At 72.2% G+C, this 56,288-nt stretch carries 57 protein-coding genes (2 of these 57 cut by a window edge); 21 read left to right on the top strand and 36 right to left on the bottom strand.

Features of this window, described 5'->3' with window-relative positions; all coding sequences use genetic code 11:
* Positions 1–382 carry the 3' portion of a GNAT family N-acetyltransferase gene (locus ABEB17_RS01950; RefSeq protein ID WP_345714868.1) on the top strand. Its footprint begins 158 nt before the window's first position, so only the last 382 of its 540 coding nucleotides appear in the window; its start codon lies beyond the left edge, outside the window; its stop codon occupies positions 380–382.
* A 56-nt stretch (positions 383–438) separates the two neighbouring features.
* Complete coding sequence (locus ABEB17_RS01945; RefSeq protein ID WP_345714866.1) at positions 439–1,188, top strand: DUF899 domain-containing protein; 750 nt, start codon at positions 439–441, stop codon at positions 1,186–1,188.
* A gap of 18 nt (positions 1,189–1,206) precedes the next feature.
* On the opposite strand, the gene ABEB17_RS01940 is transcribed toward ABEB17_RS01945, so the two are convergent.
* The gene (locus ABEB17_RS01940) at positions 1,207–1,839 is read right to left on the bottom strand and encodes a TetR/AcrR family transcriptional regulator (RefSeq protein ID WP_345714865.1); all 633 of its coding nucleotides are present in this window, start codon (positions 1,837–1,839) and stop codon (positions 1,207–1,209) included.
* A gap of 68 nt (positions 1,840–1,907) precedes the next feature.
* Between ABEB17_RS01940 and ABEB17_RS01935 the strand changes: the two genes are divergently transcribed.
* Positions 1,908–3,293 (top strand): MFS transporter, encoded by a 1,386-nt coding sequence (locus tag ABEB17_RS01935; RefSeq protein WP_345714864.1) that lies wholly within the window; start codon positions 1,908–1,910, stop codon positions 3,291–3,293.
* Positions 3,294–3,295: 2 nt separating this feature from the next.
* On the opposite strand, the gene ABEB17_RS01930 is transcribed toward ABEB17_RS01935, so the two are convergent.
* Together ABEB17_RS01930 and ABEB17_RS01925 are read right to left on the bottom strand one after the other, a co-directional pair.
* Entirely contained in the window at positions 3,296–5,647 is a 2,352-nt protein-coding gene (locus ABEB17_RS01930) for a sulfatase-like hydrolase/transferase (RefSeq protein WP_345714863.1), read from the bottom strand.
* Positions 5,648–5,703: 56 nt separating this feature from the next.
* Positions 5,704–7,413: a SulP family inorganic anion transporter gene (locus ABEB17_RS01925; RefSeq protein WP_345714862.1), complete on the bottom strand. Its 1,710-nt coding sequence runs from the start codon at positions 7,411–7,413 to the stop codon at positions 5,704–5,706.
* 111 nt (positions 7,414–7,524) lie between these two features.
* Here ABEB17_RS01925 and ABEB17_RS01920 point away from each other — a divergent pair, with 111 nt between their 5' ends.
* Positions 7,525–8,544 (top strand): FUSC family protein, encoded by a 1,020-nt coding sequence (locus ABEB17_RS01920; RefSeq protein WP_345714861.1) that lies wholly within the window; start codon positions 7,525–7,527, stop codon positions 8,542–8,544.
* A gap of 7 nt (positions 8,545–8,551) precedes the next feature.
* Entirely contained in the window at positions 8,552–10,216 is a 1,665-nt protein-coding gene (locus tag ABEB17_RS01915) for a SulP family inorganic anion transporter (protein ID WP_345714860.1), read from the top strand.
* Here the strand turns inward: ABEB17_RS01915 and ABEB17_RS01910 are convergent.
* From ABEB17_RS01910 to ABEB17_RS01890, 5 genes are read right to left on the bottom strand one after another with little or no spacing between them, the layout of a single operon-like run.
* Entirely contained in the window at positions 10,204–10,338 is a 135-nt protein-coding gene (locus ABEB17_RS01910; protein WP_345714859.1) for a hypothetical protein, read from the bottom strand. The genes ABEB17_RS01915 and ABEB17_RS01910 overlap by 13 nt on opposite strands.
* Positions 10,335–11,765, bottom strand: coding sequence for a glycosyltransferase family 2 protein (locus tag ABEB17_RS01905; RefSeq protein ID WP_345714858.1), 1,431 nt, complete (start codon positions 11,763–11,765; stop codon positions 10,335–10,337). The genes ABEB17_RS01910 and ABEB17_RS01905 overlap by 4 nt, the downstream gene beginning before the upstream one ends.
* A gap of 1 nt (position 11,766) precedes the next feature.
* Positions 11,767–12,498: a PHP domain-containing protein gene (locus ABEB17_RS01900; protein WP_345714857.1), complete on the bottom strand. Its 732-nt coding sequence runs from the start codon at positions 12,496–12,498 to the stop codon at positions 11,767–11,769.
* Positions 12,499–12,521: 23 nt separating this feature from the next.
* Positions 12,522–13,514, bottom strand: a complete 993-nt coding sequence (locus tag ABEB17_RS01895; RefSeq protein WP_345714856.1) for an ATP-grasp domain-containing protein — start codon at positions 13,512–13,514, stop codon at positions 12,522–12,524.
* On the bottom strand, positions 13,511–14,149 hold the full coding sequence (locus tag ABEB17_RS01890; RefSeq protein ID WP_345714855.1) for a PIG-L deacetylase family protein: 639 nt from the start codon (positions 14,147–14,149) through the stop codon (positions 13,511–13,513). Before ABEB17_RS01890 ends, ABEB17_RS01895 begins: the two co-directional genes overlap by 4 nt.
* A 78-nt stretch (positions 14,150–14,227) precedes the next feature.
* Here ABEB17_RS01890 and thpR point away from each other — a divergent pair, with 78 nt between their 5' ends.
* The gene (gene thpR / locus ABEB17_RS01885) at positions 14,228–14,794 is read left to right on the top strand and encodes an RNA 2',3'-cyclic phosphodiesterase (protein WP_345714854.1); all 567 of its coding nucleotides are present in this window, start codon (positions 14,228–14,230) and stop codon (positions 14,792–14,794) included.
* 121 nt (positions 14,795–14,915) lie between these two features.
* Here the strand turns inward: thpR and ABEB17_RS01880 are convergent, their stop codons facing one another.
* From ABEB17_RS01880 to ABEB17_RS01865, 4 genes are all read right to left on the bottom strand, one after another.
* On the bottom strand, positions 14,916–16,415 hold the full coding sequence (locus tag ABEB17_RS01880; protein ID WP_345714853.1) for a DHA2 family efflux MFS transporter permease subunit: 1,500 nt from the start codon (positions 16,413–16,415) through the stop codon (positions 14,916–14,918).
* A complete protein-coding gene (locus tag ABEB17_RS01875; protein WP_345714852.1) occupies positions 16,394–16,966 on the bottom strand; it encodes a PadR family transcriptional regulator in 573 nt (190 codons plus the stop codon). Before ABEB17_RS01875 ends, ABEB17_RS01880 begins: the two co-directional genes overlap by 22 nt.
* 181 nt (positions 16,967–17,147) lie before the next feature.
* Positions 17,148–18,791, bottom strand: a complete 1,644-nt coding sequence (locus ABEB17_RS01870) for a diguanylate cyclase (protein WP_345714851.1) — start codon at positions 18,789–18,791, stop codon at positions 17,148–17,150.
* A gap of 68 nt (positions 18,792–18,859) precedes the next feature.
* The gene (locus ABEB17_RS01865) at positions 18,860–19,066 is read right to left on the bottom strand and encodes an RNA-binding S4 domain-containing protein (protein ID WP_345714850.1); all 207 of its coding nucleotides are present in this window, start codon (positions 19,064–19,066) and stop codon (positions 18,860–18,862) included.
* A gap of 72 nt (positions 19,067–19,138) precedes the next feature.
* Between ABEB17_RS01865 and ABEB17_RS01860 the strand changes: the two genes are divergently transcribed.
* Both ABEB17_RS01860 and ABEB17_RS01855 read left to right on the top strand, forming a co-directional pair.
* Positions 19,139–19,678: an ArsR/SmtB family transcription factor gene (locus ABEB17_RS01860; RefSeq protein WP_345714849.1), complete on the top strand. Its 540-nt coding sequence runs from the start codon at positions 19,139–19,141 to the stop codon at positions 19,676–19,678.
* Entirely contained in the window at positions 19,675–20,922 is a 1,248-nt protein-coding gene (locus ABEB17_RS01855; RefSeq protein ID WP_345714848.1) for an MFS transporter, read from the top strand. The genes ABEB17_RS01860 and ABEB17_RS01855 overlap by 4 nt, the downstream gene beginning before the upstream one ends.
* On the opposite strand, the gene hisN is transcribed toward ABEB17_RS01855, so the two are convergent.
* Complete coding sequence (gene hisN / locus ABEB17_RS01850; RefSeq protein WP_345714847.1) at positions 20,889–21,698, bottom strand: histidinol-phosphatase; 810 nt, start codon at positions 21,696–21,698, stop codon at positions 20,889–20,891. The genes ABEB17_RS01855 and hisN overlap by 34 nt on opposite strands.
* Positions 21,699–21,751: 53 nt before the next feature.
* Between hisN and ABEB17_RS01845 the strand changes: the two genes are divergently transcribed.
* Both ABEB17_RS01845 and ABEB17_RS01840 read left to right on the top strand, forming a co-directional pair.
* Positions 21,752–22,087 (top strand): DUF2087 domain-containing protein, encoded by a 336-nt coding sequence (locus ABEB17_RS01845; RefSeq protein ID WP_345714846.1) that lies wholly within the window; start codon positions 21,752–21,754, stop codon positions 22,085–22,087.
* Positions 22,088–22,171: 84 nt separating this feature from the next.
* Entirely contained in the window at positions 22,172–22,627 is a 456-nt protein-coding gene (locus tag ABEB17_RS01840; RefSeq protein ID WP_345714845.1) for a DUF2231 domain-containing protein, read from the top strand.
* 107 nt (positions 22,628–22,734) lie between these two features.
* On the opposite strand, the gene rsgA is transcribed toward ABEB17_RS01840, so the two are convergent.
* From rsgA to ABEB17_RS01825, 3 genes are all read right to left on the bottom strand, one after another.
* The gene (gene rsgA, locus ABEB17_RS01835; protein WP_345714844.1) at positions 22,735–23,790 is read right to left on the bottom strand and encodes a ribosome small subunit-dependent GTPase A; all 1,056 of its coding nucleotides are present in this window, start codon (positions 23,788–23,790) and stop codon (positions 22,735–22,737) included.
* 7 nt (positions 23,791–23,797) lie between these two features.
* Positions 23,798–25,099, bottom strand: coding sequence for a 3-phosphoshikimate 1-carboxyvinyltransferase (aroA, locus tag ABEB17_RS01830; RefSeq protein WP_345714843.1), 1,302 nt, complete (start codon positions 25,097–25,099; stop codon positions 23,798–23,800).
* 89 nt (positions 25,100–25,188) lie between these two features.
* A complete protein-coding gene (locus tag ABEB17_RS01825) occupies positions 25,189–25,758 on the bottom strand; it encodes a DoxX family protein (RefSeq protein WP_345714842.1) in 570 nt (189 codons plus the stop codon).
* Between the two features lie 94 nt (positions 25,759–25,852).
* Between ABEB17_RS01825 and ABEB17_RS01820 the strand changes: the two genes are divergently transcribed.
* The 4 genes from ABEB17_RS01820 to rsrA all read left to right on the top strand — a co-directional run bounded on the left by ABEB17_RS01820 (position 25,853) and on the right by rsrA (position 28,452).
* Positions 25,853–26,644, top strand: a complete 792-nt coding sequence (locus ABEB17_RS01820; protein ID WP_345714841.1) for an SOS response-associated peptidase — start codon at positions 25,853–25,855, stop codon at positions 26,642–26,644.
* Entirely contained in the window at positions 26,644–27,294 is a 651-nt protein-coding gene (locus tag ABEB17_RS01815) for an alpha/beta hydrolase family protein (protein WP_345714839.1), read from the top strand. The genes ABEB17_RS01820 and ABEB17_RS01815 overlap by 1 nt, the downstream gene beginning before the upstream one ends.
* Positions 27,295–27,400: 106 nt before the next feature.
* Entirely contained in the window at positions 27,401–28,189 is a 789-nt protein-coding gene (locus ABEB17_RS01810; RefSeq protein WP_378227089.1) for a sigma-70 family RNA polymerase sigma factor, read from the top strand.
* Positions 28,186–28,452 (top strand): mycothiol system anti-sigma-R factor, encoded by a 267-nt coding sequence (gene rsrA, locus ABEB17_RS01805; RefSeq protein WP_345714837.1) that lies wholly within the window; start codon positions 28,186–28,188, stop codon positions 28,450–28,452. Before ABEB17_RS01810 ends, rsrA begins: the two co-directional genes overlap by 4 nt.
* Positions 28,453–28,529: 77 nt before the next feature.
* Here rsrA and ABEB17_RS20005 read toward each other — a convergent pair whose 3' ends face one another.
* Both ABEB17_RS20005 and ABEB17_RS01795 read right to left on the bottom strand, forming a co-directional pair.
* Positions 28,530–28,604, bottom strand: coding sequence for a 50S ribosomal protein bL37 (locus tag ABEB17_RS20005; RefSeq protein ID WP_378227090.1), 75 nt, complete (start codon positions 28,602–28,604; stop codon positions 28,530–28,532).
* A gap of 79 nt (positions 28,605–28,683) precedes the next feature.
* A complete protein-coding gene (locus ABEB17_RS01795; RefSeq protein ID WP_345714835.1) occupies positions 28,684–29,337 on the bottom strand; it encodes a hypothetical protein in 654 nt (217 codons plus the stop codon).
* Between the two features lie 486 nt (positions 29,338–29,823).
* On the opposite strand from ABEB17_RS01795, the gene ABEB17_RS01790 reads away from it, so the two are divergent.
* The 5 genes from ABEB17_RS01790 to ABEB17_RS01770 all read left to right on the top strand — a co-directional run bounded on the left by ABEB17_RS01790 (position 29,824) and on the right by ABEB17_RS01770 (position 35,001).
* Positions 29,824–31,260 carry an HD-GYP domain-containing protein gene (locus tag ABEB17_RS01790; protein ID WP_345714834.1) on the top strand — a complete coding sequence of 479 codons (1,437 nt, stop codon included), beginning with the start codon at positions 29,824–29,826 and terminating at the stop codon, positions 31,258–31,260.
* Positions 31,257–32,558 carry an HD-GYP domain-containing protein gene (locus ABEB17_RS01785; protein WP_345714833.1) on the top strand — a complete coding sequence of 434 codons (1,302 nt, stop codon included), beginning with the start codon at positions 31,257–31,259 and terminating at the stop codon, positions 32,556–32,558. The genes ABEB17_RS01790 and ABEB17_RS01785 overlap by 4 nt, the downstream gene beginning before the upstream one ends.
* A gap of 40 nt (positions 32,559–32,598) precedes the next feature.
* Positions 32,599–33,699: a type IV pilus twitching motility protein PilT gene (locus ABEB17_RS01780; protein ID WP_425551678.1), complete on the top strand. Its 1,101-nt coding sequence runs from the start codon at positions 32,599–32,601 to the stop codon at positions 33,697–33,699.
* Between the two features lie 91 nt (positions 33,700–33,790).
* The gene (locus ABEB17_RS01775; protein WP_345714830.1) at positions 33,791–34,156 is read left to right on the top strand and encodes a thioesterase family protein; all 366 of its coding nucleotides are present in this window, start codon (positions 33,791–33,793) and stop codon (positions 34,154–34,156) included.
* On the top strand, positions 34,153–35,001 hold the full coding sequence (locus ABEB17_RS01770; protein ID WP_345714829.1) for a YhjD/YihY/BrkB family envelope integrity protein: 849 nt from the start codon (positions 34,153–34,155) through the stop codon (positions 34,999–35,001). The genes ABEB17_RS01775 and ABEB17_RS01770 overlap by 4 nt, the downstream gene beginning before the upstream one ends.
* Before the next feature lie 87 nt (positions 35,002–35,088).
* On the opposite strand, the gene mctP is transcribed toward ABEB17_RS01770, so the two are convergent.
* The 9 genes from mctP to ABEB17_RS01725 all read right to left on the bottom strand — a co-directional run bounded on the left by mctP (position 35,089) and on the right by ABEB17_RS01725 (position 42,816).
* On the bottom strand, positions 35,089–36,759 hold the full coding sequence (mctP, locus tag ABEB17_RS01765) for a monocarboxylate uptake permease MctP (RefSeq protein ID WP_345714828.1): 1,671 nt from the start codon (positions 36,757–36,759) through the stop codon (positions 35,089–35,091).
* Entirely contained in the window at positions 36,756–37,028 is a 273-nt protein-coding gene (locus ABEB17_RS01760) for a DUF3311 domain-containing protein (RefSeq protein ID WP_345714826.1), read from the bottom strand. Before ABEB17_RS01760 ends, mctP begins: the two co-directional genes overlap by 4 nt.
* A 92-nt stretch (positions 37,029–37,120) precedes the next feature.
* On the bottom strand, positions 37,121–38,590 hold the full coding sequence (locus ABEB17_RS01755; protein ID WP_345714825.1) for a DUF6297 family protein: 1,470 nt from the start codon (positions 38,588–38,590) through the stop codon (positions 37,121–37,123).
* 10 nt (positions 38,591–38,600) lie between these two features.
* Entirely contained in the window at positions 38,601–39,281 is a 681-nt protein-coding gene (locus tag ABEB17_RS01750; protein ID WP_345714823.1) for an ABC transporter ATP-binding protein, read from the bottom strand.
* Positions 39,278–39,682 carry a superoxide dismutase, Ni gene (sodN, locus tag ABEB17_RS01745; RefSeq protein ID WP_345714822.1) on the bottom strand — a complete coding sequence of 135 codons (405 nt, stop codon included), beginning with the start codon at positions 39,680–39,682 and terminating at the stop codon, positions 39,278–39,280. The genes ABEB17_RS01750 and sodN overlap by 4 nt, the downstream gene beginning before the upstream one ends.
* Positions 39,683–39,721: 39 nt before the next feature.
* Positions 39,722–40,039 carry a S26 family signal peptidase gene (locus ABEB17_RS01740; RefSeq protein WP_378227074.1) on the bottom strand — a complete coding sequence of 106 codons (318 nt, stop codon included), beginning with the start codon at positions 40,037–40,039 and terminating at the stop codon, positions 39,722–39,724.
* Positions 40,040–40,073: 34 nt separating this feature from the next.
* On the bottom strand, positions 40,074–40,931 hold the full coding sequence (locus ABEB17_RS01735) for an amino acid ABC transporter ATP-binding protein (protein WP_345714821.1): 858 nt from the start codon (positions 40,929–40,931) through the stop codon (positions 40,074–40,076).
* Positions 40,931–41,908 (bottom strand): amino acid ABC transporter permease, encoded by a 978-nt coding sequence (locus tag ABEB17_RS01730; protein WP_345714820.1) that lies wholly within the window; start codon positions 41,906–41,908, stop codon positions 40,931–40,933. Before ABEB17_RS01730 ends, ABEB17_RS01735 begins: the two co-directional genes overlap by 1 nt.
* Positions 41,905–42,816: an ABC transporter substrate-binding protein gene (locus tag ABEB17_RS01725; protein WP_345714819.1), complete on the bottom strand. Its 912-nt coding sequence runs from the start codon at positions 42,814–42,816 to the stop codon at positions 41,905–41,907. The genes ABEB17_RS01730 and ABEB17_RS01725 overlap by 4 nt, the downstream gene beginning before the upstream one ends.
* Positions 42,817–43,095: 279 nt before the next feature.
* Here ABEB17_RS01725 and ABEB17_RS01720 point away from each other — a divergent pair, with 279 nt between their 5' ends.
* Entirely contained in the window at positions 43,096–44,307 is a 1,212-nt protein-coding gene (locus ABEB17_RS01720) for an NAD(P)-dependent malic enzyme (RefSeq protein ID WP_378227075.1), read from the top strand.
* A 70-nt stretch (positions 44,308–44,377) separates the two neighbouring features.
* On the opposite strand, the gene ABEB17_RS01715 is transcribed toward ABEB17_RS01720, so the two are convergent.
* Positions 44,378–46,099, bottom strand: a complete 1,722-nt coding sequence (locus ABEB17_RS01715; RefSeq protein WP_345714818.1) for a DUF7800 domain-containing protein — start codon at positions 46,097–46,099, stop codon at positions 44,378–44,380.
* 18 nt (positions 46,100–46,117) lie between these two features.
* Between ABEB17_RS01715 and ABEB17_RS01710 the strand changes: the two genes are divergently transcribed.
* Positions 46,118–47,086, top strand: a complete 969-nt coding sequence (locus ABEB17_RS01710; protein ID WP_345714817.1) for a zinc-binding dehydrogenase — start codon at positions 46,118–46,120, stop codon at positions 47,084–47,086.
* 193 nt (positions 47,087–47,279) lie between these two features.
* Here ABEB17_RS01710 and ABEB17_RS01705 read toward each other — a convergent pair whose 3' ends face one another.
* The 8 genes from ABEB17_RS01705 to ABEB17_RS01670 form a co-directional block, all read right to left on the bottom strand.
* A complete protein-coding gene (locus tag ABEB17_RS01705; RefSeq protein WP_345714816.1) occupies positions 47,280–47,897 on the bottom strand; it encodes a PadR family transcriptional regulator in 618 nt (205 codons plus the stop codon).
* Positions 47,894–48,715, bottom strand: a complete 822-nt coding sequence (locus ABEB17_RS01700) for a DUF4097 family beta strand repeat-containing protein (protein ID WP_345714815.1) — start codon at positions 48,713–48,715, stop codon at positions 47,894–47,896. Before ABEB17_RS01700 ends, ABEB17_RS01705 begins: the two co-directional genes overlap by 4 nt.
* Positions 48,716–48,876: 161 nt before the next feature.
* A complete protein-coding gene (locus ABEB17_RS01695) occupies positions 48,877–49,497 on the bottom strand; it encodes a GDSL-type esterase/lipase family protein (RefSeq protein WP_345714814.1) in 621 nt (206 codons plus the stop codon).
* 7 nt (positions 49,498–49,504) lie between these two features.
* Complete coding sequence (locus tag ABEB17_RS01690) at positions 49,505–49,681, bottom strand: DUF6104 family protein (protein ID WP_345714813.1); 177 nt, start codon at positions 49,679–49,681, stop codon at positions 49,505–49,507.
* A gap of 9 nt (positions 49,682–49,690) precedes the next feature.
* Positions 49,691–53,485 carry a multifunctional oxoglutarate decarboxylase/oxoglutarate dehydrogenase thiamine pyrophosphate-binding subunit/dihydrolipoyllysine-residue succinyltransferase subunit gene (locus tag ABEB17_RS01685; protein ID WP_345715769.1) on the bottom strand — a complete coding sequence of 1,265 codons (3,795 nt, stop codon included), beginning with the start codon at positions 53,483–53,485 and terminating at the stop codon, positions 49,691–49,693.
* Positions 53,486–53,667: 182 nt separating this feature from the next.
* Complete coding sequence (locus ABEB17_RS01680; protein ID WP_345714812.1) at positions 53,668–54,450, bottom strand: hypothetical protein; 783 nt, start codon at positions 54,448–54,450, stop codon at positions 53,668–53,670.
* A complete protein-coding gene (locus ABEB17_RS01675; RefSeq protein WP_345714811.1) occupies positions 54,447–55,397 on the bottom strand; it encodes an ABC transporter ATP-binding protein in 951 nt (316 codons plus the stop codon). Before ABEB17_RS01675 ends, ABEB17_RS01680 begins: the two co-directional genes overlap by 4 nt.
* A protein-coding gene (locus ABEB17_RS01670) for an ABC transporter ATP-binding protein (RefSeq protein WP_345714810.1) crosses the window boundary here: on the bottom strand, positions 55,372–56,288 show its final stretch. The gene runs 1,135 nt beyond the window's last position; only the last 917 of its 2,052 coding nucleotides appear in the window; its start codon lies beyond the right edge, outside the window; it ends in the stop codon at positions 55,372–55,374. Before ABEB17_RS01670 ends, ABEB17_RS01675 begins: the two co-directional genes overlap by 26 nt.

The following is a 56,288-nucleotide window of genomic DNA, read 5'->3' as shown; positions in this document are numbered from 1 at the left end:
GGACCGCTGGCAGGCCGTGGGGGAAAGGTTCGCCGCACCGCTCGGGCTGTGGGCGCTGGTGCCGACCGTCGACGGGAACGACCTCGACCACCCGGTCGGCACGGTCCTGCTGCTGCCGCTCGAGGACGCGGACGGCCCGACCACGGAGGTCGAGGTCGGCTGGCACCTCCACCCGGACTTCGAGGGCCGCGGCCTGGTGACCCGGGCCGCCCGCGCGCTGCTCGACGCCGGCCACGCGGCCGGCCTCCGTCGCGTCCTGGCGCTCACCGACCTCGACAACGTGAAGTCGCAGGCCGTCTGCGGCCGGCTCGACATGGTCGACGAGGGCCCGACCGACCGGTGGTTCGGCCTGACGACGCGCCAGTTCGTCTGGCGGCGATGAGTCCGGACGGCGTCCCCGGTCTACCCCCGCGACGACCCTGATCCCAGGAGGCCCGGATGACCCTGCCCGACATCGTCTCGCCCGAGGAGTGGCGCGCGGCCCGCGTCGAGCTGCTCGCTCGGGAGAAGCAGTACCGCCGCGACCTGGACGCGCTGAACGCCGACCGCCGGCGCCTGCCCATGGTCCGGGTCGAGAAGGACTACCGGTTCGCCGGGCCGGGCGGCGAGGTCGGCCTGGCCGACCTGTTCGAGGGACGGCGCCAGCTGATCGTGCAGCACGTCATGTTCGACCCGTCGTGGGACGACGCCTGCCCCAGCTGCAGCGCCGGGATCGACGAGCTGTCCCCGGGGCTGCTCGAGCACGTCAGCTCCCGGGACACCACGTTCGCGCTGGTGTCCCGCGCACCCCTGGCGAAGATCGTGGACTACGCAGCCCGCAAGGGCTGGGACGTGCCCTGGTACTCCTCGTACGGCAGCGACTTCAACTACGACTTCCACGTCACGATGGACGCCGACAAGGCGGTGCCGGAGTACAACTACCGCAGCGACGCCGACTGGCGCGAGCACGGCTGGCCGGACGGCCTGGTCAAGCCGGGGGAGTCCGCCGAGCAGCCCGGCATGAGCTGCTTCCTGCGCGAGGGCGACGAGGTGTTCCACACCTACTCCACGTTCGCCCGCGGGAGCGAGCAGCTCGGTGGCGCCTACGCCTTCTTGGACATGACGGCGCTCGGTCGTCAGGAGGAGTGGGAGGAGCCCAAGGGTCGCGCGGACGCCACCCGGGCGGCGGTGCCCAGCTTCCAGGAGTGAGCTGCGCCCCTAGCCGTCCTAGTCGGTGCGCGGCGGCAGCCCCAGTGCGGCCGGCAGGATGCGGTCCGTCATGGTCGTGATGACGACCTCGGCGTCCGCGTCGGGCAGCTGTGCGGCCAGCCGCACGCTCGACGTCGCGAGCGAGACGCACATGTAGCCGATGACGTCGAGGTGCTCGGCGCGGTCGGCGGGCACGATGTCCCGGACCGCCTCGGCCAGCATCCCGCCGGTCAGCCGGGTGTCCTCCAGGTCCTGCTGCACCAGCGCGGGCACGGAGGCGGCCGCGGCCCAGATGCCGGCGAACGTCGGGTCGTCCCGGAACAGCTGCCAGTAGGCGCGCATGGCCACGGTCATCCCGGCCAGCGCGTCCTGGGTCGACCCGACGTCACCGACCGAGGCCAGCACCATCGCGCGCACCCGCTGGGCCGTGCGTTCCAGCAGGGTGTGGAGGATCGCCTGCTTGTTCGGGAAGTAGCGGTAGATCGACGGGAGGGACACCTTCGCGGCCTTGGCCAGGGCGCTCATGGACGTCGCGTCGATGCCGTCACGCACGATGAGCTCGGCGGCGACGTCCAGGATGTGCTCGACGCGGTCACGGCTGCGCTGCTGACCCGGCTGCCGGCGAAAGGCCGGCAGGTCGTCGTCCGACATCGAGCACTACCCCTAACGTGTGATCCGCTGCACCGACACTCTTCCACGACGAGCCGGACAGGAGGCCGATGGCCGGCGACCAGTCCACCAGCCGGTCGACCACCCCGGTGGCGACGTCCGTGCCGCGCACCCGGCTGGCCGGCTTCGCCGTGGGCAGCGTGGGCACGGCGCTGTTCTCGACGGTGCCCGGGCTGCTCCTCCTGTTCTACCTCACCGACACGCTGGGGGTTCCAGCGGCTGCCGCCGGCGTCGTCGTCGTCCTGCCCAAGGCGTGGGACGTGCTGTTCAACCCGGTGGTCGGCCTGTGGAGCGACCGCGAGGCCGGCCGCACCGGCCACCGGACCCGGCTCCTGCTGGTCGGCACCTGCACCCTGCCGGTGGGGTTCGCGGTGATGTTCGCCAGCCCGGCCGACGGCACGGCCGGGCTGCTCTGGGTGCTCGGCGCGTACCTGCTGGCGGCGACGGCGTTCGCGTTCTTCCAGGTGCCGTACGTGTCGCTGCCCACCGAGATGTCCGCGGACGCCGGGGAGCGCACCCGGGTGATGAGCTGGCGGATCGTCGCGCTGACCCTGGGCATCCTGCTCGGCGGCGGGCTGGCGCCGCTGCTCATCACCGCCGGCGGGGGCGGGCACCCGGGGCACCTGCTGATGGGCGTGGCGATGGGGGCGGTGGCGTTCGTCGCGCTGCTCGTGGCCACCCGGTCCACCCGGTGGGTGCCCTCGCGGGGCGGCCAGCAGCAGCTGGGGCTGCGCGGAACGCTCGCGCAGGCCCGCGGCAACCGCGCCTTCGTGCTGCTGGCGGCCTGCTACGTGCCGCAGGTGCTCGGCATCGCGATGATGCAGGCGGCGGTCGCGTACGTCGCGACGTACCGGCTCGACGACTACGGGCTGACGTCGCTGCTGTTCGTCGCACTGGTCGCGCCGGGGATCGTCGCGGTGCCCCTGTGGGCCAGGCTGGCCGGCCGGATCGGCAAGGTGCGCTGCTACCGGCTCTGCACCGCCGGGCTGGCCGTGGTGTGCCTGGCGCTGCTGCCGGCGGTGCTGTCGGGGGGCGTCGCGCTGGTCCTGGGCCTGGTGCTGCTCATGGGCGTGGCCTTCGGTGGCCAGCAGATGCTCCCGTTCGCGCTGCTGCCGGACACGATCCTGGTCGACGCCGAGCGCACCGGGCAGCAGCAGGCGGGCGTGTTCTCCGGTGCCTTCGCCGCACTGGAGACCGCGGCCTTCGCGGTCGGGCCCGGGGTCTTCGCGCTCGTCCTGGCCTTCACCGGCTTCGCCTCGTCGACGTTCGACGAGCCGGTGCGGCAGGGCGGGGCCGCCCTGAACGGGATCGCGATCGGCTTCTCGCTCGTGCCCGCGCTGCTGGTCGCGGCGACACTGCCGCTGATCGGCCGCTACGCCCGCACCGAGGCCGCGGCGGTGGGGGACAGCGCCGTCGGAGCGAACGGCGCCCGATAGCGCTACTGGTGCAGCATGGCGGCGGCGAGGTGCGCCTCCGGGTCGATGAGGTGGCTGTGGTCGTCGTCGCCGAGGTCGACCTGACCCCAGGCGATCGTGCCGGTGAACGCGCCCTTCGGCGTGGTGTACCCCTCGAACACAGGCATCCCCGAGTCCAGCCCGAGATCCATGCCCTCGTCGAACGAGAAGTACATCGGGTGGGTCTTCTCGACCCGGCCGCCGCCCGCGGGCTCGCCGTCGACGTACAGCGTCACGTCCCCGCCCCGGCCGATCCCGCCGCCGTCGTACGCGAACTCCGCCCGCACCTGGTGGGTGCCGGTGGGCAGCGCCGCGTCGGCGACGACGGTCGTCGCGATCAGCCCGCAGAAGTTGTAGTGGTACGCGAGCCTGCCCTCGGTCGCCACCAGTCCCCACCCGCCGGTGCGCCCACCCTGGACGACGATCGCCCCGTCCACGCCGGACTCCGGGACGTCGATCTCGGCGGTCACCGAGTACGACCGGTTCTTCACGCTCAGCGCGACGTTCTCGTTCAGCCGGGTCATGCCCGGGTACAGCCGCAGGCTGGTCCCCTCGACCAGGGTCGGGCGGCCGGCGATCACCGGGTTCATCCGCTCGGCGCCGCGATCGTCCATCGGCAGCACGTTGTGTCGCACCGCTTCGATCAGCCACAGCTGCTGCAGCTCGGCCAGCTTCTCCGGCATCTCCTTCGACAGGTCGTGCGCCTGGGACCAGTCCTTGGTCGTGTCGTACAGCTCCCAGTTGTCGGCGTCGAACGGGTGCGCGGTGGCCAGCAGGTCGAAGGGGCTGCGGTGCAGGGTGCACGCCGACCAGCCCTGGTGGTAGATCCCGCGGTTGCCCATCATCTCGAAGTACTGCGTGACGTGCCGGTCCTCGGCGTCGGAGTCGTTGAACGAGTAGGCCATCGAGACACCTTGGATCGGGATCTGGGTGACCCCGTTGACGGTGTGCGGTTCGGCGATGTCGGCCAGCTCGAGGATCGTCGGCGCGACGTCGATCACGTGGTGCCACTGGTGGCGGACCTCGCCCTTGGCGGTGATCTTCGCCGGCCAGTGCACGATCGTCCCGTTGCGGGTGCCGCCGTAGTGCGAGGCGACCTGCTTGGTCCACTGGTACGGCGTGCAGAGCGCGTGCGCCCAGCCGAAGGCGTAGTGGTTGTAGGCGTGCGGGCCGCCCAGCTGGTCCAGGTGCTCGTTCCAGAACTCGACGGTCTGCAGGTCCGCACCGCCGTTGGCGGTCGTGGTGATCATGAACGTGCCCTCGGCGCCGCCCTCGGCCGAGGCGCCGTTGTCGCCGATGATGTAGTAGATGAGCGTGTCGTCCAGGATGCCCAGGTCCTCCAGGGCGTCGATGACCCGGCCGGTGTGGTGGTCCGCGTACTCCAGGAACGCGGCGTAGACCTCCATCTGCCGGCTCAGGATCGGCTTCACGTCGTCGTCGACGTCGGCCCAGGCCTTGATGCCCTCCGACCGCTCGGTCAGGTCGCAGTCCGCCGCGATGACGCCGAGCTCCTTCTGCCGGGCGAACGTCTCCTCGCGCAGCTGGTCCCAGCCCTGGTCGAACGTGCCGCGCCAGCGCTCGATCCACTCCTGCGGGACGTGGTGCGGGGTGTGCGTCGCGCCGGGCGCGAAGTAGGTGAAGAACGGCTTGTCCGGGGTCAGGCTCTTCTGCTGCCGGATGTACTCGATCGCCTTGTCCGCCAGGTCGGGCATGAGGTGGTAGCCGTCGACGTCCGGCGCCTCGACGGCGGTCACGCCGTCGACCAGGGCTGGCGTCCACTGGTTCGTCTCGCCGCCGATGAAGCCGTAGAAGCGCTCGAAGCCGGAGAACGCCGGCCAGTGGTCGAACGGGCCGGTCGGGCCGGACTCCCACACCGGCACCTCGTGGCACTTGCCGAACTGGGCGGTGTTGTACCCGTTCTGCCGCAGGATCTCCGGCAGCGGTGTCGTCGAGTTCGGGCGGGTGCTGCGGTAGCCGGGCGACGGCGTCGCCGTCTCGGTGATGTGCCCCATGCCGACCTGGTGGTGGTTGCGGCCCGACAGCAGGGCGGCCCGGGTCGGCGAGCAGATCGCGGTCGTGTGGAACCGGGTGTACCGCAGTCCCTCCCCGGCCAGCCGCTCCGCCGTCGGCATCGTCACCGGCCCGCCGAACGCGCTGGAGGCGCCGAAGCCGACGTCGTCCAGCAGGATCACCAGCACGTTCGGCGCGCCCTGCGGCGGCCGCTTGGCGGTGATCGGCGGGAGCTTGGTGTCCATGTGCTTGGCGTCGTAGGACATCGGCCCGCTGAACGGCTGGTCCGGGAGCGGGAGGCTGGTGCTGCGGTCCTTATGTGCCATCGGTCATGTCCCCTGTTCGGGCCGAGGTCCGGCCCCTCGGTCGTCGGTGAAGCCGGTCATGGTGCAGGTGGCTGGTCGGGGTGCTCGGGTTCGGTCGAAATCGGTGGCTCGAGCGCGGCGATCGCCTCGTCCACGGAGGTGTAGCCGGTCAGTGCGACGTCGTCGGCGCCGGCGGTGCGCAGCACGTCCCGGGTCTGCCCGATGCCGTGCGCGAGCGCGAACCGGATGTCGGTGCGCTCCAGGTCCCGGGCGAGCGTCGCCAGCATCTCCGTCGCCGTCACGTCTATCGCCGGGGTGGTCTCGGCGTCCAGCACCACCAGCCGCACCTGGTCGGTGGCCATCGCGCGGATCCGGCTGCGGATGTGGTCGGCGTTCACGAACAGCAGGGAGGCCTCGACCCGGACCACGACGACCCGCTGGTCGACGGGCAGGTCGGGGTGCCGCTCCACGTCGACCCACGTGTCGGACGCCGACCGGGTCAGCCGCGCCACGTGCGGCTGGGTGCTGCGGTACAGCAGCAGCAGGATCGACACCCCGATGCCGATGAACAGGCCCGGGAGGGTGTCGAAGACCAGGACGCCGAGCATCGCCGCGATGGCGGCGATGAAGTCGACCCGGGTGCCCCAGCCGTAGACGGAGGCCAGGCTGCTCGACCAGACCCCGTACAGCCGGCGCAGCGCGGGGATGTCGACGAGCTCGATGACGGCGGCGATGACGACGGCCGCCAGCGTCGCCTCCGGCAGGTTCTCGAACAACCCGGTCAGGAACAGCAGCGTGATGACCGTCAGGACCGCCACGGTCAGCCCGGACAGCTGCGACCTGGCACCGGCGCCGCCGTTCACCGCGGTCTTGGAGAGGCTGCCGTTGACCACCATGCCCGACGCCAGTCCGGCGCCGAGGTTCGCCGCTCCCAGACCGAGGAGCTCGCGGTTCGCGTCGATGTCGTACCCGTCGCGCACGGCGTACGTCTTGGCCGCCCCCAGTCCCTCGGCGTACCCGATCAGCAGCACCCCGACGGCGCTCGCTGCCAGGTCCAGGTACTCCTTCGCGGATACTCCCGACGGTAGTCCGACCTCGGGCAGACCCGAGGTGATCGGTCCCACGATGGCCAGGCCGTCCGCGTCCAGGTTCCAGATCGCCACCGCGGCGATGGCCGCCAGCACGACGACCAGTGAGCCCGGGACGAGCGGCAGCCAGCGGCGCAGCGCCAGGACGGCGAACAGGCTGAGGCCGCCGACGAGGACCGTGAGCCCGTCGACGTCGCCGAGGTGCCGGACGAGGTCCCACAGCTGCTCGAAGAAGTCGCCCTCACCCTTCGGCACCCCGAGCAGCTTCGGGACCTGCCCGATCAGGATGGTCAGCGCCAGTCCCACGATGAAGCCCTTGAGCACGGGCTCGGAGATGAACGAGGCGAGGAAGCCCAGCCGCAGGACGCCGGCCAGCAGGCCGAGCAAGCCGGTGGTGATCGCCAGCGCCGCCGTGACCACGACGAACTTGTCCGGCGAGTGGATCGTGTAGTCGGCGACGATGCTCGCTGAGAGCGTCGCGGTGGCGGACATCGTCGCCACGACCAGATGTCGCGACGAGCCGATCAGCCCGTAGAGCACGAGGGCAGGCACCGCGGCGTACAGGCCGACTACGGGCGAGACACCCGCGATCGTGGCGTAGGCCAGCGACTCGGGGATGAGCACGGCCCAGACCGTCAACCCGGCCACCACGTCGGCGCGCACGAAGCTGCGCTGGTACGTGGTGCGGGTGGGCAGCATGAGGGCGATTGTGCGCCGGACTCGTCCAACTGGTCTCACCCGAGTCGGGTGACGTGGCCCGTTCGCGGCCGGGGTCATGCTGATCCGGCCGCACGAAGGGAGGGCTGCGTCGTGAGCGACCCGGCGACCGCCGTCCACCCGCCGTCGCCTCCGCCCGCGGTGGTCTGGACGACGCGAAAGGCGCTCCTCGGGGTCGTGCTGGCGCTGCCGGCCGCGGTGGTGTGCGTCGGCGACCCGAGCAAGGGTGCGGCCCTCGCCGTCGGCGTGCTGGCGGCCGCGGTGACCGGCCTCGCCGACACCCGCCGCGCCCGGGTCCGCAACCTCGGGCTCGACCTCACGGTCGGTGTCGCCCTGTTCGTCGGAGCGGTGCTGGCGGCGTTTCCGGTCGCCGCCGTGGTCGTCCTCTTCGCCGTGGCGGTCGGCGCCTCGCTGGTGGTGGCGCGCAGCCCGGCGGGCAATGTCCTGCTCGGCCTCGTCGTGCCGGTGCTGGCGATCGGGCTCAGCTACGAGGACCTCGGCGATGCGGCCTCCTTCGCCGTCCTCATCGGGGTCGGCTCGGTCTACGCGTTCGTCATCTCCCTGCTCTGGCCCGTGCCGGCCGCCGCGGGGGCCGCACCCGTCGCGCCGCCACCCAGGCCGAGCCGCGCGATGATGCTGGACTACGGCGTCCGCCTCGGGCTGGCTGTCGGGATCGCCGCGACGATCGGCTTCGCCCTCGATCTCGAGCACGTCGGCTGGGCGGCCGGCGCATGCGCGCTGGTGATGCGACCCAACCCCACGATGCTGCGGATGCGTGGCGTGGACCGGGTGGTCTCGGTGACCTTGGGTGCGGTGGTCGCCTGCTTCCTCGTGCTGGCCGGTGCGCCGGGGTGGGTCATCGGGCTCGTCGTCCTCGTCGACCTCGCCGCCTCCGCCGGGACGAACGGCAGCCGCTGGTACTTGGCCGGCGGGTTCAACACCCTGCTGGTGTTCCTCATGCTGCTCGTCGGCGACCCGCAGGACGCGAGCCATCGCTTCTGGGAGCGCGTCGGGGAGACCGTGCTGGGGGTGGCGCTGGCGTTCGTGTTCGGCCTGCTGGTGCCGGCTGCACGGGCCCGCCGGCGGGCGGCAGCGGCCGAGGCAGCGCCGTGAGCGCGCCGTGAGTACCGCCAAGCAGCCCTGGGGGAAGCCCTCGCCCAAGGACGTGGTGTCCGGCCTCGTGACCGGCCTGTTCAGCATCCCCGAGGGCATGGCCTATGCCAATATCGGTGGCTTCAACCCGGTGCTGGGCCTCTACTCCGGCATGGTGCCGACGGTCCTCGGGTCGCTGCTGGCTCGCACGGTGCTGATGACCACCACGCTGACCAGCGCGATCGCGCTCTCGTCCCACTCGGTCATCGCCGAGGCCGGGCTGGACCCCTCGAAGCTCGCCACCGTCGAGATGCTCACGCTGATGGTGGGTCTCGCGATGACCGTCTTCGGCCTCCTGCGCATGGGTTCGCTGATGAGCTTCGTGTCCAACGCCGTGATGACCGGCTTCACCACCGGGATCGCGCTGCAGATCATCGCCGGTGTGGTGGGTGACGCCACGGGCTACCACCCCACGGCCAGCAACACCCTGGGCAAGATCGCGCAGTGGCTGTGGCACGTCGGCGACTGGCAGCTGGCTCCCACCCTGGTGGCGCTGGCCACCGTCGCGGTCTGGGCGGTGGCGCACGCGATCCGGCCGCTGCGGTCGCTGGCCACCCTGATCGCGCTCGCGGTGGTCACCGCGGCAGTCGCCCTGCTGGACGTGGACGTCGACCTGGTGCGCGGCATCTCCAGCATCCCGAACTCCCTGCCCACCCCGGTGATGCCGGAGTTCTCCCAGGCACCGGACCTGGCGTTCGGCGCCTGCGCGGTGGCCCTGGTGGCGCTCGCGCAGGCGGCCGGGATCGGATCCGCGGTACCCAACCCGGACGGCACCCGCGGCAGCGTGTCAGGAGACTTCGTCGCCCAGGGCGTGGCGAACCTCGGCGGGGCCTTCTTCCGCGCCCTGCCCACCGGCGGGTCGTTGTCGCGCACCGGTGTCGCGGTCAGCGCGGGCGCCCGGACCCGTTGGGCCGGGGTGTTCGCCGGGCTGTGGCTGGCGCTGGTCGTCGTCCTGTTCGGCAGCGTGGCCGAGCTCATCCCGATGCCGGTGATCGGCGGGCTGGTCATCATCATCGGCATCGACCTGGTGGTCGGCCGCCTGCCGGACATCCGGATGGTGCTGCAGACGTCGTGGTTGGCCGCGCTGGCGATGCTCGTCACGTTCCTGGCCACCACGCAGCTCCCGCTGCAGGACGCGATCATCATCGGCGCCGCTCTGTCGCTGCTGTTGTTCTGCGTGCAGGCGGCCCGGCACGCCCGGCTGCGCGCGCTGGAGCCGACCGGCGACGGGCACTACCGACTGGTACCCGTGCCGCAGCGCCTGGGTGACGGCGACGTGGTGGTCCTCGACTACGTCGGCGTCAGCCTGTTCGCCGAGGTGTCCCGGATGGAGGAGCAGTGGCCTCGGGTGGACGGTGACGGCGTCGTCATCATCCTGAGCCTGCGGATCCTGCCCGACGTGCCGTCGTCCACGTTCCTGAAGTCGATGGCGCGGCGGGCGGACCAGCTGCGGTCGCGCGGTGGTCGGCTGATCCTGTGCGGTGTGGATGACGAGCTGCAGCACTCGCTCGCCGCCACCGGACTGCTCGAGCGGCTCGGGCCGGACAACGTCGTGCCGGCCGGGGACGTCGTCTTCGCCGGCGTCGACGAGGCGCTGCGCCGGGCGCACGCCGGGCCGGGTCAGAGCCCGTAGAGCCACAGTCGCAGGCCGACGACCAGCAGCGTGAGGAACACCCCCACGAGTACCCGGGCGGCGAAGCGGCGCTCGAACCGGTGGTCGGCGGCGGCGAAGGGGTCCGGGGGGAGCTCGCTCATCCCTGCACCATGCCCTTCTTCTCCGTCTTGGCCCAGGTGGTCGGCTGGTGCCGGGCCTGGGCCACGTAGGCATTGACGTTCACCGCGGACAGCAGCGAGCCGTAGCCGCCGACCAGCACGAGCAGCGCGGACAGCCACCGCCAGCGCGGCCGGTCGACCAGACGCGCCAGCCAGACCACCAGCATCGCGAGCGCGGGCCACGCGTAGAACAGCAGCCGGGCCGGCTCGACCTGCTGGGCCAGCCAGGGCGAGAACACCACGGCCAGGATGAACAGGTTGCCGATGCCGGGGAACAGCACGGCCTCGGCGCCGGCCCGCTTTGCGGTGTCGGTGTCGGCGAACGAGGTCACCGCGACGATCAGCGCCACCGACACGAACGACAGCAGCCACAACGACTGGAACGTGCGCCACGCGACGTCCGCGTCGGTCACCAGCAGCGTGACCAGCCCGACCGAGCAGACCAGCGCGATCACCGGCTCGAACAGCAGCGCGAACCAGATGATCCCGAAGATCCAGCCACCGAGCGGTCCGGCGCTGCGCCGCCGGAACCAGTTGTGCCGGTAGCGGCCGGTCACCTGCAGGTTCCCGCGCGCCCAGCGCAGCCGCTGGCGCCACAGCGCGTTCACCCCGGCCGGCTCCTCGGCGAGCACGATGGCGTGCGGGTCGAACACCACCCGGGCCCCGGCGAGCTGGGTCTCCATCGTGGTCACCGTGTCCTCGGCCAGCGTGCTCGTGTCGATCCGCCCCCCGATCCGCTCGAGCGAGGCCCGGTCGTGCAGCTGGGCGCCGCCGGCCAGGCAGGCCATGGCGCCCAGAACGTTCTGCGCGCGCCGGCCGACGGCCTGGGCGGCGGCGTACTCGATGGCGATGAACCGGTTGAGCCAGTTGCCCGGCACGGACCCCTCGCGGATGTACGCCGTCACCGCGCCGACCGAGGGGTCGACGAGGTGCCGGGTCATCCGGCGCAGGGCCGAGGTCTCGAACACCACGTCCGCGTCCATGATCAGCACGGCCTGGGCCCAGTCGTCGCCGAGCACCAGCTCCAGGCCGGCGTTGAGGGTGTGCGCCTTGCCCTGACCGCCCTGCTCGCGGCGCAGGTGGACGACGCGGCCGGGGTGCTCGCGGGCCAGTGCCCCGACCAGCTCTGGCGTGTTGTCGGTGGACGCGTCGTCGATCACGACGACGCGGATGCGCTCGTCCGGGTAGTCCATGTCCAGCAGTCGCCGCACGGCCGGGCCGAGGACGGCGCCCTCGTTCCACGCGGGCACCAGGATCGCGACCCGGGGCAGGTACGCCGCAGTGCGGTCCAGGTGGTCGCGCAACGCGTGCGGGCCGGCCAGCACGTACTGCAGGACGCTCGCCAGCGCCGGGATCGAGCCGAGCGCGATGAGCAGGATGAAGAGGGCGTCCGAGAAGTCCCAGGTCATCTCAGCACCCGGAGCTGTCGGGAGCGGGGGAACCGTTGTGCGGCAGCCGGTCCAGCATCGACCACCGGCCGACCTCGGCCGCCTCGTGCGCATCGGTGGACGCGACCAGGGGTACCCCGGCCGTCGCGAACGCGGCGATGGTCCGGGCGGACGGGCAGGCCCACTTCTGGTTGACCTCGAGCACGGCGTGGGTGCGCGCCGCCACGTGGGCCAGCTCGCCCAGCGCGGCGCCCGGGACGTCCTGCTCGGACAGCCCGACCTTCGGCAGCACCGAGAACAGGTGCGCCAGAACGGGTTGCGCCACCCGACCCATGGCTGCGCACGTCGCATCCAGCAGCGCGGTCACCGCGTCGTCCACGCTCAGCCGGCCGTCCCGCAGCTGCTCGCGGACGTCGTCCGGGTGCGTCGGGTGATCGAGCGGGAACTGGTGGTCCGCCAGGTGCACGGCGTCCAGCGCCTCGGTTCCCGGCGGCAGGTCGAGCGCGCCGGTGGTGTCCAGGATCTTGGTCTCGACCGAGCGCAGGATCCGCAGTCCGGGGTGCTGCGGGCGCGCCTCCTGGACCGCCTGCAGGTAGTCCGGCAGCCACGTCGTGGACGCACGCACGTGCTCCGCCAGGCACACGACGTCCAGCTCGGCGGCCACGGCGGCGGCCAGGACGTCGGCCAGGGGGGAGTGCGCGTCGTCCGAGAACCCGCTCGTGTGCACGTGGAAGTCCTCCCGACCCCGTGTCACGAAACCTGCGGGCAGCAACGGCATCAGCGGGCCTCGGCGGTGCTGACGGGCTCCTCGCCACCGCTGTAGACGGCCTCGAAGTAGCGCTGCATCCGTCGCCCGGGCTGCCAGGTGAGCCGGTCAGGTGCGATCGACGCGTCCGGGTCGAGCATCAGCTCGACGTACCCGCCGACCAGGTCGGCGCCGGCCGCGAGCGAGAGGGACAGCCCACCCGAGAACCGCGGGTTCACCTCGACGGCGACCGGCACGTCGTCCGTGACGAAACCCTGCGCGTTGGCCACGCCGGTCAGCCCGACCGCGTGCAAGGTCGCGGTCACCAGCGCGACCACCGCCGGGTCGTGGAAGGTCTCGCCCTTGGTCGAGATGCCGGCCTTGGTCTCCACCCGCCACCGCGGCACCACGGCCAGCACGCGGCCCGTGCGGTCGGTGAGGCAGTCCGCCGTCCACTCCCGCCCGATGACCTGCTGCTGGACGATCCCGCTGCCGGCCAGCGCCTCGAGGGCTCGCTCGGCGCTCGCCCGGTCGGCCGTGATCGTCACGTCCCGGCTGCCCCGGCCGGTGCGCGGCTTCACCACCCACGGCCCGTCGCCGACCACGACCGTCGAGGTGTGCGGGTGAGCCACCCCGGCCGCTTGCAGGCTGGCGGCGAACTCGCCCTTGTCGGCGCACGCAGTCGTGGTCTGCGGGGACGGGATCCACGAGGCGATCCCGGCGGCCTGCAGGTCAGGCGCCGCAGCGTGCAGCGCCGGGTACTCCTCGACGACGGTGCAGATGAGCGTCGTGGCGCCTGCCTGGGCGCATTCCTGCACGACTGCCTGCGCATACCCCGGGGCGTCGCCGCGCGGGACGATCGCGCCGACGTCGGCCAGCGCCAGGCCGGTCGCCCAGGGGTCCGTGTCCAGTGCCAGCACCCGGTGACCGAGGCGGGTCAGCTCTAGCACCACGTTCACGCCCGCCGGGCCACCCGCTCCGGTGACGGCGACCGTGCTGGCTGTCGTGCTGGCTGCTGTGGTCATATCTCCACCCCGAGCTCTTTCCGGCCGCCTTGGCGCAGCCGCACCCGGGTGATCTCGAACGGCTCGGCGTACCGGCAGCGCGCCAGCCGGCCCCAGTACTCGGCGTTGATGCCCTGCTGGTCGAGGTCCACCATGCTGGACTCGACGACCTGGCTGACGTGGCACGCGAGGGCGGCGACCTTCGTCGACAGGAAGTCCTCGATGTCGATGAACAGGCACGGGTCGAACGCCCGGCTGGACGGCGACTGGTAGTGGATGATGGTCGGGCTCTGCCGCCCGGCCGCGATGGTCGCGGCGGCGGTGGCCCGGTGGTCCTGGTGCGAGTCGTGCTCGCTGTGGGTGTAGATGATCGTCGGGTCGACCTCGCGGATGACCGCCTCGATGTGCTGCACCGTCTCGTACCCGGCGGTGACCCCGCCGTCCGGCAGGCCGCCGATGATCAGCCGGGCCCCGAGCTTGTCGGCGGCGTCCTGCGCCTCCTTGGTCCGTCGGCTGACCTCGCCCGGGCCGGCCTGCCCCGTGGTGAGCACCAGCATGGTGACCTGGGCGCCGGACGCAGCGTGCATGGCGAGCGTCCCGCCGCAGCCCATCTCGATGTCGTCAGGGTGGGCCCCGACTGCGAGGACTCTCGGCATCCCCTGCCTCCGATCTGCTCGGCCGCGGCAAGCCTAGATCAGCGCGCCGCGCCCGGCAGCGTGCGATCCTGGCGGGCGATGAGGATGTTCGTGGCCCTGACGCCGGACGACGAGGCGCTCGACGAGCTGGCCGAGTTCCTGGCACCGCGGCTGGCGGCCGACCCCACGCTGCGGTTCGTGGACCGCGCGCAGTGGCACGTGACGCTGGCGTTCCTGCCGGACGTGCCGGCGCGCTGCCTGGACGACCTGCAGGACAGGCTGGCCCGAGCGGCGTTGCGGCGCAACGACTTCGCGCTCGCGATCGCCGGTGGCGGTGCGTTCCCGGACGTCGCGGCCGCCCGGGTGCTGTACGGCAGCCTGGACGTCCCGGACGGCGAGGAGCTGAGCCGCCTGGCCACCGGGACGCGGGCCGCGGCCAGCCGCGCGGGCGCCGCTCCGGACGGCGGGCGCTTCCGTCCGCACCTGACACTGGCCCGCAGTCGCGTGTCGCAGGACCTGACGCGATGGGTGCGCGTGCTCGAGACGTTCCAGGGCGCGGTGTGGTGGGCCCAGCGCATCGAGCTCGTGGAGTCCCGGCTGGGGGAGGGGCCGGGTGGACGCCCGGTGCACGAGGTGGTCGCGGGGTTCCCGCTCGGCGGGCCCTGAGCCCGCGCCCCTCGTCGCGCCCCGCGTCCGCCACCCAGGCCGGTTTCCGCCACTCAAGCCGGTTCCGGACGTCGGAAACCGGCTTGAGCGGCGGAAACGGGCCTGAGTGGCGGAGGTCGGGTCAGGCCTGCGCCGGCACCGGGTCGGTGGCTGGGGCCGTGGCCCGGACCATGTGCGCCGGCCGCTCGAACATCAGGACGGCGACCAGGCCGATCACGGAGACCGCGGCCGGCAGCAGCAGCGACTGGGCCATCGCGTCGCTGAACCCCTGCAGGGCCACGGTCGGCAGCTTGCCGTCGAACGCGGCGCCGGTGGCCGCCGCGCCGGCGCCGGGCAGCTCGATCGCCAGCCGGGACTGCATGAGCGCGGCGATGGCGGCGCTGCCGAGGACGGCGCCGACCTGCCGGGTGGTGTTGTAGACGCCCGCGCCCGCGCCGGCCTGGTTCATCGGCAGGTTCCGGGTCGCCGTGGTGCCCAGTGGCGCCCACATGAAGCCGTTGGCCACGCCGAGCAGGGCGATGGGCAGCAGCATGTGCCAGATCGGCGCGGTCGGGCTGAGCACCGCCGAGAGCCAGAGCAGCGACACCGGCAGGCAGAACAGCCCGAACCCGGCGATGTACCGCGGGTGCACCCGGTCGGTCAGCTTGCCGACGAACGGGGCCAGCGCGCTGGTGATCACGGCCATCGGCACGAGCAGCAGCGCGGAGCGGGTCGGGCTCAGCCCGCGTGCCACCTGCGCCCACAGCATGAGCGGGAAGGCCATGGCGGTGATGGTGAAGCCGACCGAGCTGATGCCCACGTTGGCCAGCGAGAAGTTGCGGTCCTTGAACAGCGTCAGCGGCAGCAGCGGCTCGTTCTTGTTGCGGCTCTGCCAGAACAGGAACAGGGCGAGCACGAGGATCCCGGCGATGATCAGGCTCCACACCGTGATCGGACCCTTGATGGTGCCCCAGTCGTAGGTCTCGCCCTCCTGGATCCCGAACACCAGCAGGAACATGCCGATCGCGCTGAGCGCCACGCCCAGCAGGTCGAACTGGTGCGAGTGGGTCTCCAGCTTCGGGACCAGTCGCCAGGCCAGCACGAACCCGAGGACGCCGATCGGCACGTTGATGAAGAAGATCCACTCCCAGCCGAGACCGTCGACGAGCACGCCGCCCAGGATCGGGCCGACCAGCGTCGCGACGCCGGCCACCGCGCCCCACAGGCTCATCGCCCGGCCGCGCTGGGTGGCCGGGAAGGTGCGGGTGATGACCGCCATGGTCTGCGGCGTCATCAGTGCGGCACCGAAGCCCTGGAAGACGCGGGCGATGATGAGCTGCTCGATGGTGCCGGTCAGCCCGCACCACAAGGAGGCGAGGGTGAACAGGGCCAGCCCGGCCAGGTAGAGGTTCTTGGGGCCGAGCCGGTCGCCGAGGCGGCCGGTGATCAGCAGCGGCACGGCGTACGCGAGCAGGTAGGCGCTAGTCACCCAGACCACCTGGTTCACGTCTGCGTCGAGGTCACGCAGGATCGCGGGGGTGGCCACCGAGACGATGGTCGAGTCCACCAGGATCATGAAGAACCCCAGGACGAGGGCCCACAGGGCCGGCCACGGGTTCGTTACTTGCTGTCGCTCGGCCATTCCAGCTCCCTGCGTTCCATCCGGTGGGTGAGGTTGAGGATCCAGTCCCGCTCGGCGGTCTTGACCGTCAGCAGGTAGTCGGCGGCGAACCAGTACAGCTCGGGGACGCCGCGGTCGCGGGCCTGCCCGATCAGCTCGCGCGCCTTGGTGATCTCGGCGTCCAGCATCGAGGCGCGCTCGGTCAGCTGGTTGATCACCTGGTCGCTGCTGAGGTTGTGCGACTCGCCGAGCGCGACGGGGAACTGCGGGTACTCGTTGACGGGGGCGTTCAGCATCTCGAGCAGCCGCCAGCGCAGCGCCGCCCGCCCGGTCGAGGTGATCTCGTACGTCGTCCGCTCGGGGCGGTTGCCGGACCGAGCGGTGCCGCACGCCCGGACGTGGCCGAGCCCGGCCATCCGCTCGACCGTGTGGTACAGCGAGCCCGGGCGGATCTTGACCAGCTCGTCCTCGTGCCGCTCGAGCAGCAACTGGTACATCTCGTACGGGTGCATCGGCCGTTCCTGCAGCAGGCCGAGTACGGAGACGGCGAGGGGGTTCAGTGCGTTGGCCACGTATCCCACCGCCCGCTCGTCGTTGCTCCGCCTGGAATGAACCGTGCCGATTATTCCACGCGGAATATTAGGAGCGGGTCGAGGAGATCGTCAAGTCCCCACCGTGCCAGGACCCACCGACAGTGGGATGGACCAGCCGTCCGCGCACCGCTCGTGCCCGCGGTCGGGCACGGTCCAGCGCTCAGGCGCCGCGCAGCCCGTCGTCCGCCCGCGTGGTGGGGACGGTCCCGCCGGCGTGGCTGGCCTTGACCCGGTACATGGCCCGGTCCGCCTCGTCCAGCAGCTCCGCGAGGCCGATGGTCGCGCTCGTGGTGCGGACGCCGACGCTGGCCCGCAGCGTGATCGGACCGGCGGGAGAGGGGACGGACAGGGCGCTGATCGACTCGGCGATCCGGTCCGCCAGCGCCAGTCCGGCGGCCTCGTCGGCGTCCTGGGCCAGCACGACGAACTCGTCGCCACCGAGCCGGACGACGACGTCCTCCGCCCGGGCCGCGCCGCGCAGCGCGGCGGCCACGGCCCGCAGCACCTCGTCGCCCAGGACGTGTCCGTGCAGGTCGTTGATGGCCTTGAAGCCGTCCAGGTCGATCACCAGCAGGCTGTGCCAGGGCCGGTGCCCGACGTCCGGCGCGACCTCGCCGAACCGTTCGGCGGCCGCGCGCAGCGCCTCGGTCAGTGCCCGGCGGTTGCCGATCCCGGTCAGCGGATCCTCCGCTGCCTCGCGCTGGGCGATCTGGGTGTCGCGCCGCAACCGCTCGACGTCCAGCGCCGCCTTTGCGCCCTGCAGGGTGCTCAGGCGCTGCTGCCAGAGCACCCGGGAGAGCAGCCGGCCGTACTCGCGTCCCGCGGCGGCGCCGGGGACGCCGGCCAGTGCCTCGAGCTCGACGAGCAGCCACTGCGCGGAGCCGGCCACCTGCCAGTCCCCGGCGGCGCGGGCGTAGTCCGCGGACGCGCGGGCCGTGGTCAGCGCGTGCTCGTGCTCGCCGACGGACCACAGGGCACGGGCCAGCCGGCCGCCGATCTGCGCGCGGGTGCCCTGGTGGTCGCGGTGGTCCGGGTCGGCGAACGTCTCGCGCATCTGGGGCAACCAGGTCGGGGCGTCCCGCAGCGGTCGTGAGCAGAGCTCCATCGCCAGGGCGCCCGCGAGCAGCGACGGGGCGCCGACGCCACGGGCCGAGGCGACGGCGTCGATGGCGTGCGCGTGGCCGATCGCGCGGTGCCGGTCCACCGTCTCGTCGTCGCCGAAGCCCGGGTCGGAACCGGTCTGGTCGCGCTCCACGACCCGCTCGAGCTCGTCGGCCCAGCGCAGGTGCAGCTCGGCCAGGTTCATCAGGTCGATGGTGCGCGCTGAGGGGAGCGGGATCGGGCTGGCGTCCAAGCGGGCCGCGGCCTCGAAGTGCGGCTGGGCCAGCTCGTACAGCCGGATCTCGAGGTAGCAGTAGCCCAGGCCGGTGTGCGCCCAGCAGCGCAGCCCCGCGTCGTCGCAGGCCGCCAGCTCGACCTCGGACCGGGCGAGGTCGAGCAGGGCCCGCTCCACCTGGCCCTGCCGGATCCAGGCCATCGCGCGCAGCGAGCGGGAGTTCGCGGCCCAGCCGTCGGAGCCGGCGGCGACCGCGAGCTCGATGGACCGGTCGGCGGCGGCGACCATCGCGGTCGGCTGCTGGTCGACGTGCTCGAGGACGGCGACCGTGTACCAGAACGCGGACTGGTCGGAGAGCGAGGCGTCCGCACAGCCGGCGAGCCCGTCGTCCGCGAGGGTGCGCGCCGCCTCGATCTGGCCGTCCTGGGCCAAGGTCATGACGCGCGCGGCGGTCTCGGACAGGGTCACGTTGTCATCATCGGCCGCGCACCCGCCGAGGGTGAGCCGAACGGCCGGACTCGAAGGATTTCGTTCGTTCAGGCGACCCGGACGGCGCGACCCGCGCAGCGGACGACGTCCCCGCGCTCGAGCTGGCGCCCGCGGCGGGACTCGCCCTGGTCGTTCACCGAGACCAGTCCGGCGGAGAGCAGGCCCTTAGCGTCGGCTCCGCTCTCGGCCAGTCCGGCGAGCTTCAGGAACTGCCCCAGCCGGATGCCGCCCTCGTCGACCACCACGTCTTCCATGGCGACGATGATGCCAGGCCAACCCCCAAAGAAGTGTTTGACAGTCGAGCCCATCCTCTGCAGACTGCTCTCATGCCCGAGCACGAGATCCCGCTGCGCGCCTTCGCGCACCCGCTGCGGCTGCAGATCCTGTCGCTGCTGACCGGGGCTCCCATGAGCGCGGCCGAGGTCGCGCGCGAGCTCGGCGGCACCCAGGCGAACGCCAGCTACCACCTGCGCCAGCTGTACGACGCGCGCCTGCTCGACGTGGCCGAGGAGGTCTCGGTCCGCGGTGGGCGGGCCAAGCGCTACCGGCACAACCCCTCGACGGGCAACCGGCTGTCCGGCCCGGAGCCGAGCGACCGGCTGGCGATGGCCGCCGCCCTGAGCGAGGAGCTCCGCCGACGCACCATGCTGCGCGACGCCGGCCGCCCGGCGCCGATGACGGACGCCGAGCTGTGGGTCGACCCCGACCTGTGGCGCGACATCTGCGACCGGGTGACCCTCGCGATGACCGAGCTGCACGACGCGGCGCGCCCCCCGCGGACGCCAGGGACGGTGCGCACCAGCACCACCGTGTCCATGTTCACCATGGTGCCGAGCCCCGACCCGTCGAGCCAGGATCCGGCATGAGCCGCGCCCCAGCCCTGGAGCCGTTGCAGCACAAGAACTTCCGCTGGCTGCTGAGCGGACGGTTCACCGGCTACCTGGGCAACGCGGTCGCCCCGGTGGCGCTCGCGTTCGCCGTCCTCGACCTCACCGGCTCGGTCGCCGACCTCGGCCTGGTGGTCGGCGCCCGATCACTGGCGAACGTCCTGCTGCTGCTGTTCGGCGGTGTCCTCGCCGACCGGTTGCCCCGCGCGCTCGTGCTGCGCGGCTCGTCGTTCGCGGCGGCCGGCACGCAGGCCGTGGTGGCCGCGCTGGTGCTGACCGACACCGCCACCATCCCGCTGCTCATGCTGCTCAGTGTGGTGAACGGCGCAGTGGCCGGCATGTCCTTCCCGGCCGCCGCCGCGCTCACCCCGCAGACCGTGCCCGTCACCCTGCTGCGCCAGGCCAACGCGGTCCTGCGGATCGCCATCAACACCGCGATGATCGGCGGGACGGCGGCGGGCGGCATCCTGGTGGCCGCGGTGGGTCCGGGCTGGGGGATCGCCGCCGACGCGATCACGTTCGCGCTGGCCGCCACCTGCTACTCCCGCATCCGGGTGCCGGACCTCGAGCGGGGGACGGACGCGCCACCCAGCACGCTGTCGCAGCTGCGCGAGGGCTGGAGCGAGTTCGTCAGCCGCACGTGGGTCTGGGTGATCGTCGTCTCCGCCATGCTGATCAACGCCGCGTACACCGGCGGGATCGCGGTGCTCGGCCCCGCGGTCGCCGACGACAGCATCGGACGCCGGTCCTGGGGTATCGCGCTGGCCGCGTCGACCTGCGGCATGCTCGTCGGCGGCCTGGTCGCCCTGCGCTGGCAGCCCCGGCGCGCCTTGCGGTTGGGGGTCCTGCTCAGCCCCGTCACCGCCCTGCCGCTGCTCGCCCTGGGCTACCTGCCGACGCTGCCCGCGCTCGCGCTGGCGCTGTTCCTCACCGGCGTCGCGCTCGAGCAGTTCGGGGTGGCCTGGGACGTCTCGATGCAGCAGAACATCCCGCCGCAGAAGCTGGCCCGGGTGTACTCCTACGACGCCGTCGGCTCGTTCATCGCGATGCCGCTGGGGGAGGTGCTGGTCGGGCCGATCGCGCACGCCGTCGGGGTGTCCGTCACCCTCGCGGGCTGCGCGGGGCTCATCCTCGCCGCCACCGGGTTCGCGCTGTGCAGTCGCAGCGTCCGGACGCTGACCCGGATCGATCAGCCGTCGAGCGAGCCGGTGCCGGTCGGCTGAGCGAGCGCGGCGAGCACCTCGTCGTGCAGCAGCCCGTTGGTGGCGACCGCGTTGCCGCCCCACGGCCCGGGATCGCCGTCCAGCGAGGTGAACCGGCCACCCGCCTCGGTGACGATCGGCACCAGGGCCGCCATGTCGTAGAGCGCGAGCTCGGGCTCGCAGGCGATGTCGACGGCGCCCTCGGCAACCAGCATGTAGGACCAGAAGTCGCCGTACGCGCGGGTCCGCCAGCACCGGTCGCAGAGCGCACCGAACGCCTCCGCGCGTCCAGCGTCCCGCCACCCACCGAGGCTGGAGTACGACAGCGACGCGTCCGCCACCGCGCCCACCGCCGACACGGCGAGCCGGCTCGCCTGCGACAGGCTGCGCCCGCTCCAGGCGCCGGAGCCGACCGCCGCCCACCACCGCCGTTGCAGCGCCGGCGCCGAGACCAGCCCGAGCACCGGCTGGTCGTCGTCCACCAGGGCGATCAGGGTGGCCCACACCGGGACGCCGCGGACGAAGTTCTTGGTGCCGTCGATGGGGTCGATCACCCAGCGCCGCGGACCGTGGCCCGTCGTCTCCATCTCCTCGCCGTGCACCGCGTCGCGCGGACGGGTGCGCTTCAGCTGGCTGCGCACCAGCTCCTCGGCCCGCAGGTCGGCGTCCGAGACCGGTGTCAGGTCGGGCTTGGTCTCCACCCGCAGGTCGGCGGAGCGGAAGCGGTCGAGCGTCAGCGCGTCGACCTGGTCGGCGACGACGTGCGCCAGCCGGAGGTCGTCGTCGTAGGTCGGCACGCTGGCAACCTACCGCCTGGCCGGGCCACGGCGGCTGACGTAGCGTGCTGGACGTGGCGCGCCAGGAACCGGACGACGACGCGCGGCGCGAGGCCGTGCTGCGGGCGTTCGTGCGAGCGGACGGGTCGCTGCGGTCCATCCCGGCGCGGCGGTCCAAGCGGATCGTGCTGCTGGACCAGATCTCCCAGGTGTTCGACGTCGGGGTGCGCTATCCCGAGCGCGACGTCAACGCGCTGCTGCGCGCGTTCCACCCGGACGTCGCCGCGCTGCGCCGCTACCTGGTCGACGAGGAGTTCCTGACCCGCGCGGACAGCATCTACTGGCGCAGCGGCGGCACCGTCGTCCTGCTGGACGAGCTGGGGGACGAGCCACGGGGCGGCGCGGACTGAACCGTCCGCGCGTCCGCGCCGTGTCCAGGGTGGCTGGCGGCATGATCGTCCCCAGTCGGTGCTGCCCCCGACGAGGAGGACGACGTGTTCGACACCTTTCGCGGCCTGCCCGTGCACATCCTGGTCATCCACGCCGTGGTCGTGCTCGTCCCGCTGATGGCGGTGGCGACCGTGCTGGTGGCCTGGATCCCGCGCTGGCGAGCCAAGGCGGCGTGGTGGGTGGTGGTGGGCAACGTCGGCATCGTGGTGCTGGTCAAGGTCGCCCAGCTGAGCGGCAACAAGCTGCTCGAGCGGGTCGGCAGCACCCCGGCCATCGAGCACCACCTCAAGCTCGGTGACCAGATGCTCTGGTTCGCCCTCGGCCTGCTGCTCGCCTCGGTGCTGGTGGCCCTGGCGCGCAACGCCAACGCGCCGGTCCCGACGGTCGTGGCCGTCCTGGCGGTCGTCGGTGCGGTCGCGGCCACGGGGTGGGTGATCCGGACCGGCGAGGCCGGCTCGAACGCGGTCTGGCACGACATCGTCACCAACACGACCCCCTAGCCCCACCTCACCGACGTCGTCACCCCGAATGTCGGCCTATGCGGCCTCAAGGGCGCGAGATGACCCCGGATAGCCCGACATGTGCGCGGGGAGCGCGGATGGTGCCGTCAGTCGAGGTCGTCGTCGGGCCCGGAGCCGGACGTCGTCCCGGTCCGCGCCCGCAGCACCCGCCGCAGCGAGTCCAGGCGGGACCGACCGGCCGGCCCGGCGTGCCCGCCCTCGACCCAGGCGTCCAGCGCGCACTCGGGCTCGTCGTGGGTGCACCCGCGCGGGCAGTCCGCCGTGCCGGGTTCCAGGTCCGGGAACGCGTTGATGATCCGCGCGAGGTCGATGTGCGCCAACCCGAACGAGCGCACCCCGGGGGTGTCGATGACCCAGCCGGCGCGCTCGGGCAGCCGCAGCGCCACCGCGGACGTCGACGTGTGCCGCCCGCGACCGGTGACCTCGTTCACCACGCCGACCGAGCGGAACGCGCCGGGCACCAGCGAGTTGACCAGCGTGGACTTGCCGACCCCCGAGTGCCCGACGAACACGCTGCGCCGCCCGCGCAGCCGGTCCCGCACCTCGTCCAGACCGACGATCGTGCCGTCCGCCTCGACCTGGGTCACGACGTAGGGCACGTCGAGCGGGGCGTAGCTGCCCAGGAACGGCGCCGGGTCCGCGAGGTCCGCCTTGGTGAGCACCAGCAACGGCTGCAGCCCGGCGTCGTAGGCGGCGACCAGGCAGCGGTCGACCATCCGCGGGCGCGGCTCGGGCTCGGCCAGCGCCGTCACCACGGCGAGCTGGTCCGCGTTCGCCACGATGATCCGCTCGTACGGGTCGGTGTCGTCGGCCGTGCGCCGCAGCACCGTGCGCCGCGCCTCGACCCGCACGATCCGGGCCAACGAGTCGGGCTCACCGCTGGTGTCGCCGACCAGCGCGACCTCGTCGCCGATCACGATGCTCTTGCGACCCAGCTCGCGGGCCTTCATCGACAGCACCGCGCGCTCGTCCGCGCCCGACCCGACCAGCAGGGTGTAGCGACCGCGGTCGACGCCGACCACCAGCCCGGACTCGGCGTCCTCGTGGCTGGGCCGGTCCTTCGTCCGCGGACGGGTGCCCTTGCGCGAGGGCCGCACGCGGACGTCGTCCTCGTCGTAGTCGCGGGCGCCGCGCCGGCTCACGTCTGCCTCATCCGAGCAGCTGCGCCCAGCGCTCGGTGAAGTCCGGCAGCGTCTTCGCGGTCGTGTCGACGTCCTCGACGACCACCCCCGGCACGGCCAGCCCCACGACGGCGCCGGCCATCGCCATCCGGTGGTCGTGGTACGTCGCCCAGCGCCCACCGTGCAGCGCGGCCGGTCGGATCCGCAGCCCGTCCTCCGTCTCGGTCACCGCGCCGCCCAGGCCGTTGATCTCGGTCGCCAGCGCGGCCAGCCGGTCGGACTCGTGGCCGCGCAGGTGGGCCACCCCGCGCAGCCAGGACGGGGACTGGGCGAGCGCCGCGAGCGCGGCGACCACGGGCGTCAGCTCGCCGACGTCGTGCAGGTCGACGTCGATGCCCTCGATGGGGCCGTTGCCGACGACGGTCAGGCCGTCGCGGTCCAACGTGACGTCCGCGCCCATCGCGTCCAGGATGTCGCGCAGGCCGTCGCCGGCCTGGGTCGTCGGGTCGGGCCAGCCGGCCACGTGCACCCGCCCGCGGGTGACGAGGGCGGCGGCCAGGAACGGGGCCGCCGTGGACAGGTCGGGCTCGACGTCCAGGTCGAACGCGCTCACCGTGCCGGGCTCGACCCGCCAGGTGTTCGGCTCGCTGTCGTCCACGACGACGCCCCGGTCGCGCAGCACCTCGACGGTCATCGAGATGTGCGGCTGGCTGGGCACCGGCTTGCCGTCGTGGTGGACGACGACGCCGCGCTCGAAGCGGGCCGCGGCCAGCAGCAGGCCGGACACGAACTGGCTGGACGCGGAGGCGTCCAGGGTCACCGAGCCGCCGGGCACCGACCCGGCGCCGCGCACGGTGAAGGGCAGCGCGCCGCGCCCACCGTCGTCCACCTCGACCCCGAGCGCGCGCAGCGCATCCAGCACCGGAGCCATGGGGCGTTCGCGGGCCCGGGGGTCGCCATCGATCGTCACCGGTCCGTCGGCGAGCGCCGCGACCGCAGGCAGGAAGCGCATCACGGTGCCGGCCAGCCCGGCGTCCACCTGGATGCCGCCGCGCAGCGGCCCGGGCGTGATCAGCCAGTCGAGACCGTCCGTCCCGGGCACGTCCTGGACGTCGGCACCGAGCGCGCGCAGGCTGTCGGCCATCAGCTGGGTGTCGCGCGAGCGCAGGGGACGGCGCAGCCGGCTGGGGCCCTCCGCGACGGCGGCGAGCACGAGCAGCCGGTTGGTCAGGGACTTGCTGCCGGGCACCACCACGACGCTGTCCACCGGGGTCGTGGCGGCGGGGGCCGTCCAGTCGCGCACGGGCGTGGTCACGGCGTCGGCGCTCATGCCCGACAGTCTCGCGGGTCGAGCGGACCGCGTCTAACCCGGTCCCGCCGAGGTCGGGCCTGGGTCAGTGCCGGGGTCAGGTGCCGCGGTCAGCTGCCGGGCAGGTCCGGCAGCACATCGGCGACCTGCGCCTTGGCCCGCGCCTTGGCGAGCTTGGCCTCCCGGCGGGCGTCGTGCGCGGCGTGTCGGGCGTCCTTCTTCGCGGCTCCCGCGGCGCGCTTGGCATCCTTGGCGGCCCGCTGCGCGCGCCAGCTCAGGCCGGGCTTGCCCTCGGTGTCCACGATCGCCAGGAGCAGACCGCCGAGCATGCCGAGGTTCTTGAAGAAGTGCAGCCGCTGCTGCCGCTTGGTGGCCGGGTCGTCGGCCTCCCAGAACGGGTGCCCGGCCACGGTCGTCGGCACCAGCGTCGCCGCCAGCACGAGCGCGCTCGTGCGCGGGGCGCGGTTGGTGGCGAACAGGACGCCGGCGCCCATCATGGCCAGCCCGTTCGCCCGGACCAGCATCTCCGGGTCGTTCGGCAGGCCGAGCACCGGCGCGACCTTCTCGAGCACGGGGGCGGCCTTCTTGGCCTTCTCCGCCGGGTGCCGGAAGCTGTCCCAGCCGCCGTCGACGAACGTCAGGGCCAGCAGTGGGCGGGCGATGCGGCGAACGACGGACATGGGGCCTCCCCGGGTCGCGGACGGGTCCCATCCTGCCCAGCCGGGCCGGTCGGCGCGACCCGGGGGTGTCGGCGGGTGGTGGCAGGCTGGCCCCATGTGCGGCAGGTACGCGGCGAGCGCCAACCCGGACGACCTCGTCGAGGAGCTCGAGATCGAGTCCGACGAGACGGGTGGAGCGGTGCTGCCCGACTACAACGTGGCGCCGACGCACCAGGTGCCGGTCGTGCTCGAGCGTCCGCCGCGGTCGGACCGCTCCGCGCCACCGGTGCGCCAGCTGCGGCTGCTGACCTGGGGCCTGGTGCCGTCCTGGGCCAAGGACCCGAAGATCGGCAGCCGGATGATCAACGCGCGGGTCGAGTCGCTGTTCGACAAGCCGGGCTTCAAGCGGGCGGCGGCAGCCCGGCGCTGCCTGGTGCCCGCGGACGGCTGGTACGAGTGGCAGACCAGCCCGACCGCGCTGGACGTGAAGGGCAAACCGCGCAAGCAGCCGTTCTTCACCCACCTCGCCGGCGGTGACCGGCTGGTCTTCGGCGGCCTGTACGAGTTCTGGCGCAACGACGCCGTGCCGGACGACGACCCGGACGCCTGGCTGACCACGTTCACCATCGTCACCGGGCCGGCCGAGCCGGGGCTGGACCGGCTGCACGACCGGATGCCGTTCGTGGTGCCGCGCGAGCGCTGGGACGCCTGGCTCGACCCCGCTCGCACCGATCCGGACGACGTCCGCCCGCTGCTCGACCCGCCGCCACCCGGCCGATTCGAGGCCTACCCGGTGTCTCGCCGGGTCGGTGACGTTCGCAACGAGGGCCCGACGCTGCTCGAGCCGGCGCGGCGCGAGGAGCTCGTGGGCGTCGTCGACCCGATGACCGGGGAGGTGCTGGGCTGATGGCGGCCGCGGCTCGCCCGCCCGCCCCGCAGGTGCGCGACGTCGAGACGCCGGTGGGTCCGGCCCGGGTGCACGTCCGGCGGCCGGTGCGCGCGGTCGGCACCCTCGTGCTCGGCCACGGCGCCGGCGGCGGGTTCGGCGCCAAGGACCTGACCGCGGCCGCCCGGGCCGCCGTGGACGACGGCTGGGCCGTCGCCCTGGTGGAGCAGCCGTGGCTGGTGGCCGGTAAGCGGGTCGCGGCCCCACCGCCGAGGTTGGATGAGGCCTGGCTGCCCGCGGTGCGCGAGCTGCGCTCCGGTCGAGGAGCGCTGCCTGGTCCGCTCGTGGTGGGGGGTCGGAGCGCGGGGGCTCGGGTGGCCTGCCGGACGGCCACCGCGCTGGCGGCGGACGCCGTGCTGGCCCTGGCCTTCCCGCTGCACCCGCCCGGCAAGCCTGAACGCAGCCGGGCGGACGAGCTCGCGCTGGTCGGGGGCCTACCGCTGCTCGTCGTGCAGGGCCGACGGGACCCGTTCGGCGGCCCGCAGGACGTCGAGCCCGTGCTGCCGTCGTCCGGTCGGGTCGTGGCCGTGGCCGGCGACCACGGACTGTCCGGCGACCTGCCGGCGGTCGTGGCCGCCGTCCGTGAGCTGCTCGCGCAGCTGACGGAATGACCATCGCACCGAGCGCGTTCTCACCACCGACGGGCCGACGACCGGCAGGTCGTCACCCACTCGATCGGGAGGATTCGCGTTGCTCACTGCTGCAGCTGACCGCGCGCTGGACGGACCGGCGCTCGGCCGTTGGACTTCCGGGGCGTCGACCCCGGCCGCGGGCCCAGCCTCAACCGCGTCACGCAAGCGGACGACGGTCAGGTCCGAGGTCCAGACGGCGATACCCTGGTCAGCGATGACAGAGACCAGCCAGACCCCGGCCGGGGCCGAGGACGCCGACGACACCACCCGTGCGCCCGAGACCGAGAGCGCCCAGGACCGCACCGAGCGCTTCGAGCGGGACGCGATGCAGTACCTGGACCAGCTCTACTCGGCGGCCCTGCGGATGACCCGCAACCCGGCCGACGCCGAGGACCTCGTGCAGGAGACGTTCGCCAAGGCGTTCGCCGCGTTCCACCAGTACCGCCCGGGCACGAACCTCAAGGCGTGGCTGTACCGGATCCTGACGAACACCTACATCAACACGTACCGCAAGAAGCAGCGTGAGCCCCAGCAGTCCGATGCCGAGAACATCGAGGACTACCAGCTGGCGCGCGCCGAGTCGCACACCTCGCGTGGCCTGCGCTCGGCCGAGGCCGAGGCGTTGGACCACCTGCCGGACAGCGACGTCAAGGACGCGCTGCAGCAGATCCCCGAGGACTTCCGCATGGCGGTGTACTACGCCGACGTGGAGGGCTTTGCCTACAAGGAGATCGCGGAGATCATGGGTACGCCGATCGGCACCGTGATGTCTCGCCTGCACCGTGGGCGGCGACAGCTGCGCGAGCTGCTGACGGACTACGCACGTGAGCGCGGCCTGGTGGCCGCCGGAAGGCCTGGCGGAGGCGAGTCGTGAGCTGCGGGAACCACCACGAGACGGACTGCCGTGAGGTCCTCGACCGCGTCTTCGAGTACCTCGACGACGAGATGGCCGAGCTGGACTGCGCGAAGATCAAGCAGCACCTCGAGGAGTGCGGGCCCTGCCTGCAGGAGTACGACCTCGACCAGGCGCTCAAGGCGCTGATCCGGCGCAGCTGCGCGTGCGAGGCGGCGCCCGACGAGCTGCGCACCCGCGTGCTCACCCGGATCACCCAGGTGCGGATCCAGTACGACGCCTGAACCGGCAGCACGACGCTGACACGAGCGAGGGGCCCGAACCATCAGGTTCGGGCCCCTCGTCACGTCGTGGGCGATGCCTACGCGTTGGGCTTCTTGCCGTGGTTGGCGGAGTTGCCCTTGCGGCTGCGGCGCTTGCGGGCGCGCTTGCTCATCGCTGCTCCTTTCGTCGTGCTCGCGGCGTGCTCGGGTCCATGGTCCCACACCGCGGGACTCGGGTGAGCCGGGCTTCGATCAGCCCGCCAGGTGCCGATTCAGCGCATCGAGCACGGCCCGCACGACCGCGTCGTCCGGGTAGGTGCGCACGAGGGCGCTGCCGGTGAGCAGCTGCTCACCGACCCGGGGGACCTGCAGCGCCACGACGACGACGGCGACGTCGTGCGCACCGGCCCGCAGCAGCTGGGCGGACTCCACCTCGCAGCCGGCGCCGAGCAGCTCACCGACCGCCTGGACGGTCGCCTCGGCGACCATCCGCGAGCGCGCGGCGGTGGTGGGGGCGCCGGTCACCTCGCCGCTGAACTCGTCGTCGCCGATCCGCACCGTCACCGCCGCCGCCGAGCTGCCGGGCTCGGTGCTCACGCTCACCCGCTGCACGACGGGCCGGACCGTCGGCTCCGGCGGTTCGGGAACGAGCTGCAGCGGGGTGGCGGAGGGCGCCTCGCCCACCTGGACGACGCTGACGATCTTCCGGTCGAGGTCGAGGTCGAACGCGGTCATGGCGATGGACTGGACGTCGCGGACCACCTGCTTGGCGGGCTTGCCCTGGTCGGCCAGCACGTGCACCTCGATGGGCGCGCCGTCCGGGGTGGTCACCACGCTGACTGCCTGGATGCCCGGCACCGTGCGCAGGACGTCCTCCAACTCGGGCCGTAGCCGCAACGACGTCATCTCGCTCCCTCGGGGTCGGTCACCACAGAACGTAGTCGGCACCCGGCTGCGCAGCGTGACTCTTGGGTCGAATGTCGCTCAGGGTGAGCCTCTGGTTCACTCGAACGGAGCAACGACGCGTCCACGGACCGCGCGACATGCGGCTCCCGGAGCGGATCGGCGGATAGCATCCGCCGAGCGAGACCAGAACAACTCCAGAGTGCGTGAAGGAGACCGGCGGTGCTTTACCGGACAAACGTCACCCCTGTATGTTTGTCCGGTAGGTCCATTTCCAGAGCGGAGCGGAGTGCGCGCGGGGAATAGCGGCCTCGTGACGACCCGATCAAGGAGTGGTGTCCCGTGAGCAAGATCGTGTCCGCAGTCGAGAAGTTCCTTTCCTCCCAGCCCGGCTGGACCTGGATGAACGGCTGACCGACGAGCTAAACGACTCGTTCGCCCCAGCCGCCGGTCTCCCTCACGCACTCTGGCCCATCACGAGGGAGCCAAGTGGACCGCAGTCAGGCCCGCGTCCGACTGTACGTCGGTGGGTCGGTCCTGCTCGCCTGCGCGTCGCTGGCCGTCAGCTGGCGGGTCTCGCCGCCCGAGCACTGGGCCGATATCGCCGTCCTGGCGCTGTTGTGCCTGGTCAGCAGCGTCACGCGGGTCCGTGGCGTCTACGAGCGGACCGACCTCGGCACCAACTCCATCGTGCTGCTGGCCTCGGTCGTGCTGGTCGGCACCACGGGCGCCATGCTCGTCGGGATCGCGTCCTGGCTGCCGGAGATCCGCCGCGTCTCGCCGGTCCGCTGGGCGATGAACACGGCCCTGTACGTGCTGCTGGCCGGGTCCGCCGGGCTCGCGTTCACGGTGCTCGGCGGCACGACCGATCCCGAGACGTGGCTGGGCGCGACCGGTGACCTGCTCACCCGGCTCGCCCTCCCGCTGGTGCTGGCCGACGTCGTCATGTGCCTGGCGAACGCGGTGCTGGTCGCGGGCATCGTCAGCGTGAACAACCGCGTCCCGTTCCGCGAGGTGCTGACCGGCATGCTCCGCAGCGGCGGCGTCGCGTACGTCGGCTACGGCCTGTTCGGCCTCCTGCTGGTGGTGCTCTGGAAGGCCGCCGGCGTCGGCCCGCTGTCCGCCGTCCTGGTGCTCGCCCCGCTCTTCGTCGCCCGCTGGGCCTTCGCCCAGTACGCCGAGCAGAACGCTGCGCACGAACGCACGGTGGCCGCCCTCGTGCAGGCCGTGGAGGCCAAGGACCACTACACCCGGGGCCACAGCGAGCGGGTGGCTCGCGCGTCCGTGATCATCGCCCGGGCCTCGGGCCTGTCCCAGCAGCGGACGTCGACCCTGCACTTCGCCGGCATGCTGCACGACGTCGGCAAGCTGGGGGTGCCCACCCGGGTGCTGCAGAAGACCGGTGCCCTCACCGACGAGGAGTTCGCCACGATCGCGCGGCACCCGGTGCGCGGTCTCGAGATGGTGCGCGAGATCGAGTTCCTCGGTGAGGCGTTCGAGGGGATCCTGCACCACCACGAGCGGCTTGACGGCCGGGGCTACCCGATGGGTCTGGCCGGTTCGGCGATTCCCGAGTTCGCGCGCATCATCGCCGTCGCGGACGCCTTCGACTCCATGACCTCGACCCGTTCCTACCGGCAGGCTCGCAGCGTCGAGGACGCGGTCGAGGAGCTGCGGCAGTGCACCGGCACACAGTTCGATGCGGTCTTCGTCGCGGCGCTCACCGACGGGCTGCAGCGGACCCAGTGGGTGCCGGCCGACCCGCAGGCCGACGCACCCGACCCCCGGCTGGCCGGGCTCGACGTCCCCGGGGCGTTCGGTCCCGAGCCGCCGGACTCGCGCGACCACGACGACCCGGGCTTCGCCGTCGAGGGTCGGCTCCCGCTGGACCTGGACGGCCAGCCGGCCCAGGGGGAGCGCGGATGACCCTCGGACCCAACGGACCGCGGCTGTCCCTCACCTGGGCCTTCAGCTGCCTGGCCGCCATGGTCGCGGCCGCGGCGGTCGGGGCGTCCGCGGCCGGCCTGACCCAGCGCGGCGCGCACAACGTCGATGTCGTGGTGGTCTTCGCCGCAGCGATCGCGCTGGGGGAGGCGCTGCGGGTGTGGCTGCCGGGCGACCGCGAGGCGGCGCCGATCGGCACCGCCGCGGCCGTGGCGTTCGTGCTGACCACCAACGTCGGTCCCTCGCACGGCGGGTCCGTGGACCCGGCGACCGTGATCGCCGTCGTCGCCCTCGCCACCGTCGTGGGCATCCTGCCGCACCTGCTCGCCGGTCGGCCGCCGGAGCTGGCCGGGCTGGTGCACCGGTTCCTGGCGATCACGCTGCTCACCGTGATCTGGCGGGTCATCCCGTTCACCGAGCACGGCTCGGTCGCCGAGGCCGGTCGCGCCTGGGTCGGCAACCGGTCGTTCCTGGCGGTGCTGATGCTGCTCGCGGTGGCCGTCTCGTTGGCGTTCGACGCGATCCTGGCCGCCACCATGCGCGCCGGCGACGAGAACGCCCGGCTCAAGTCCGTCCTGGTCGACGAGCTGCGGTTCAACTCCGCCCTGGGCAGCGCGATCGGCTGCGGTGGGGTGCTGATCGCCCTCGCCGCCGAGCCGATGGGTCTGCTGGCCGTGCCGGTGTTCCTGGCGCCGCTGCTGCTCACCCAGTTCGCGTTCCGCCGGTACTCCACGATCCAGGAGACCTACAACCAGACCATCCGGTCGCTGTCCCGGGTCACCGAGCTCGGCGGCTACACCGAGACCGGGCACTCGCGACGGGTGGCGTCGCTGGCGCTGGCCATGGGCCGCGACCTCGGCATGGTCGAGCGCTCGCTGCGCGACCTGGAGTACGCCGCGCTGCTGCACGACATCGGGCAGCTGTCGCTCAGCGAGCCCATCCCCGGCGGGGCGACCGTGATGGCCGCCCCGATGGAGCAGCGCCGGATCGCCGACCTGGGGGCCGACGTGGTCCGCCGGACCGGCGTGCTGAACGACGTCGCCGACATGATCGAGCGCCAGTGCGAGCCGTACCGCCGTCACCACCAGACCGATGACCGCGCCGTCCCGCTGGGCAGCCGGATCATCAAGGCCGCGAACGCCTACGACGACCTCGTCGGGGACGGTGGCACGGAGAGCCGGCGACGCGAGGCGCTCGAGCGGATCCACCTCGGACTGGCCTACGAGTACGACCCTCGGGTCGTGTCGGCGCTGACCCGGGTCGTCACCCGCGTGGAGTAGAGGCCCCCAGGTCCTCAAGTCACCCGCCGGTCGGGCCGATCTGACAGTCGTGGACGAGTCTGCCGTGATCTCCGTGTCGCCGTACCTCCGCGCTCTCTCCGAGCTGCGGGGCTCCGACCTGCACATCAAGGTCGGTTCTCCGGCGCGCCTGCGCATCGACGGGCGCCTGCGCAAGCTGCAGGGGCCGGCGCTGACGCCCGAGCAGACCGCGGCCATCGCCGACGAGGTCATGCGCGACGACCTGCGCGAGGTGTTCAAGCGGACCAACGAGGCGGACTTCGCCTACTCGCTGGCCGGGGTCGGCCGCTTCCGGGTCAACGCGTTCAAGTCCCGCGGCTCGATCGGCCTGGTGTTCCGCCGGGTCTCGGTCGGCGCCCTGCCGCTGGACGAGCTCAGCGTGCCCGCGGTGATCGCCCAGCTGTCCCTCGAGCCGCGCGGCCTAGTGCTCGTCACCGGCCCCACGGGTTCGGGCAAGACGACGACGCTGGCCGGCATGGTGGACCACATCAACACCCACCGCGAGTGCCACATCGTGACCATCGAGGACCCGATCGAGGTCCTGCACCGCGACCAGCTCTCGATGATCAACCAGCGCGAGGTCCGGCTGGACACCGAGGACTTCGCCGTCGCCCTGCGCGCCGCGATGCGCCAGGACCCGGACGTCATCCTGGTCGGCGAGATGCGGGACGTCGAGACCGTGAAGGCCGCCCTGTCGGCGTCCGAGACCGGGCACTTCGTCATGTCGACGCTGCACACCACGAACGCGCAGGAGACCATCGCGCGCATCATCGACTTCTTCCCCCCGCACGAGCAGAAGCAGGTCCGGCTCGCGCTGGCCGGCTCGCTGCGCGGCATCATCTGCCAGCGGCTGGTGCCGCGGGCCGACGGCCAGGGCCGCTGCGTCGCGATGGAGATCGCGATCAACACCGGTCGTGTCGCCGACGCCATCGCGGACCCGGAGAAGACCAGCACCCTCACCGAGCTCATCACCGAGGGCGGCTTCTACGGGATGCAGACCTTCGACCAGCACCTGACCACGCTCATCCGCGACGGGGTGGTGACGCTCGAGGACGCCATGAGCGCCGCGAGCAACCCGCACGACCTCACCGTCGAGCTGCGTCGCCTCGGCCTGGTCGCCTGACCCGGTTCGGCCGCCCCCTCCCTCCGCGGTGATCATGCACGTTCGCCCCCGGGGACGAACGTGCCTGCTCCGCGCGGGGTAGCGTCGCGGGGTGAGCGACGCGCACCGGCAGTTCCAGGTCTCGGACGACGACACCGCCCGCGCGCTCGGCTCCGGCACTCTCGACGTGCTGGCCACCCCTCGGCTGCTCGCCTGGTGCGAGGCCGTCACGGGCGACGCCGCCGAGCCGCTGCCTGACGGCTCGACGAGCGTCGGCACCCGGGTCGAGCTGGAGCACCTGGCAGCCAGCCCGGTGGGCGAGTCTGTGCTGGTCCGGGCCGAGCCGACGTACACCGACGGCCGGCTGCGCCGGTTCGCCGTGACCGCGACGGGTCGCGACGGCCGGCTGCTCGCGACCGGGCAGGTCACCCGGGTCGTCGTCGACGTCCGGCGGTTTCTCGACCGCCTACCCGGGTGAGCGCGCCGACGGTGCGGGCAGACCAGCTGCCCCGGCGTGACGTCCTGCGGGCGCTGCCGCGCTCGACCACGGCGGCGCTGCGCGGCCACGACCTGATGCTGTACTCGGCGGGGGTCACGTTCTACGCGGCGATCGCGCTCGTGCCGGGGCTGCTGATTGCCGCCCGGCTGCTCGCTGCGGTGCTCGGCCGCGACGCGCTGTCCAGGTTCGCGGACAGCCTGTCCGACGCCCTGCCGTCGGAGCTGGGGGCGGACCAGGTCGCCGGCCGCGCGCTGCGCCTGGGTGCGGGCATCGGCTGGACCGCGGTGCTGGTCTCGCTGCTGCCCGCGACCGTGTACGGCGAGGGGCTGCGCCGTGCGTACGTCGCGCTGGCCGATGCCCGGGACCGGCTGGTCGGCTGGCGCGGGCGCCTTGCCGTGCTGCCGCTGCTGGTCGCCGCGCCGGTGCTGCTGCTCGCCGTGCTGGCGGTGACCCCGCTGCTCAGTGAGCTGTTCGGCGAGGGGCTGGGCGGGCGGGTGCTGGGCGTCTACCTCGCGCTGAACGTCGACTGGCTCGTCGTGGCGCTGCCGCTGGCCTGGACGTTCCGGGTGGTGGCGCCGGACCGGCTGCCCTGGACGACCTGCGTGGTGGGGGGCCTGTGCGTGGGGGCGTTCGTGTCCGGGTTCCTGCAGGGCTTCGTGCTGTTCCTGTCGCTGCCGCTGGACCTGGGCGCGCCGTTCGGCGGCGAGTCCGCGGTGGGTGGCGCGATCGCCGTCCTGCTGTGGTTGTGGGTGCTGCACCTGGTGGTCCTGGTCGGCTGGGTCGCCACCCGCCAGGCCCACCTGCTGCGCCACCGCACCCCGTAACCCCACCCGTCCCGCCAACCCGCGGTGATCATGCACGTTCGCCCCCGCGACGGGGCGAACGTGCATGATCACCGGGGAGGGTGGGGGTCAGGCCTCGCTGAGCTCCGGCAGGTCGTGCACGCTCGGGTCGCCGGCGTCCGCCTTGTAGTCGGAGGGCTTCGTGGCGTCCTCGCCGGCGGGTGCCTTCACCAGCCGGAAGACGACGGTGAGCACCGCCGCCACCACGACGTTGATCACGAAGGCGGTGAGCGCGATGTAGCCGGTCTGGCCGATCACGTCGATGTTGGCCAGCGACGACCCGAAGTGCTTGTGGGTCGCGGGGTTGATCTGCTGGTACGCCGTGACGGACCCGTAGACCATGGCCACGGCCCAGCCGACCAGCAGCGCCCACCGGTGGAACCAGCGGGTGTAGAGCCCGAACACGATGGCCGGGAACGTCTGCAGGATCCACACGCCGCCGAGCAGCTGGAAGTTCAGCGCCAGCGTCTTGTCCAGGGTGAACACGAACAGCAGCGCGCCGACCTTGACCAGCAGGGACGCGATCTTGGAGACCTTGGCCTCCTGCGCGTGCGTCGCGTCCGGGTTGATGAAGTCCCGGTAGATGTTGCGAGTGAACAGGTTCGCCGCTGCGATCGACATGATCGCCGCCGGCACGAGCGCGCCGATCGCGATGGCCGCGAACGCGATCCCGGCGAACCAGGACGGGAACTCGTCCTCGAACAGCTGCGGGACGACGAGCTGCGGGTTGGGCAGGCCGTCCAGCCCGATCGGCTTGGTGCCCGCCGCGATGGCGATGAAGCCGAGCAGGGCCAGCAGGCCGAGCAGGAACGAGTACGCCGGCAGGATCGAGGCGTTGCGCCGGATCACGTTGCGGTTCTTGGACGACAGCACGGCCGTGATGGAGTGCGGGTACATGAAGAGCGCCATCGCCGAGCCCAGCGCGAGGGTCGCGTAGGGCCAGAACTGCAGCGTGTTCGGGATGAACGCGCCCACCGGCTTCTTGGTCACCGGGTTGACGGTGGCCATCTTCTCCTGGGCCGAGTCGAAGACGTGGCCCCAGCCGCCGACGTGCTGCGGCAGGTAGATGATCGCGACCAGGATGACCAGGTAGATCAGGCCGTCCTTGACGAACGCGATCATCGCCGGCGCGCGCAGCCCGCTGGAGTAGGTGTACGCGGCGAGCACCGCGAAGGCGATCAGCAGCGGCAGGTCGCGGGCCAGCGCGTTCTGCGACCCGCCGATGCCCATGACCTCGAGCACCGCCTGGATGCCCACCAGCTGCAGCGCGATGTACGGCATCGTCGCCAGGATGCCGGTCAGCGCCACGGCCAGCGACAGGCCGCGGGAGCCGTAGCGACCCTTCACGAAGTCGGCCGGCGTCACGTACCCGTGGGTGTGCGAGATCGACCACAGGCGGGACATGAAGACGAAGATGATCGGGTACACGATGATCGTGTAGGGGACGGCGAAGAAGCCCGTCACGGCTCCGGTGGCGAACATCGCCGCGGGCACGGCGACGAACGTGTACGCCGTGTAGAGGTCACCACCGAGCAGGAACCACGTGATGAACGTGCCGAAGCTGCGCCCGCCCAGCCCCCACTCCTGCAGGCTGCCCATGCTGGCGTCCTTGCGCCGCCAGCGTGCGGCCATGAAACCCATCACGGTCACCAGGCAGAACAGCACGATGACGATGGTCAGGGCGACCCAGTTGATGTCGGTGTTGCCCGCCGCGGCCGCCGCCGGCACCGCGGCGCTCACTGGTCGCCCCGCTCACGGCTCTGGAAGGTGTGCACGATCCGGTAGGCGACCGACGTGCAGATCGCCGCCAGGAACACCCAGAGGAACTGGTACCAGTAGAAGAAGGGGAAGCCCCACAGCCGCGGGGTCTCCTTCGCGTAGCTCGCTACCCAGAGCAGCGCTACGACGGGCAGGGCCAGCAGGACGCCGACCACGACGATCAGCCCGACGGGCAGGTTGCGGTGGGCTGGACTGGGTGCGTTCGGCTCGTGCTCTGCCGGTGTGGCCACGGTGCGTGCCTCCGATGAGGGGTCCCCTGCTGCGGGTGGCTCCAGTGGCACCCGCAGGGCGGGACGTTACTCCCAAACCGGCACGAGGCAACTCACGACGGGCGCTTGATCTTTCGGCGCAGCAGCACGGTCACGGCCAGCAGCGGCAGCAGCAACGAGACCATCGGGGTCGCGCCGACCAGAAACGGCAGCGCCGCGACGACCACGACGTCCGGCCCGACCAGGAACGCGGTGAACGCCCCCACCGGCAACGCCCCCATCGGTGAGGTGGCCTGCAGCTCCCACTTGATGTCGGGGCGCCCGGCCGCGGTGCGCAGCACGCCGGCCGCGGCGAGCAGCGTCAGCACCAGGGTCCACCACGAGGGGCGGCCGGTGAGCAGGCAGCCCACCTCGGCGACGACGGCGGCGACCAGGGCCGGCACGACCAGGTGGGCCTGGCGCAGGTCCTGGTCGGCCAGTGGCAGGGAGCGGGCCAGCCCGCGGCTGCGGGTCACCGTGCGCAGGCCCGCGGCGCTGGCGCCCGCGCCGGCCCAGCACACCACGAGCAGGACGACGACACTGCCGAGCCGCCCGTACAGGTCCTCCGCCGCCCACGCCAGGGTGGTGGCGCCGAGCGCAGCCAGTGGCCCGCGCGAGGCCCGTGAGACCCGCCGGACGTCGGCCGCGACCAGCGCGTTGAAGCCACTGCCGCGCAGGGGTTTCGAGCCGACGACGCCGCGCTCGAGCAGCCGTCGCAGCCGGAGCGTCTCGGCGACGAACGACCCGTCGAGCGCGGTGACCGTGGCCCGCAGCCCGGTGGCCAGCCCGGTGCCGGCGACCATGTCGGTGCGCCGCAGCCGGGCCAGCACGCGAGACAGCCGGGTCGCGCAGAGCACCAGCAGCAGGCCGAGGGCCAGCGCGACGAGACCGGCGGTGCGGGCGCTGGGCGTCGCCGGCTGCGCGTCCACCCCGAGCAGCCCGGCGACCAGGACGGGGACGGCCAGCAGCGCCAGCGCGTCGCCGCCCCAGCGCATCCACCGGCCACCGGTGCGCCGTCCTTGCAGGCCGATCGCGAGCAGCCCCAGCAACGCCGCCGCGAAACCGCCGACCACCGCCGAGGCCACCCCCGGCCACGAGAGCAGCAGTCCCACCGCGAGCCCACCGAGGGCGCCGACGAAGGCCGTCCCGGCCAGGGCCGCGCCGGCCGCCGCGCCGAGCAGCCCGGCCCGCGAGACGGGGGAGGCGAGCAGCCAGGTGGCGCGGGCGGGGTCGCAGACCACCGGCCCGACGAGGTTGAGGGCGCGCACGCCGGTGCCCACGAACACCAGGCCGAGCGCGATACCCAGCGCGGGCACGAGCGCGTGCGGCGCCTGACCCGCCCCGCCGTGGTCGACGACGTCCTGCAGGGCGTCGCGGGCCAGCGGGCCCACCATCACCGAGATCAGCACGATGCCGAACGCCGTCACGTAGAGGTCCTGCAGCACCTCGGTGACCGGTCGCGCGGCGACCGACGCCCGGCGGGCCTTGCGCAGCTGCTGGCGGACGGTGCGAGCCGGGACCTCCGGGCTCAGCGCGACGGCCACGACAGGATCCTCAGCCGAGCTCGAGGACGAGGTGCGCGACGTCCTCGACCAGCTGCTCGTCGTGGCTGGCCAGCACGATCGCGGCGCCGTCGTCGGCCAGGCGGCGCAGCCGCTCGCTCAGCCACGTCCGGCCGGCGTCGTCCAGGCGCTGCTCGGGCTCGTCCAGGACGACCAGCCCGGCCGGGCGGACCAGCACGCTGGCCAGCCCGAGGCGGTGCCGCTGCCCGCTGGACAGCGACGTCGGCAGCTGACCGGCCTGCCGGGTCAGGCCGACCTCGTCGAGCACCTGCTGCGCGTGCGGGCGGGCGTCGTCCAGGCCGAACGCCCGGGCCAGCAGCTCGACGTGCTCGAGGACCGACAGGTCGGGGAAGGTCTCGGCGTCGTCCAGCAGCACAGCGACCTCGCGGCGCACCCAGGGGTCCGACTCGTCCAGCGAGCGGCCCTGCCAGGTCACCTCGCCGTCGTCCGGGTCGATCGCGCCGGTCAGGATGCGCAGCAGCGTGGTCTTGCCGGACCCGTTGCCGCCGACCAGGGCGAGCACCTCGCCGGGGTCGACCTGCAGGCTGATGCCGTCGACCACGGCGCGCTCGCCGAACAGCTTGCGCACCTGCGTGGCGACCAGCCCAGGCGTGCCGGAGGCCGGCCCCGACGTCCTGGGGTCGGCCTCCGGCACGTGCGGGACCTTGCTCACGCCGCCTTCTTGGTCTCCCAGAAGATGTCGGCGATCTCGTCGATCTTGGCCAGCAGCTCGTCGGCCTTGCCGGCGTCCGAGCTGCCCTTGGTGCCGGCGGCACCCGCGAGCTTCGTCGCCTCGTTGAACAGCGTGTGCAGCTGCGGGTACTTCTCGAAGTGCGGGGGCTTGAAGTAGTCGGTCCACAGCACCCAGAGGTGGTGCTTGACCAGCTCGGAACGCTGCTCCTTGATGAGCACCGCGCGGGCGATGAACTCCGGGTCGGAGTTGTCCTTCATCTTGCCGATGATGGCCTTGACCGACTCGGCCTCGATCTTGGCCTGGGCGGGGTCGTAGACGCCGCAGGGGAGGTCGCAGTGGGCGCTGACCTCGACGGTGCGGGCGAACAGGCGGGGAAGCATGGATGGTCCCTTCTTTCGCGTCTCGCGTACGACGTCAACCTATACGCGGGGCTGCGGGCTCGCGCGACCAGGTCGGGGCCAGAGCCGGCACCGGACGACGGCCAGCACGTCGTCGTCCGGGATCGCCCCGACGAGCCAGGAGTCCACGCCCTCGGCGGGGTTGTCCCGCTCGACCCACCAGCCGACGCCGTCGCGCCGGGTCGCCCGCTTGACCGACACCGGACGCGGCCCGTCCGGGCCGTCCGGCAGCTGGACGACGACCAGCTGGCCGGGGCGGGGGAGCGACCCCCAGCGCACCAGCAACCGGTCGCCGTCCGACAGCGTCGGGCTCATCGAGCGACCTCGGACGACGGCCATGCCCCATCGCCGGGACGGCGCACGGGCGGCCAGGTCAGACCTCCGGGGCGTCGTCCGTCGCCAGCTCGGCGTCCGCGGGCACCTCGATCGTGGCGCCGTGATGGCCCTCGGCCTCCTCGCGCTGCATCCGCTGCAGGAACGACTTGGTGCGGGCGTGCTGCGGGTTCGAGATGACCTGGCGCGGGTCGCCCTGCTCGACGACGACGCCGCCGTCCATGAAGACCACCCGGTCGGCCACCTCGCGGGCGAAGCTCATCTCGTGCGTGACCACGATCATCGTCATGCCGTCGTTCGCCAGCTCCCGCATCACGTTGAGCACCTCGCCGACGAGCTCGGGGTCCAGCGCGCTGGTCGGCTCGTCGAACAGCATCAGCTTGGGCTGCATGGCCAGCGCTCGCGCGATGGCGACCCGCTGCTGCTGGCCGCCGGACAGCTGCGCCGGATAGGCGTGCGACCGGTCCGACATGCCCACGCGCTCGAGGAGCTCGCCGGCCCGCTTGCGGGCGTCGGACTTGCTCTCGCCCTTGACCTGGACCGGCGCCTCCATCACGTTCTCGGTGGCGGTCATGTGCGGGAACAGGTTGAACCGCTGGAACACCATGCCGATCTCGCGGCGCTGGGCAGCGATCTTCTTGTCGTTCAGGGTGTGCAGCCGACCGCCCTTCTCGGCGTAGCCCATCAGGTCGCCGTCCACCCAGATGCGGCCGCCGTCGATCGTCTCGAGCTGGTTGATGCAGCGCAGGAACGTCGTCTTGCCCGAGCCGGACGGTCCGAGCAGGGTCACGACCTCGCCGGCGGCGACGTCCATGTCGATGCCCTTGAGGACGTCGGTGCCGTGGAAGGCCTTGTGCACGTTGACCGCGTGCACCAGCGGCTGGTCGGTGGTCGTCATCACTTGTTCCCGGTCACGGTGAGGCCGGCGGCGGTCGGCGTGGCGCCGGGGTGCGCATTGGCTTTGGGGGAGCTGCCGAAGCCTCGGCCAAACCGGCGCTCCAGGAAGTACTGGCCGATCATCAGCACGCTGCACATGATCAGGTACCAGAGGGTCGCGGCGATGGCGACCGGGAAGACCTGGAACGTCCGGGAGCCGATCGAGCGCAGCTGGAAGAACAGCTCCGCGTTCAGCGGCAGCGCGATCAGCAGCGAGGTGTCCTTCAGCATCGCGATCGTCTCGTTGCCGGTGGGCGGGACGATCACCCGCATCGCCTGCGGAAGCACGACCCGGCGCATCGCCTTGCCCCGGCTCATGCCGAGCGCCTCGGCCGCCTCGTTCTGCCCCTTGTCGACGCTCATGATCCCCGCTCGGGCGATCTCGGCCATGTAGGCCGCCTCGGACAGCCCCAGCCCGAGGATGCCGCCGATCACCGTCGCGCCGATCACCGTGGTGCCGAAGCCGAAGAACCGCACGCTCTGGTCGATGCCGAGCAGGTTGGTTGCGACCCAGTCGAACGGGATGCCGATCTCGATGCGCGGCAGGAGGATCGCCAGGTTGCCGATGATGAAGAGCAGCACGTACCGCGGGATCGCCCGGAAGAACCAGGTGAAGGTCCACGCGGTGTACGAGAGGATCTTGTTGGGCGACAACCGCATCACGGCCAGGATGACCCCCAGCACGACGCCGAAGATCATCGAGCAGACCGTGACCAGCAGCGTGCCGCGGACCAGGCCGTTGATCACCGGCTGCTGGATCATCGCCTCGAAGACGAAGTGCCACTTGAAGGCGGGGTTCGTCAGCAGGTGGACGAACATCGCCGCCAGGATCGCGATGATGACGATGGCCACGATCCGGCCGGGGTGGCGCACCGGCACCGCGTCGATGGCCCCGGGACGGTCACCCGTCCCGGGGCTCGACGCAGCGTGATCGGTCACGGGTTGACGGCGAAGTCGCTGATCCCGCCGGACTGGACGCCCCACTTGCTCAGCACCTTGTCGTAGGTGCCGTCTGCCTTGAGCGACTTGAGGGCGTCAGCGATCGCCTGGGCGAAGTCCGTCTCGGTCTTGGGCAGGACGTACCCGTACGGAGCCGAGTCGTAGATGTCGCCGACGGTCATCAGCGCACCGTCGGACTTCTGCACCGCGTACGCGCCGACCGGGGAGTCGGCGAGCATCGCGTCAGCCTTTCCGGTCGCCACGGCCGCGGTCGCCTCGTCCTGGCCCTGGTAGGACTGGATGACGATGGCCGGCTTGCCGGCGGACTTGCACGCAGCCTGCTTCTTCGGCAGGTCGTCCTGCTCCTGGGTGGTGCCGGTCTGGACCGCGACCTTCAGGCCGCAGGCGCTGTCCGGCGAGACCTTCTTGGGGTTGCCCTTGGCCGTCGCCCACTGCGTGCCCGCGCTGTAGTAGCTGACCATGTTGGCCTGCTCCTTGCGCTTGTCGTTGATGGTGAACGACGAGACCCCGACGTCGTACTTGCCGGTGTTGGTGCCGGCGATGATCGAGTCGAAGGACGAGGGGACGAACTCGACGTCCACCCCGAACTTCTGGCCGACCGCCTTGAACAGGTCGACGTCGAAGCCCTCGACGGTCTTGCCGTCTGCCGCCAGGAACTCGCTCGGCGCGTAGGAGGCATCCGTGCCCACGACGATCTTCTTGGCGGTCTTGACCTTCTCCGGCAGCTTCGCGACCAGCGCTGAGTCCACGGTCGCCGACGCCACGGTCTGCGAGCTCGAGCTCCCAGAATCCTTGGACAGCGAGTCCGAACCACAGGCGGACAGGGACAGCGCGGCGCCTGCACCGAACAGGACGGCGGCAGCCAGACCACGGGAACGCAACAACACGAGGGCCTCCTCAGGCTCATCTGATGGCCGCATCCTGCCACCGACATCTGTACGGGTGGTACCCCGGAGTCGATCGGGACCTTCTCGTGATCTTCCGTGACGACAGGCGATCTTTGCGTGATGCACGTCTCTGTCCGGTCTCGCCCCTCGTGATCCGGTCGTCACTGTGGCACCATGGGCAGCGCCTTGCGGGAGACCCCCGTGCGAGGACATTCCGGCCATACCCGGTCGTAGAGCGTTCCTCGAGGTCCCCCTTGCGCAGCCCATGTCCTGATTGAGGTGAACGGACCCGTGTCCGCCGAACCGTTGCATCGTCCTGCCCTGCCCGAACCCACCTACGACCCGAGCTCGGCCGTCTTCCAGCACCACCTCGGCGGCAAGCTCGCGGTCACCGCTCGCCGTCCGTTGACCGGTCGCGCCGACCTGTCCCTGGCCTACACCCCGGGCGTGGCCGAGGTGTCGCGGGCCATCGCGGCCGATCCGACGCTCGCCGACGTCTACACCAGCCGCGCGAACACGGTCGCGGTCGTCACCGACGGGACGGCGGTGCTCGGCCTGGGTGACATCGGACCCGCCGCCGCGCTGCCGGTGATGGAGGGCAAGGCCCTGCTCTTCAAGCACTTCGCGGACGTCGACGCCGTGCCGATCTGCCTGGCCACCACGGACGTCGACGAGCTCGTCGAGACCGTGGTGCGGCTCGCCCCGACGTACGGCGGGATCAACCTGGAGGACATCTCGGCCCCGCGCTGCTTCGAGGTCGAGCGCCGGTTGCAGGACCTGCTGGACATCCCGGTCTTCCACGACGACCAGCACGGGACGGCGATCGTGGTGCTCGCCGCGCTGCGCAACGCCGCGCGGGTGGTCGGCAAGCCGCTGGCCGACCTGCGGGTGGTGGTCGGCGGTGCCGGGGCGGCGGGCGTCGCGGTGAGCCGGATCCTCGGCCGCGCCGGGGTGGCGGACGTGGTGGTGTGCGACTCGCGCGGCGTCCTGCACGTGGGACGGCCCGACCTGGCCCCGCACAAGCGCCGGCTCGCACTCGGGACCAACCCGCGCGGCGTCCAGGGCGCGCTCGGCGACGCGCTGCGCGGCGCCGATGCGTACGTCGGGGTCAGCGGTGGCACGGTGCCCGAGGTCGCGCTGGCCGCGATGGCGCCGTCCGCGATCGTCTTCGGCCTGGCCAACCCCGACCCGGAGGTGCACCCGGACGTCGCCCGCCGGTATGCCGCAGTCGTGGCGACGGGTCGCAGCGACTTCCCGAACCAGATCAACAACGTGCTCGCCTTCCCCGGGGTGTTCCGCGGGGCGCTGGACGTGCGGGCCGGCCGGGTCAGCGAGGCGATGAAGCTGGCCGCGGCGTGGGCGATCGCCGACCTCGTCGACTCGCCGACGGCGGTGGAGATCGTGCCGAGCGTGTTCGACGAGCGCGTCGTCCCGGCGGTGTCGGCGGCCGTCTCGGCCACCGCGCGCCGCGAGGGCCTCGCCCGGAGCTAGCCCACCCGCCGACCAGCAGATCGTGGCAACCTCGCATCACCCGCGATGCGAGGTTGCCACGATCCTGGCGTCAGGCCGGGCGGGCCGTCGTCAGCGGCAGGGTCGCCGTGCGGTCCAGCACCTGGCGGCCGGAGACGACGCGCGCGTGCTCGACCTCCACGGCGGCCGACCGCCCGTCCAGCACGACCGTCATGACGCCGTTGTCGAACCACGGCCCGTGGTCGACGTCCCAGGTCATCGCGGGCTCGCGGACCCCGGCCCGCCGGGCCAGCCAGCCGAGCAGCGAGCGAGCCGCGCCGCGGTCCAGCCACGAGTTGGCCGTCCGGATCATCGGCCCGAGCGGGTTGCGGAAGGGCGACATGGTGAGCTGCCGGACGGTGGTGCCAGCGGGGTCGACGCCGGCCACGTCGGCCGTCGCCAGGTAGGAGCAGTGCACGTCGCCGGACAGCCACAGCACGCTGGCCGGCGGCTCGGCGCGCGTGCCGATCTCACGGACCCGGGTCACCATCGCGTCGAAGGAGTTCCGGAACGCGGCCCAGTGCTCCAGGTCGACCTTGAGCCGGACCTGCTCGCCGAGCTTCTCGCCCCAGGCCCCCCATGCCCCCTCGGCGACGGCCTCGCTCCAGCCCTCCAGCGCGTGCACCCCGTGCAGCAGGAGCACCGGCAGCGACGTCCCGATCAGCAGGTGGTCGACGTCCGCGTCGGTGACCTCCTCGAACCACGCCCACTCCTTGTCGTCCACGATGGCTCGGTCGCCCGGGGTCAGCCGGCGCGAGCAGCGGGAGTCGAGCACGACCAGCCGGGTGCGGCCGAGGTCGCGGTGGAAGCTCCAGCGTGCGGTGTCGGGGTTCTCGTCGGCGCGCACCACGAAGTCCGCCAGGAGCCGTTCGCGGGTGGGGCCGTCGGGCGCGCCGCGGAGCGCGTCGTACACCTCGTCCTGCGCCAGCTCGCCGGGGGACAGGTTGCCCAGGTGCTGGTAGACCCAGTACGACGAGAACGCCCCGACCACCCGGTCGTGCCACCAGTCCTTCTGGGTCATCTCCTGCCGCCACGACCACGAGCTGTTCCAGTCGTCGCGCAGGTCGTGGTCGTCCAGGATCATGCACGTCGGGACCGTGGACAGCAGCCAGCGCACCGCCGGGGTGCGCCACGACTCGTGGTACAGCCAGGTGTACTCCTCGAAGTCGACGATCTCCTCGCGGACGTCGCCGCTGTCCGGACCCTCGGCCGTGGCTTCGCGCTGGCCGTGGTCGTGCAGCTCCCGCAGCCGCTTCTTCAGCGCCGGCGACGGGTCGTCGGCGTAGACCTGGTCGCCGACCAGCAGCAGCAGGTCGGGGGCGTGCCGCGAGTCGTCTCCCATCATCCGCTCGGACAGCGCGACCAGGGCGTCGGCGCCCACCGCCTTGAGCGCCTGGCGGTCGAAGGGCGCGGCGCGGCGGCAGGAGCCGAAGGCGATCCGCGCCAGGTGCTCCGCCCCGAGCGTGCGGATGATGCTCGGCGGGTGCGGGGAGCCGGGCTCGGGCCAGGCCAGGTCGCCGTCCAGGCGGACCTCGTACGGCGTGCGGCTGGCGGGCTCGAGGCCCTCGACCACGACGATCGCGAAGTGGTGGCCGTACAGGTCCCAGGTGGTCGTCCGGTGCCCGAGCACCTCGACCTCGCAGGCCCGGTCGGTCTCCACCCAGACGGTGGCGGTGGTCTGGTCGACGTAGCGCAGGACGGGTCCGACGACGATCTCGGCGCGCTGGGCGGCGGTCTCGGCTGGGGTGGTGGCTGGGGTGGCGGCTGGGTTCACGGACGTTAGGGTCGCATCATGTTTGCTGTCTTCGCGTCCGGAAGCTCGAACGACGACCCCCTGACCGGCCTGTCCCTGGGGGAGCGGCCGTCGCCGGAGGTGCCCGACGGTTGGGCGCGGGTGCGCCTGCGGGCGGCGAGCCTGAACCACCACGACCTGTGGAGCCTGCGTGGGGTCGGCCTTCCGGCCGACCGGCTGCCGATGATCCTCGGCTGCGACGGCGCCGGGGTGGACGACGACGGCAACGAGGTCGTGGTGCACGCGGTGATCAGCTCACCGGACTGGAGCGGCGACGAGACCCTCGACCCCAAGCGCTCCCTCCTGTCCGAACGGCACCAGGGCACCTTCGCGGACGAGGTCGTGGTGCCGCGGCGCAACCTGGTGCCCAAGCCGGCCGAGCTCAGCTTCGAGGAGGCCGCCTGCCTGCCCACGGCGTGGTTGACGGCGTACCGGATGCTGTTCACCCGCAGCGACCTGGCGCCCGGCTCGACGGTGCTCGTGCAGGGTGCCGGCGGCGGGGTGGCGACGGCGCTGGTCGCGCTCGGGTCCGCCGCGGGCTACCGGATGTGGGTGACCAGCCGGGAGGAGGCGAAGGGGGCGCGGGCCCTCGAGCTGGGCGCGGACCGGGCCTTCGCGTCGGGTGAGCGGCTGCCCGAGCGGGTGGACGGCGTGATGGAGACCGTCGGCCAGGCGACCTGGTCGCACTCGGTGAAGGCGCTCAAACCCGGTGGCGTGATCGTCACCTGCGGGGCGACCAGCGGCGACGCGCCGCCGGCCGAGCTCACCCGGGTGTTCTTCCTCCAGCTGCGGGTGGTCGGGTCGACCATGGGCACCCGGGACGAGCTTGACCGGCTGATGCGGTTCTGCGCGGTGACCGGGGTGCGCCCGCAGGTCGACCGGGTGCTCCCGCTCGAGCGGGCCCGCGAGGGATTCGAGCGGATGCTCGACGCGGACCTGTTCGGCAAGGTCGTGTTCACCCGACCCTGACGGTGGTCGTCGAGCGCCTCGCCTCGGCCGCACGCGTTGCAGCGCAACCGATCTGCGCCTGGGCGACCAGCCACACCTCAGTCGGCCAGGGTGCGACGCATCGAGCCGCGCGGTTCGGGCCGGTGCCAACGGGCCGCGGCCCGGACCCGCTCGTCCTGCACGTAGGTGACGAGCTCCTTGCTTGCTCCAGCCATCATGGCTGCCTCCCTTGCTTGACGGCGCGCTCCACGACGGCGATGACGTCGTCGCGGGCGCGCTCGATGATGGACGTGATCTCGTTCAACGACTCCTGGTCGATCCACTGCCGACGGGTGGCTGACCGCAGGCCGCGACGCAGCTCCTCGACGGCGTTCTCGACCTGCGGGTGGCGGCCGTACGACGCCTCCCGGGCGGCCTTGTCCGCCGGCTCGTCGCGGGCGTGCCGGCGGGCGGTCCGAGCGGCGTCCATGAGCTCGGCGCGCAGGTCCTTGGCGCCGCCGCGCACCTGGGCGCGGACCTCCTCGGCCAGCTGGCGCACGGTGCGGTCGAGGTCGACCTCGAGGTCCTGGACGTCGTCCGAGCGGTGTGCGAGCTCGGCCCGCCCAGCGTCGGTGATCCGGTACACCGCCTTGCGGCCGTCGTCCTCGCGGACGACCAGGCCCTCCTCCTCCAGCCGCGAGAGCCGCGGGTAGACGGTGCCCGCGCTCGGCGCGTAGAGCCCGTCGAAGCGCTCCTCGAGGTCACGGATGATCTCGTAGCCGTGCTTCGGGCCGTCGGCCAGCGAGATCAGCATGTACAGGCGCAGCTGGCCGTGCGCGAAGACCGGACTCACGAGGCGGCCGTGCGGATCAGGGTCACGTCGCCGCTGACCGACTTGGCGGACACCCGGACCGACTCGTCGCCGTCCCGGATCTCGCCCTGGGGCGGGCCGGGGCGGCCCTTGCCGAGCCGGCGGCCGTCGGCCACGATCTGGCCGGACATGGTCGCGGCGTCCAGCCGGAACCCGGACTCCGGGGGGATCCGGACGACGAGGTCGCCGGAGACGCTCTTCATGTTCACCCGGCTCGGCGTGGAGTGCAGGTCGAGCACGAGCTCGCCGGACACGGTCTTGACGTCGAGCTTGTCGAGCTCGACCGCGTGCACCACGAGCGAGCCGCTGACCGACTCGCCGCTGAGGCTGCCGCGCAGCTCGCGGACGTCGATCCGGCCGGAGACGGTGCGGGCGTTGACCTCGCCCCGGACGTCGGAGACGGCGAGCTCGCCGCTGACCGTGCGGACCGAGGCATCGGCCTGCAGCCCGGCCAGCAGGCCGTCCGCCGACACCGTGGAGATCTTCACCGAGCAGCCGCGGGGGACGGCGATGCTCAGCTCGGCCTCGTCGTCCTTGCGGCCCAGGCTCTTCAGGCCGTCGAGGAGTCCGTCCCACTTGACCTTCGGGTGGGCCACGGACAGCGCGCCGTCCTTCCACTCGATCTCGAGGGGACGTCCCTTGACCCGGGTGACCTCGATGCGAGCGCCCGGCTCGTCGTCGGAGTGGGCGACGACGTCCACCCGCCCGGCGACCAGGCCGACGCGCAGCTCGCGCACCGGCTCGCCCTCGCCGCCGACCTCCAGGACCTTCGCTCCGTCGACCTGCCAGCTCTCCGCCATGTCACGCTCCGTTCGCGATATATCTCGTCTTGGGAACTCAAGATATATCGCGTCTGTCGCAACCCGTCAACCCCGAGTTCGAGCACCATTCGCGCTACCCGTGGCTATGGAGCCTCGAAAACCACGGGTAGCGCGATAGGTGCGAGAAGGGGGCGCGAAGGTCAGGGGAGGGGGTCGAGGCCGAGCCACTGCGGCCAGCCGCAGTGCAGCACCAGCCACGCGAGCAGGCCGTAGCCGGCCTGACCCGGGTGCACGCCGTCGCCGGTGGACAGGTCCGCCGCCCACTGCTCGTGCGAGAGCAGCGGCTCGAAGCAGTCCACGAACGGCACCGACCGGCGCTCGCAGACATCGCGCTCGGCGTCGACGACGGCCCGCAACCGGTCGTTGAACGTGCGGTCGGCCCGCGGTGGCGGCCCGACGACGAAGGGCTGCAGCCCGTCCGCGGCCGCCTCGTCGACGACGTTGGCCAGGTTCAGCCGCGTGCGGGCCAGCGAGATGCCCGCGTCGACGTCTCCCGCGCCGACCGCGACGACGAGCCGGTTGTCCGCGCCGTCCTCGAGCCGCCGTCCCACCTCCGCACGCCAGCGCTCGAGCACGCCGGCCGTGGTGTCACCGCGCACGCCCAGGTTGTGCACGGTCAGGTCGATCTCCTCCGCCGGTGTGCGGGCGGCGACCCGGCCCACCCAGCCGAGGGCCTTGGGGTCCCCGTAGCCGAGGGCCATCGACGACCCCACCACGCAGATCCGGACGTCGCGGCGCGCGCCGCTCGCAACAGCGCTCACGGGCAGCTCACTCGTCCTCGTCGTCCAGGCGGGCCAGCCAGGTGGCCAGCCGCTCCGTCGGTGTCTCGAACTCCGGGTTCAGGTCGACGAACTCGCGCAGCCGCTCGGCCACCCAGGACAAGGAGACGTGCTCGTCCCCGCGTCGCTCCTCGAGCTCCTCGATCCCGCGGTCGGTGAAGTACACGCGCGTCCCTCAGCGGCCCAGGGCCTGCTCGAGCAGCGCGACGAGCTCCTCCTCGTGCCGCTTCGACGACCCGCTCGCCGGCGACGCGGACGCCGGGCGCGAGGCCCGGTGCAGCGCCCGCCCGCCGAGGAACTCCGGCAGGTTCAGCGCGACGTGCGGCCACGGCCCCATGTTCGCCGGCTCCTGCTGCGCCCAGACCAGCTGCGCACCCGGGTACTTGTCGATCTCGGTCAGGATCTCGTCGACGGGCAGCGGCGCGAGCTGCTCGACCCGAATGATCGCGGTGCTGGTGTCCTCGCGCTTGCTGCGCTCGGCCACCAGGTCCCAGTAGATCTTGCCCGCGCACAGCAGCACCCGGTCGACGTTCGCCGCATCGACCGACGCGTCCCCGATCACCGGCAGGAAGTGTCCGGAGGTGAACTCCTCGGGGCTGCTGACCGCGGCCTTCAACCGGAGCATCGACTTCGGGGTGAAGACGATCAGCGGACGACGGGGCCGGGCGTACGCCTGACGGCGCAGCAGGTGGAAGTAGGACGCCGGGGTGCTGGGCATCGCGACGGTCATGTTGTCTTCCGCGCACATCTGGAGGAAGCGCTCGATGCGCGCCGAGGAGTGGTCCGGGCCCTGCCCCTCGTAGCCGTGCGGCAGCAGCAGCACGACGGACGAGTGCTGGCCCCACTTCTGCTCCGAGGAGGAGATGAACTCGTCCATGATCGTCTGCGCGCCGTTGACGAAGTCGCCGAACTGGGCCTCCCACAGCACCAGCGCGTCCGGCCGCTCCACGGAGTAGCCGTACTCGAAGCCCATGGCCGCGAACTCGGACAGCAACGAGTCGTAGACCCAGAACCGGGCCTGGTCGTCGGTCAGGTAGAGCAGCGGCGTCCACTCCTCGGCGGTGACCTTGTCGATCAGCACCGAGTGCCGCTGCACGAAGGTGCCGCGGCGGGAGTCCTGGCCGGCCAGCCGCACCGGCGTCTGCTCCATGAGCAGCGAGCCGAAGGCGAGCAGCTCGCCCATCGCCCAGTCGACGCCACCTTCGCGGGTCATCTGCGTGCGCTTGGCCATCAGCTGCTGCAGCTTGGGGTGCACGCTGAAGCCCTCGGGAGCCGAGCTGAACGCGTCGCCGATGTGGTGCAGCACCTCGGTGCTGATGGCGGACGGGCGCGACACCGAGAACACGTCGTCGTCCACCTGCGCCTGCGGGCGCTCCAGGCCGCCGCGCGAGTCGCCGTCACCGGTCGACCGCGAGGCCTCCCGGGTCTCGGTGAAGACCCGCTCCAGCTGCTGCTGGTAGTCGCGCAGCGCGGCCTCGGCATCCTCGACCGTGATGTCGCCACGGCCGATCAGCGACTCGGTGTAGAGCTTGCGCACGCTGCGCTTGTTCTCGATCAGCCGGTACATCAGCGGCTGGGTCATGGACGGGTCGTCGCCCTCGTTGTGCCCGCGACGGCGGTAGCAGACCATGTCGATGACGACGTCCTTGCCGAACTCCTGGCGGAACTCGAACGCCAGCTCGGCGACCCGCACGCAGGCCTCCGGGTCGTCGCCGTTCACGTGGAAGATCGGCGCCTGGATCATCCGGGCCACGTCGGTCGAGTAGAACGACGAGCGGGACGCGGACGGCGAGGTGGTGAAGCCCACCTGGTTGTTCACGACGATGTGGATCGTGCCGCCGGTGCGGTAGCCGCGCAGCTGCGAGAGGTTCAGCGTCTCGGCCACCACGCCCTGGCCGGCGAAGGCCGCGTCGCCGTGCATCAGCACCGGTAGCACGCTGAACGCCTCGCCGCCGAGGTCGAGCCGGTCCTGCTTGGCCCGGACGATGCCCTCGAGCACCGGGTTGACGGCCTCCAGGTGGCTGGGGTTCGCCGCCAGGTAGACCTTGGTGTTCTCGCCCTCCTCGGAGGTGAACTTGCCCTCGGTGCCCAGGTGGTACTTGACGTCACCCGAGCCCTGCACGCTGCGCGGGTCCTGGGTGCCCTCGAACTCGCGGAAGATCTGCCCGTAGGACTTGCCCGCGATGTTGGCCAGCACGTTCAGCCGGCCGCGGTGCGGCATGCCGATGCAGACCTCGTCCATGCGCTCGTTGGCTGCGCGGGACAGGATGCGGTCCAGCAGCGCGATGACGGACTCGCCGCCCTCGAGGCTGAACCGCTTCTGCCCCACGTACTTGGTCTGCAGGAAGGTCTCGAAGGCCTCGGCGGAGTTCAGTCGGCGCAGGATGCGCAGCTGCTCCTCGGCGGAGGTGCGGTCGTAGGGCCGCTCGACCTTGCTCTGGATCCACGCCCGCTGCTCGGGGTCCTGGATGTGCATGTACTCGATGCCGACGGTGCGGCAGTAGGAGTCGCGCAGCACGCCGAGGATGTGCCGCAGCTTCATGAACGGCTTGCCGCCGAAGCCGCCGGTCGGGAACTCGCGGTCGAGGTCCCACAGACTCAGCCCGTGGGTGATCACGTCGAGGTCGGGGTGGCGGCGCTGGCGGTACTCCAGCGGGTCGGTGTCGGCCATCAGGTGCCCGCGCACCCGGTAGGCGTGGATCAGCTCCTGCACCCGTGCGGTCTTGGTGATGTCGTCGTCATGGCTGGTCGAGATGTCCTGGATCCAGCGGATCGGCTCGTACGGGATGCGCAGGGAGCGGAAGATCTCGTCGTAGAAGCCGTCCTCGCCCAGCAGCAGCTGGTGGATCCGGCGCAGGAAGTCACCGGACTGGGCGCCCTGGATGATCCGGTGGTCGTACGTCGAGGTGAGCGTGACGATCTTGGAGATGGCGCTGCGGTTCAGCGTCTCCTCGCTGGCGCCCTGCCACTCGGCCGGGTACTCCAGCGAGCCGACGCCCACGATGGTGCCCTGCCCGCTCATGAGCCGCGGCACGGAGTGGTTGGTGCCGATGGTCCCCGGGTTGGTCAGGCTGATCGTCGTCCCGGCGAAGTCGTCGGCGGTCAGCTTCTGGGCGCGCGCCCGCCGCACGACGTCCTCGTAGCCGGTCCAGAACTGGGCGAAGTCCATCGACTCCGCGCCCTTGATGCTGGGCACCAGGAGCTGGCGGGTGCCGTCCGGCTTCGCCAGGTCGATCGCGAGGCCGAGGTTGACGGCGTCGGTCGCCACCAGGACGGGCTTGCCGTCCCGCTCCGCGTAGCTGTGGTTCATCTCCGGCATCGCGGCGAGCGCCTTGACCACGGCGAACCCGATGAGGTGGGTGAACGAGACCTTGCCGCCGCGACTGCGCTTGAGGTGGCTGTTGATCACGATGCGGTTGTCGATGAGCAGCTTGGCCGGGATGGCGCGCACGCTGGTCGCCGTCGGCACCTGGAGGCTGGCCTCCATGTTCGTCACGACCCGGGCCGACGCGCCCCGCAGCGGCCGGACGTCGGGGCCGTCGTCCGCCGCAGCGGTGGGCCTGGCGGCGGGGGCCGGCTTGGCCGCGGGGGCCGGCTTGGCGGCGGGCTTGGCGTCTGGCTTGGCGGCGGGCTCCGCCGGGATGGGCTGCTGCACGGATTCCTTCTCCGGTGCGGGGGCGGCGGGGGCGGCAGGTGCCGGGGGAGCAGGCGGAGGCTGGACGGCGGGGGTGGCCGCGGCGGCCGCGGTGGCCGCGGTGGCAGGTGCGATCCCGCCGGGGTCGGTGTCCTCGACGGACGGACGCTGGCCGTTGGTCGCGGGGTCGAGCGGGTTGTAGTCCTCGAAGAACCCCCACCACGCCCGGTCGACGTTGGACCGGTCCTTCAGGTACTGCTGGTAGAGCTCGTCCACCAGCCATTCGTTGGGCCCGAAGGCCGCCATCGGGTCGCTGTTCGCGGACTCCTGCGACACGGCGGTGATCGCCTCTTCCGTTTCCTCGATCGCGTGGTGCACTGCTCCGGTCACCGGCAGGCGACCGACACGGTCCAGGCTAGTGCTTCACGATCGTCGCCGCCGACCGCCTCCACCGATCGATGCCTGAGCGCGTCGTGGCGTCTGGCACGCGGGGCCTCGGGGAGAGCGCCAGGGGCCGCTCAGGTGACGTCGCGGTGGGTCGTCACCAGCCAGCCGGCCACGGCGATCACCACGGCGTAGGCGAGCATCACCAGCCCGCCGGCCCACCAGGACAGGACGTCGGCGCCGGTGGACGCCCCGACCAGCGCGCTGGACGCGCTGCCCAGGGTGTACTGGTCGACCGGCGACGCGTCGAGCTGGCGGATGGCCAGAGCGGCGAGCGGGTCGATCAGCAGCACGTAGCCCACCGCCACCAGGACGGCGGCGACCTGGTTGCGCAGCAGCACGCCGAGGCTGACCCCGACCACGCACCAGAGCACGATGCCGGGCACCCCGAGCAGCAGCGAGCGCAGCACGCCGTCACCGCCGAGGTCGACGTCGATGCCGCGGACGGCGGCGACCACCAGCACGATCGCCAGCGACAGCACCTGGGTCACGACGGCGTAGACCAGGCCGGCCACGGCGCAGGCCAGGCACTTGGCCGTGACCACGTACCCCCGGTGCGGCGAGGCCAGGAAGGTCTGGGTCGCCGTCCGGTGCCGGAAGTCGACCGACCCGACGATCGCGCCGAGGACCAGCGCCATCAGGTAGCCGTACTGGTAGCCCGCGGACAGGGCGGTGCGCAGGCCCTCGGGGGTGTCGAGCGCGGGCAGGACGGGGCCACCGGCGTCGGCGTAGCGCCCCGCGAACGAGGCGGTGAACGCGACCTGGAGGGCGACCAGCGCCACCAGGGCGACCAGCAGCCCCCACCACATCCGGGTGGTGCGCAGCTTGACCAGCTCGGCGGACAGTGCGCGGTTCACCGGCCGACCTCGACTGCTCGCTCGGCGTCGCTGACCATCCGCAGGAACGTGGTCTCGAGGTCCTGGTGGGTGGGCGCGAGCAGGTGCAGGGGCACGTTCGCGGCGTGCAGGATGTCGCCGACCTGGCCCGTCGCGGCGCCGCGGACGACGAGCTCGGGGTCCGGTCCGGCGGCCGCACCCTCCTCGACCCGCCAGCCGGCGGCGGTCAACGCGTCCCGGGCCCGAGCGAGGTCGGGGCTACGCACCGTCACGCCCGGCTCGCCGCTGAGCGACTCGAGGGGTCCGGTGTGCACGAGTCGGCCGCGCGCCAGGATGACGACGTCGTCCACGGTCTGCTGCACCTCGGACAGCACGTGGCTGCTGACCAGCACGGTGCGGCCCTCGGCGGTCAGGTGGCGCAGGTACCCGCGCAGCCAGGCGATGCCCTCGGGGTCGAGCCCGTTGGCGGGTTCGTCGAGCAGCAGGACGTCCGGGTCGCCGAGCATCGCCCCGCCGAGGGTGAGCCGCTGGCGCATGCCCAGCGAGTAGCCACCGACCCGCCGGTCGGCCGCCCCGGTCAGCCCGGCCAGGGTCAGGACCTCGTCGATCCGGCCCTGGTCCAGCCCACCGCTGGCGCACATCCAGCGCAGGTGGTTGCGCGCCGTCCGGCCCGGGTGGAACGACGAGCCGTCCAGCCCCGCGCCGACCACCCGCAGCGGGTCACGCAGCGACGCGTAGGACTGGCCGCCGATGGTGGCCGTGCCGGACGTCGGGGTGAGCAGCCCCAGCAGCATGCGCAGCGTGGTGGTCTTGCCGGCGCCGTTGGGCCCGAGGAAGCCGGTGACCCGGCCGGGCTCGACGGCAAAGGACAGGTCGTCCACGGCCTTCACGGAGCCGAACCACTTGGTGAGGCCACTCAGCTCGAGTCGGCGACCGCGCAGGTCACTCGGGGCGTCGATCTGCTCCACCTCCAGCGGGGACGGCCGGTACCGGCACGCCGAGCTCGTTGTCGGCGTCAACCGCCGCGCCGCTGAATTGTGCCGCGTACAGGGCGGCGTAGGAACCACCCAGCGCGAGCAGCTGCTCGTGATCGCCCTGCTCCACGATGCGTCCCTGCTCCATCACCAGGATCACGTCGGCGTCGCGGATCGTGGACAGCCGGTGCGCGATGACGAAGCTCGTCCGGTCGGTGCGCAGGGCGGCCATCGCCTGCTGCACCAGCAGCTCGGTACGGGTGTCGACGGAGCTGGTCGCCTCGTCCAGGATCAGCAGGGCGGGATCGGCCAGGAACGCCCGGGCGATGGTGACGAGCTGCTTCTCGCCGGCGCTGATGTTGCTGGCCTCGGCGTCCAGCACGGTGTCGTAGCCGTCGGGCAGCGAGTGCACGAAGCGGTCGACGAACGTGGCCCGGGCGGCGTCCAGCACCTCGTCCTCGCTCGCGTCGGGACGCCCGTAGGCGATGTTCTCCCGGATGGTGCCGGAGAACAGCCACGTGTCCTGCAGCACCATGCCCAGCTCGGATCGCAGGGCGTTGCGGGTCAGGTGGGTGATGTCCACGCCGTCCAGCGTGATCCGTCCGGAGTCGAGCTCGTAGAAGCGCATGATCAGGTTGACCAGCGTCGTCTTGCCGGCGCCCGTGGGGCCGACGATCGCGACCGTCTGGCCCGGCTCCACCGACAGTGAGAGGTCCTCGATCAGCGGGCGGTCGGGGGAGTAGGAGAACGCGACGTCCTGGAACTCGACCCGGCCGTGCGGGTCGGTCAGCGTGACCGGCTCGGCGTGCTCGGGCTCCTGCTCGTCGGCGTCCAGCAGCTCGAAGACGCGTTCTGCGGAGGCGGCGGCGGACTGCATGACGTTGG

It is taken from the genome of Angustibacter luteus, assembly GCF_039541115.1.
GTDB lineage: Bacteria > Actinomycetota > Actinomycetes > Actinomycetales > Angustibacteraceae > Angustibacter > Angustibacter luteus.
Note: the sequence above shows the minus strand (reverse complement) of the source record. Positions and strands in the feature narration are given on the sequence as shown.

Coding starts and splice junctions, on each gene's coding strand:
- thpR (WP_345714854.1), top strand. CDS start 14,228: ATGAGGATGTTCGTGGCCCTGACGCCGGACGACGAGGCGCTCGACGAG.
- aroA (WP_345714843.1), bottom strand. CDS start 25,099: ATGAGCGCCGACGCCGTGACCACGCCCGTGCGCGACTGGACGGCCCCC.
- ABEB17_RS01945 (WP_345714866.1), top strand. CDS start 439: ATGACCCTGCCCGACATCGTCTCGCCCGAGGAGTGGCGCGCGGCCCGC.
- ABEB17_RS01735 (WP_345714821.1), bottom strand. CDS start 40,931: ATGACGACCACCGACCAGCCGCTGGTGCACGCGGTCAACGTGCACAAG.
- ABEB17_RS01815 (WP_345714839.1), top strand. CDS start 26,644: ATGGCGGCCGCGGCTCGCCCGCCCGCCCCGCAGGTGCGCGACGTCGAG.
- sodN (WP_345714822.1), bottom strand. CDS start 39,682: ATGCTTCCCCGCCTGTTCGCCCGCACCGTCGAGGTCAGCGCCCACTGC.
- ABEB17_RS01880 (WP_345714853.1), bottom strand. CDS start 16,415: ATGGCCGAGCGACAGCAAGTAACGAACCCGTGGCCGGCCCTGTGGGCC.
- ABEB17_RS01710 (WP_345714817.1), top strand. CDS start 46,118: ATGTTTGCTGTCTTCGCGTCCGGAAGCTCGAACGACGACCCCCTGACC.
- ABEB17_RS01935 (WP_345714864.1), top strand. CDS start 1,908: ATGGCCGGCGACCAGTCCACCAGCCGGTCGACCACCCCGGTGGCGACG.
- ABEB17_RS01785 (WP_345714833.1), top strand. CDS start 31,257: ATGACCCTCGGACCCAACGGACCGCGGCTGTCCCTCACCTGGGCCTTC.
- ABEB17_RS01905 (WP_345714858.1), bottom strand. CDS start 11,765: ATGACCTGGGACTTCTCGGACGCCCTCTTCATCCTGCTCATCGCGCTC.
- ABEB17_RS01930 (WP_345714863.1), bottom strand. CDS start 5,647: ATGGCACATAAGGACCGCAGCACCAGCCTCCCGCTCCCGGACCAGCCG.
- ABEB17_RS01700 (WP_345714815.1), bottom strand. CDS start 48,715: ATGGCGGAGAGCTGGCAGGTCGACGGAGCGAAGGTCCTGGAGGTCGGC.
- ABEB17_RS01860 (WP_345714849.1), top strand. CDS start 19,139: ATGCCCGAGCACGAGATCCCGCTGCGCGCCTTCGCGCACCCGCTGCGG.
- ABEB17_RS01795 (WP_345714835.1), bottom strand. CDS start 29,337: ATGACGTCGTTGCGGCTACGGCCCGAGTTGGAGGACGTCCTGCGCACG.
- ABEB17_RS01925 (WP_345714862.1), bottom strand. CDS start 7,413: ATGCTGCCCACCCGCACCACGTACCAGCGCAGCTTCGTGCGCGCCGAC.
- ABEB17_RS01825 (WP_345714842.1), bottom strand. CDS start 25,758: ATGTCCGTCGTTCGCCGCATCGCCCGCCCACTGCTGGCCCTGACGTTC.
- ABEB17_RS01895 (WP_345714856.1), bottom strand. CDS start 13,514: ATGACCACAGCAGCCAGCACGACAGCCAGCACGGTCGCCGTCACCGGA.
- ABEB17_RS01865 (WP_345714850.1), bottom strand. CDS start 19,066: ATGGAAGACGTGGTGGTCGACGAGGGCGGCATCCGGCTGGGGCAGTTC.
- ABEB17_RS01855 (WP_345714848.1), top strand. CDS start 19,675: ATGAGCCGCGCCCCAGCCCTGGAGCCGTTGCAGCACAAGAACTTCCGC.
- ABEB17_RS01740 (WP_378227074.1), bottom strand. CDS start 40,039: ATGGCCGTCGTCCGAGGTCGCTCGATGAGCCCGACGCTGTCGGACGGC.
- ABEB17_RS01890 (WP_345714855.1), bottom strand. CDS start 14,149: ATGCCGAGAGTCCTCGCAGTCGGGGCCCACCCTGACGACATCGAGATG.
- ABEB17_RS01910 (WP_345714859.1), bottom strand. CDS start 10,338: ATGAGCGAGCTCCCCCCGGACCCCTTCGCCGCCGCCGACCACCGGTTC.
- ABEB17_RS01820 (WP_345714841.1), top strand. CDS start 25,853: ATGTGCGGCAGGTACGCGGCGAGCGCCAACCCGGACGACCTCGTCGAG.
- ABEB17_RS01940 (WP_345714865.1), bottom strand. CDS start 1,839: ATGTCGGACGACGACCTGCCGGCCTTTCGCCGGCAGCCGGGTCAGCAG.